The 57,671-nt window shown below is 74.9% G+C and carries 26 protein-coding genes, 1 tRNA gene and 2 pseudogenes (1 of these 29 only partly in view); 19 read left to right on the plus strand and 10 right to left on the minus strand.

The window, feature by feature from the left end:
* The first annotated feature begins 225 nt into the window (after positions 1–225).
* The 8 genes from ACZ55U_RS18640 (at position 226) to ACZ55U_RS18675 (ending at position 30,145) form a co-directional block, all read left to right on the plus strand.
* Positions 226–444 (plus strand): MbtH family protein, encoded by a 219-nt coding sequence (locus tag ACZ55U_RS18640; RefSeq protein ID WP_316522808.1) that lies wholly within the window; start codon positions 226–228, stop codon positions 442–444.
* Positions 445–504: 60 nt separating this feature from the next.
* On the plus strand, positions 505–5,508 hold the full coding sequence (locus ACZ55U_RS18645) for an amino acid adenylation domain-containing protein (protein ID WP_465527219.1): 5,004 nt from the start codon (positions 505–507) through the stop codon (positions 5,506–5,508).
* Positions 5,505–16,226, plus strand: a complete 10,722-nt coding sequence (locus ACZ55U_RS18650; RefSeq protein ID WP_465527220.1) for an amino acid adenylation domain-containing protein — start codon at positions 5,505–5,507, stop codon at positions 16,224–16,226. Before ACZ55U_RS18645 ends, ACZ55U_RS18650 begins: the two co-directional genes overlap by 4 nt.
* 923 nt (positions 16,227–17,149) lie before the next feature.
* Entirely contained in the window at positions 17,150–17,920 is a 771-nt protein-coding gene (locus ACZ55U_RS18655) for a thioesterase II family protein (protein WP_465527221.1), read from the plus strand.
* 31 nt (positions 17,921–17,951) lie between these two features.
* Positions 17,952–18,233 (plus strand): MbtH family protein, encoded by a 282-nt coding sequence (locus ACZ55U_RS18660; RefSeq protein WP_465527222.1) that lies wholly within the window; start codon positions 17,952–17,954, stop codon positions 18,231–18,233.
* Positions 18,226–27,315 (plus strand): amino acid adenylation domain-containing protein, encoded by a 9,090-nt coding sequence (locus tag ACZ55U_RS18665; protein ID WP_465527223.1) that lies wholly within the window; start codon positions 18,226–18,228, stop codon positions 27,313–27,315. Before ACZ55U_RS18660 ends, ACZ55U_RS18665 begins: the two co-directional genes overlap by 8 nt.
* Positions 27,316–27,407: 92 nt before the next feature.
* Positions 27,408–28,163, plus strand: coding sequence for an ABC transporter ATP-binding protein (locus ACZ55U_RS18670; protein WP_465527224.1), 756 nt, complete (start codon positions 27,408–27,410; stop codon positions 28,161–28,163).
* Entirely contained in the window at positions 28,160–30,145 is a 1,986-nt protein-coding gene (locus tag ACZ55U_RS18675; RefSeq protein WP_465527225.1) for an FtsX-like permease family protein, read from the plus strand. Before ACZ55U_RS18670 ends, ACZ55U_RS18675 begins: the two co-directional genes overlap by 4 nt.
* Positions 30,146–30,220: 75 nt before the next feature.
* Here the strand turns inward: ACZ55U_RS18675 and ACZ55U_RS18680 are convergent, their stop codons facing one another.
* A complete protein-coding gene (locus ACZ55U_RS18680) occupies positions 30,221–31,165 on the minus strand; it encodes a TauD/TfdA family dioxygenase (RefSeq protein ID WP_465527226.1) in 945 nt (314 codons plus the stop codon).
* Positions 31,166–31,505: 340 nt separating this feature from the next.
* On the opposite strand from ACZ55U_RS18680, the gene ACZ55U_RS18685 reads away from it, so the two are divergent.
* The 4 genes from ACZ55U_RS18685 (at position 31,506) to ACZ55U_RS18700 (ending at position 37,196) form a co-directional block, all read left to right on the plus strand.
* Positions 31,506–34,430 (plus strand): AfsR/SARP family transcriptional regulator, encoded by a 2,925-nt coding sequence (locus ACZ55U_RS18685; protein WP_465527227.1) that lies wholly within the window; start codon positions 31,506–31,508, stop codon positions 34,428–34,430.
* A gap of 210 nt (positions 34,431–34,640) precedes the next feature.
* Positions 34,641–35,678: a 2,3-diaminopropionate biosynthesis protein SbnB gene (gene sbnB / locus ACZ55U_RS18690; protein WP_465527228.1), complete on the plus strand. Its 1,038-nt coding sequence runs from the start codon at positions 34,641–34,643 to the stop codon at positions 35,676–35,678.
* A gap of 152 nt (positions 35,679–35,830) precedes the next feature.
* A complete protein-coding gene (gene sbnA / locus ACZ55U_RS18695; protein ID WP_465527229.1) occupies positions 35,831–36,838 on the plus strand; it encodes a 2,3-diaminopropionate biosynthesis protein SbnA in 1,008 nt (335 codons plus the stop codon).
* 166 nt (positions 36,839–37,004) lie between these two features.
* A complete protein-coding gene (locus tag ACZ55U_RS18700; RefSeq protein WP_465527230.1) occupies positions 37,005–37,196 on the plus strand; it encodes a hypothetical protein in 192 nt (63 codons plus the stop codon).
* Positions 37,197–37,319: 123 nt separating this feature from the next.
* Here the strand turns inward: ACZ55U_RS18700 and ACZ55U_RS18705 are convergent.
* A pseudogene (locus ACZ55U_RS18705) lies at positions 37,320–38,291 on the minus strand (hydroxyacid dehydrogenase); the annotation flags it as partial.
* A gap of 185 nt (positions 38,292–38,476) precedes the next feature.
* A complete protein-coding gene (locus ACZ55U_RS18710) occupies positions 38,477–39,220 on the minus strand; it encodes a DUF4097 family beta strand repeat-containing protein (RefSeq protein WP_465527231.1) in 744 nt (247 codons plus the stop codon).
* A 272-nt stretch (positions 39,221–39,492) separates the two neighbouring features.
* On the opposite strand from ACZ55U_RS18710, the gene ACZ55U_RS18715 reads away from it, so the two are divergent.
* Positions 39,493–40,515 carry a hypothetical protein gene (locus ACZ55U_RS18715; protein WP_465527232.1) on the plus strand — a complete coding sequence of 341 codons (1,023 nt, stop codon included), beginning with the start codon at positions 39,493–39,495 and terminating at the stop codon, positions 40,513–40,515.
* Between the two features lie 121 nt (positions 40,516–40,636).
* Here ACZ55U_RS18715 and ACZ55U_RS18720 read toward each other — a convergent pair whose 3' ends face one another.
* Positions 40,637–41,398 carry an AfsR/SARP family transcriptional regulator gene (locus ACZ55U_RS18720; RefSeq protein WP_465527233.1) on the minus strand — a complete coding sequence of 254 codons (762 nt, stop codon included), beginning with the start codon at positions 41,396–41,398 and terminating at the stop codon, positions 40,637–40,639.
* A 318-nt stretch (positions 41,399–41,716) separates the two neighbouring features.
* Between ACZ55U_RS18720 and ACZ55U_RS18725 the strand changes: the two genes are divergently transcribed.
* The 6 genes and pseudogenes from ACZ55U_RS18725 to ACZ55U_RS18750 form a co-directional block, all read left to right on the plus strand.
* Positions 41,717–42,178, plus strand: coding sequence for a PIN domain-containing protein (locus ACZ55U_RS18725; protein WP_465527234.1), 462 nt, complete (start codon positions 41,717–41,719; stop codon positions 42,176–42,178).
* A 159-nt stretch (positions 42,179–42,337) separates the two neighbouring features.
* On the plus strand, positions 42,338–43,936 hold the full coding sequence (locus ACZ55U_RS18730) for a TIGR02677 family protein (protein WP_465527235.1): 1,599 nt from the start codon (positions 42,338–42,340) through the stop codon (positions 43,934–43,936).
* The gene (locus ACZ55U_RS18735; protein ID WP_465527236.1) at positions 43,929–45,203 is read left to right on the plus strand and encodes a TIGR02678 family protein; all 1,275 of its coding nucleotides are present in this window, start codon (positions 43,929–43,931) and stop codon (positions 45,201–45,203) included. The genes ACZ55U_RS18730 and ACZ55U_RS18735 overlap by 8 nt, the downstream gene beginning before the upstream one ends.
* The gene (locus ACZ55U_RS18740; protein ID WP_465527237.1) at positions 45,200–49,303 is read left to right on the plus strand and encodes a TIGR02680 family protein; all 4,104 of its coding nucleotides are present in this window, start codon (positions 45,200–45,202) and stop codon (positions 49,301–49,303) included. The genes ACZ55U_RS18735 and ACZ55U_RS18740 overlap by 4 nt, the downstream gene beginning before the upstream one ends.
* 14 nt (positions 49,304–49,317) lie before the next feature.
* Positions 49,318–50,571: a TIGR02679 family protein gene (locus tag ACZ55U_RS18745; RefSeq protein ID WP_465527238.1), complete on the plus strand. Its 1,254-nt coding sequence runs from the start codon at positions 49,318–49,320 to the stop codon at positions 50,569–50,571.
* A 32-nt stretch (positions 50,572–50,603) separates the two neighbouring features.
* Positions 50,604–50,926: pseudogene (locus tag ACZ55U_RS18750) on the plus strand (alpha/beta hydrolase fold domain-containing protein); the annotation flags it as partial.
* 449 nt (positions 50,927–51,375) lie between these two features.
* Here ACZ55U_RS18750 and ACZ55U_RS18755 read toward each other — a convergent pair.
* From ACZ55U_RS18755 to tmk, 6 genes are all read right to left on the minus strand, one after another.
* Positions 51,376–51,452: transfer RNA gene (locus ACZ55U_RS18755), tRNA-Thr, on the minus strand.
* 79 nt (positions 51,453–51,531) lie between these two features.
* Complete coding sequence (gene leuE, locus ACZ55U_RS18760; RefSeq protein ID WP_465527239.1) at positions 51,532–52,182, minus strand: leucine efflux protein LeuE; 651 nt, start codon at positions 52,180–52,182, stop codon at positions 51,532–51,534.
* A 124-nt stretch (positions 52,183–52,306) separates the two neighbouring features.
* A complete protein-coding gene (locus tag ACZ55U_RS18765) occupies positions 52,307–53,914 on the minus strand; it encodes an alpha/beta hydrolase (RefSeq protein ID WP_465527240.1) in 1,608 nt (535 codons plus the stop codon).
* 143 nt (positions 53,915–54,057) lie between these two features.
* Positions 54,058–55,287: an alpha/beta hydrolase gene (locus ACZ55U_RS18770; RefSeq protein ID WP_465527241.1), complete on the minus strand. Its 1,230-nt coding sequence runs from the start codon at positions 55,285–55,287 to the stop codon at positions 54,058–54,060.
* Positions 55,288–55,654: 367 nt separating this feature from the next.
* Positions 55,655–56,866 (minus strand): DNA polymerase III subunit delta', encoded by a 1,212-nt coding sequence (locus tag ACZ55U_RS18775; protein WP_465527269.1) that lies wholly within the window; start codon positions 56,864–56,866, stop codon positions 55,655–55,657.
* Positions 56,867–57,102: 236 nt separating this feature from the next.
* A protein-coding gene (tmk, locus tag ACZ55U_RS18780; protein WP_465527242.1) for a dTMP kinase crosses the window boundary here: on the minus strand, positions 57,103–57,671 show its final stretch. The gene runs 2,989 nt beyond the window's last position; the window shows 569 of its 3,558 coding nt (coding positions 2,990–3,558); its start codon lies off the right edge, out of view; its stop codon occupies positions 57,103–57,105.

Consider the following 57,671-nt stretch of genomic DNA (forward strand, 5'->3'; position numbering starts at 1 on the left):
AAAGTGGAGGTCTGTGGGGGGTCCTTCCCCACCGGGGAGGCCCCCCCCCCCCCACCCCTACCCCCCCCCCCCCCCCCCCCCCCCCCCCCCCCCCCCCCCCCCCCCCTCCGCGTGTCCGGGTGATCACCGATCCGACCCACAGCCGGCGCAGAGATGGCGTATAGCCGCTGCCCCGAGGCTGGTTCACAACATCACCCCCTGTCTCGTGAGGCCGAGGAGATTTCCATGTCCACTGCGACGAACGACACCGCCCCTTCCTTCCTGGTGGTGCTCAACGACGAGGAGCAGTACTCGATCTGGGCCGCCGACCGCGAGCTGCCCGCCGGATGGCGCGCCGAGGGCTTCGCCGGCAGCCGTGAGGACGCCCTGGCCCACATCGGCCGGGTGTGGACCGACATGCGCCCGCTGAGCCTGCGTCAGCGCATGGAGCACACCGCCGCCTGAGCGCGGACGGCCCGTCCCTGACCCGCCCATCGGCAGCTGCCGACCGTATGAGGAGTACCTATGATTCCCGAGTCGTGGTCGAACGGCTCAACCGGCGAGTTCACCCCCGTCCACGAGCTCGTCGCCCGGCAGGCGGCGCGCACGCCGGACCGGGTCGCCGTGGTCGACGGGCGGGTCGAGCTCAGCTACGCCCGGCTCGACGAACGGGCCAACCGGCTCGCCCACTTCCTGCGCGACCAGGGCGTCGGCCCGGACCGCGTGGTCGGCGTCTGCCTGCGGCGCGGCGTCGACCTGGTGGTCGCGCTGCTCGCGGTCTGGCGGGCCGGCGGCGCGTACGTCCCGCTCGACCCCGACCAGCCGGCCGCCCGGCTCGACTGGACGGTCCGGGACACCCGCCCGGCCCTGGTGCTGGCCGAGGAGGACGCCGCCGGCCTGTTCGCCGGAGCGGCCGTCCGCGTCCTCACCCCCGCCGAACTGCGCACCGCCACCGAGGAGTTCCCGCGTACCGCGCCGGTGCCGGGCCTCGCCCCGGCCGACGCCGCGTACGTCATCCACACCTCCGGCTCGACCGGCACCCCCAAGGGCGTCGTCGTCACCCAGGCCGGGATCGGCAACCGGATCGACTGGCTGCTGCGCGGCCCCGGCCTCGCCGCCGACGACCGGGTGCTCCAGAAGACCGCGCTGACCTTCGACGCGCACTGCTGGGAGGTCTTCGCCCCGCTGATCAGCGGCGCCGCCGTGGTGCTCGCGCCGGTCGGCGCCGAGCGCGACCCGGCCGCCCTGCTGCGCGCCACCGCCGAACACGGCGTGACCGTCCTCCAGGTCGTCCCGTCCGTGCTGCGGCTGCTCGTCGAGGAGCCGGGCTGGGAGGGCTGCGGCTCGCTGCGGCTGCTCTTCTCGGCCGGCGAGGCGCTGCACGCCGAACTCGTCCACCGGGTGCTGGAGCACGTCGACGTCGAGGTGTGGAACACCTACGGCCCGACCGAGTGCTCCATCGACGTCACCGCCCACCGCTTCGACCGCGCCCAGCTGACCGGCCCGGTGCCGATCGGCCGCCCGCTGGACAACATGCGGGTGCTGGTCGCCGACGCCAACGGCCGGCCGGCGCCGGTCGGCGTGCCCGGCGAGCTGTGCGCCGGCGGCATCGGGGTGGCCCGCGGCTACCTGGGCCGCCCGGACCTCACCGCCGAGCGCTTCGTGCCGGACCCGTACGCCGAGGACGGCTCGCGCCTCTACCGCACCGGGGACCGGGTGCGCTGGCGCAGGGACGGCGTGCTGGAGTACCTGGGCCGCGCCGACGACCAGGCCAAGGTCAACGGCGTCCGGATCGAGCCGGGCGAGGTGGAGACCGCGCTCGCCGCCCACCCCGGCGTGGCCGGCGCCGTCGTCACCACCTTCACCGCCCCGGACGGCGGGCTGCGATTGGCCGCGTACGTCCGCACCCGCGACGCCTCCGTGGTCGGCGAGCTGCGCGGCTTCCTGGCCGAGCGGCTGCCGCGCACCCACCTGCCCGCCGCCTTCGTCGAGGTCGAGCGGTTCCCGCTGAACTCCAGCGGCAAGGTGGACCGGCGGGCCCTCCCGGCGCCGGTGCCGGACGCCGACCGGGCCTCCCACCGGGCCCCGGTCACCGAGGCCGAGCGGCGGATCGCCGAGGTCTGGCAGGAGCTGCTGAAGGTCGAGCGGGTCGGGCTGGACGACGACTTCTTCCGGCTCGGCGGCACCTCGCTCCAGCTCACCCGGCTCGCCAACCGGCTCTCCGGGCTGTTCGGCCGGGAGGTCAAGCTGCGGGCGCTGCTGGCCGCCGCCACCGTCGAGGCGATGGCCCGGCTGTTCGCGCCCGCCGAGGAGGCCTCCCCGCAGTCCCCCGCGATCGTCCCCGTCCCCCGCGGGGGCGGCCTGCCGCTATCCTTCGGCCAGCACCGGCTCTGGTTCATGGACCGGATGAACCCGGGGAGCGCCGAGTGGGTGGCCGGCATGTTCCTGCGGCTGCCCGCCGACACCCGCGCCGAGCACGTCCGCCGCGCCGTCGACGCCCTGGTCGCCCGGCACGAGGCGCTGCGCACCCGCTACGCCGTGGTGGACGGCGAGTCGCTCCAGTTCGTCCAGGAGCCCTTCGCGGTCGCCGTCCGCGAGCTCGACGGGGACCGCGCCGAGCTGACCGCCCTGCTCACCGAGGAGTTCGGCCGGGGCTTCGACCTGGAGAACGGCCCGCTGCTGCGCGGCCTGCTGGCCCGGCTGCCCGGCGAGGATCAGGTGCTCGTCCTGACCATGCACCACATCGTCACCGACGGCTGGTCCTCCGCCGTCATGGAGCGCGAGCTCAAGGAACTGCTCGCCGCCGGGACCGGGCGGCGCACCGCCGAACTGCCCGCGCTCCCGGTCCAGTACGCCGACTACGCCGTGTGGCAGCGCGAGCAGTTCACCGACGAGGTCCTCCGGGCCGAACTCGACCACTGGCGCGGCGTCCTGGACGGCATCACCCCGGCCGGCCCGCCGACCGACCGGCCGCGCGCCGCCGTCCGGGACGGCCGGGGCTCGGTGGTGTTCTTCACCGTCCCCGCCGACGTCACCGAGCGCCTGACCGCGATCGGCCGCGCCCACGGCGCGACCCCGTTCGCCACCCTGCTCACCGGTTTCGGCGCCCTGCTCGCCCGGCACGCCGGCCAGTGGGACCTGCCGATCGGCACCCCCGTCGCCGGCCGGGACCGGGCCGAGCTGGAGAACGTCGTCGGCTTCTTCCTCAACAGCCTGGTGCTGCGCTGCGCCCTGGCCCCCGACCTGGGCTTCGGCGAGGCCCTGGAGCGCGTGCGCGCGGTCTGCCAGGACGCCTTCGCCCACCAGGACCTGCCGTTCGAGCGCCTGGTCGAGGAGCTGGCGCCGGTCCGGGACCTCTCCCGCACCCCGCTCTACCAGGTCGCCTTCGACCTGTACGACGAGGAGTTCAACGGCGCCACCGAGACCGCCGAGGACCGGGACGCCCTGGCCGCCCTCTGGGGCCTGGCCCACACCGACCTGACCCTCTACATGCGCCGCGGCGCCGACGGCACCATGGCCGGGCAGCTGGAGTACGCGACCGCGCTGTACGACGCCGCCACCGTCCAGGCGCTCGCCGACCGCTTCGTGCGGCTGCTCACCGCCGTGGCCGCCGACCCGGCCACCGCCCTCGGCGAACTCGACCTGCTGTCCACCGAGGAGCGCGCCACCCTGCTCGACGACTGGGCGGTGGGCGAGCCGCTGCCGGCCGACCGGACCACCCTCCAGCTCTTCGAACAGCAGGCCGCGCTCACCCCGCGGGCCGTCGCCGTCACCGAGCCCGGCCGCACCACCGACTACGCCGGCCTCGACGCCCGGGCCAACCGCCTGGCCCACCACCTGCGGTCGCTCGGCGTCACCGAGGAGTCGCGGGTCGGCGTGCTGCTGGACCGCGGCGCGGACCTGCTCACCGCCATGCTCGCGGTCTGGAAGGCCGGCGCCGCGTACGTCCCGATGGACCCGAGCTGGCCGGCCGGCCGGGTCGCCGCCATGGCCGCCGACGCCCAGGCCCCGGTGGTGCTCACCCAGGCCTCGTACGCCGGCCGCTTCCGGGCCGGCTACCAGGGCCGGACGGTCGCGCTGGACACCCTCGCCGAGCCGCTCGCCCAGCTGCCCGCCACCGCGCCGCGGCTGCGCCCGGACCTGGACCGCCTGGCGTACGTGATCTACACCTCCGGCTCGACCGGCAAGCCCAAGGGCGTCGCCGTACCGCACCGCGGCCTGGCGGGCCACCTCCGGTGGGCCGTCGCCGAGCTGGCCTCGAAGGGCACCGGCGGCGGGGCGGTGTTCTCCTCCGTCGCCTTCGACCTGGTGGTGCCGAACCTGTGGGCCCCGCTGCTGTGCGGGCAGGCCGTCACGATGCTGCCCCAGCAGCTGGACCTCTCCGAACTCGGCGAACGCCTCGTCGAGGCCGGTCCGTTCAGCTTCCTCAAGCTCACCCCCGGCCACCTGGAGGTGCTCTCCCGCCAGATCACGCCCGAGCAGGCCGCCGCGCTGGCCGGCGTCGTGGTCGTGGCCGGCGAGGCCCTCTCCGGCACGCTGGCCGGCGAGTGGGCCGACCGGCTGGGCGAGGGCCGCCTGATCAACGAGTACGGGCCCACCGAGGCCTCCGTCGGCACCTGCACCCACCCGGTGCCGGCCGGCGGCACCCCCGGCACCGTCCCGATCGGCCGCCCGCTGCCCGGGCTGACCATGTACGTCCTGGACGGCGGGCTGCGCCCGCTGCCCGTCGGCGCGGTCGGCGAGCTGTACGTCGGCGGCACCGGCGTCGCCCGCGGCTACGCCGACCAGCCGGAGCTGACCGCCGAGCGCTTCCTGCCGGACCCGTTCGGCGCCCCCGGCGCCCGGCTCTACCGCACCGGCGACCTGGTCCGCTGGCTGCCCGAGGGGGCCGTGGAGTTCCTCGGCCGGATCGACAACCAGGTGAAGATCCGCGGCTACCGGATCGAGCCGGGCGAGGCCCGGGCCGCGCTGCTGCGCCACCCGGGGGTGGCCGAGGCCGTGGTCGTCGCCCTCGCCCCGGAGACCGGCGGCGGTCAGCCGGAGGCCCGGCTCGCCGCCTACTACGTCGCCGCGGCCGGCGCCGCGCCGACCGCCGGGGAGCTGGGCGCGCACTGCGCCGAGTACCTGCCCGGCTACCTGGTGCCGACCAGCTACACCCCGCTCGACGCCCTGCCGCTGAACGCCAACGGCAAGGTCGACCGGGCCGCCCTGCCCGCCCCCGAGGAGGTGCGCGAGCGGGAGGCGGTCGCCCCGCGCACCGTCGTCGAGGAGCGGATCGCCGAGATCTGGCAGGACCTGCTCGGCACCTCCGTCGGAGTGCACGACAACTTCTTCCACTCCGGCGGCAACTCGATCCTGGCGATCTCGCTGATCGCCGAACTCCAGGCCGAGTTCGAGATCCGGATGCCCGTCCGGGCCGTCTTCGAGGGCCCGACCGTCGCGGAGATGGCCGCGGCCGTCGAGGCCGAGATCACCGCAGAGATCGACCAGCTGACCGACTCCGAGCTGATGGAGGAGCAGAAGGCATGACTTCCGCCGAGACCGAGAAGAACGCCGCGGCCGCCCGCCGTGAGGAGCTCCTCCGCAGCCGGCTGGCCGGGCGCCGCGGCGCCCGCCGGGCCGTCGGCATCGCCCGCGCCGACCGCGGGCAGCCGCTGCGGCTGTCCACCGGACAGCAGCAGATGTGGTTCCTGAACCGGCTGGACCCGGAGAGCGCCGAGTACCTGGTGCCGCTGGTGCTCCGGCTGCGCGGGGCGCTGGACACCACCGCCCTGGAGAGCGCCTGGAACCGGATCGTGGCCCGCCACGAGGTCCTGCGCACCCGCTACGCCCTGCTGGGCGTCGAGCCGGTCCAGCTGGTGGACGAGGCCGCCCCGGTCGCGCTGCCGGTGACCGACCTCACCGGGGAGCCGGAGCGGGCCCGGGAGGAGGTCGAGCGGGCCGTCCGCCGAGGCTTCGACCTGGCCGCCGAGTGGCCCGCCCGGGCCGGCCTGGTCCGGCTGGCCGAGGACGACCACGTACTGACCGTGGTGTTCCACCACATCGCCTGCGACGCCTGGTCGGTGAACCTCTTCGCCGCCGAGCTGGGCGCCTGCTACACCGCCGCGCTCCAGGGCGCCGACGCCGCGCTCCCGGAACTGGACGTCCAGTACGCCGACTTCGCCGCCTGGCAGCGGGAGCAGCTGGCCGGCCCGGCGCTCCAGCGCCAACTCGACTACTGGCGCGGGCAGCTGGCCGACAGCCTGCCCACCGAGCTGCCCACCGACCGGCCCCGCCCGGAGGTCCGGGACACCGCGGGCGCCGACGTGCCACTCGCCCTCTCCGCCGAACTGGCCTCGCGCGTCCGCGCGTTGGCCGACGCGCACGGCACCACGCCGTTCGCCGTCCTGCTCACCGCCTTTCAGGTGCTGGTCGCCCGCTACAGCGGCCGCACCGACGTCAACGTCGGCACCGTGGTCTCCGGCCGCACCCGACCGGAGCTGCGGCACCTCATCGGCTACGGCATCAACACCCTGGTGATGCGTGCCCGTTGGGCCGACGACCCGGGCTTCGGCGAGCTGCTCGACCGGGCCCGCGCCACCGTGCTGGACGCCTTCGACCACCAGGAGGTGCCCTTCGCCCGCCTGGTCGACGAACTCCAGCCCGAGCGCGACACCTCCCGCACCCCGCTGCACCAGATCGCGCTGACCTGGCACGAGGAGCGCGACGGTCTCCTCGCCCTGCCCGGACTCGCCGTCGAGCCCTTCGAGTTCGCCGACGTGACCGCCAAGTACGACCTGCTGCTCCAGGTCGAGGAGCGCCGGGACGGCGGCCTCGGCGGCCGGCTCCAGTACGCCACCGCGCTGTTCGACCGGGCCACCGCCGAGCGGATGGCCGGCCACCTGGCCGCCCTGCTCGACGCGGCCACCGCCGACCCGGCCCGGCCGGTCTCCCGGCTGGAGATCCTCGGCGCCGACGAGCGCGCGGTGCTGACCGGCGCGCTGGACGGCCACCTGCCGTCCGAGCCCGTCCGCACCACCCTGCACCAGCGGTTCGAGGAGTGGGCCGCCCGCACCCCGGACGCCGTCGCGGTCGTCGCCGACGGCCGGGAGCTCACCTTCGCCGAGGTCAACGAGCGGGCCAACCGCCTGGCCCACCACCTGCGGTCGCTCGGCGTCGGCCCGGAGGACCTGGTCGGCGTCTGCCTGGAGCGCGGCGCGGACCTGGTGCCGAGCCTGCTCGGCGTGCTCAAGTCCGGCGCCGGCTACCTGCCGCTGGACCCGGCCAACCCGGCCGAGCGCCTCGGCTACGTGCTCGCCGACTCCGGCGCGAAGGTCACCGTCGTCCACGCGGCCACCCGCGAGCTGATCGCCCCGGTCTCCACCGGCGAGCTGGTCGACGCCCCGGCCGTGGACGGCCCGGCCACCGACCCCGAGCCGCTCTCCGGACCGGACCACACCGTCTACGTCATCTACACCTCGGGCTCCACCGGCAAGCCCAAGGGCTGCGTGCTCACCCACGCCAACGTGCTGCGGCTGTTCGACACCACCCGGCCGCGGTTCGGCTTCGGGCCGGACGACGTCTGGACGATGTTCCACTCCTACGCCTTCGACTTCTCGGTCTGGGAGATCTGGGGCGCGGTGCTGCACGGCGGCCGGGTCGTCATCGTGCCGAGCCTCACCGCGCGGGACCCGGAGCTCTTCCTCGACCTGCTGGCCGAGCGGCGCGTCACCGTGCTCAACCAGACCCCGTCCGCCTTCGCCCAGCTGATCCGGGCCGACGGCCGCCGCGCCGCCCCCGCCGAACTCGCCCTGCGCACCGTGGTGTTCGGCGGCGAGGCGCTGGACTTCGCGGCGCTGCGCGAGTGGGTCGAGCGCCGGGGGCTGGACACCCCCGAGCTGGTCAACATGTACGGCATCACCGAGACCACCGTGCACACCACCCACCACCCGGTCGGTGCCGCGGACCTCGCCGCCGGAGCCGGCAACGCCATCGGCCGCCCGCTGGCCGACCTCGGCATCCGGCTGCTCGACGCGAACGGCGAGCTCGCCCCGATCGGTGTCCCCGGCGAGATCCACGTCGCCGGACCGGGCGTGGCCCGCGGCTACCTCGGCCGCCCCCAACTGACCGCCGAGCGCTTCGTCCCCGACCCCTGGGGCCCGCCCGGCTCCCGCCTCTACCGCTCCGGCGACCTCGCCCGCCGCCGACCCGACGGCACCCTGGAGTTCCTCGGCCGGATCGACACCCAGGTCAAGATCCGCGGCTACCGCATCGAACTCGGCGAGATCGCCAAGGTGCTCCAGGAGCACCCGGGCGTCAAGGACGGCGTCGTGGTGGCCCGCGAGGACACGCCCGGCGACAAGCGCCTGGTCGCCTACCTCGTCCCGGCCGGGGCCGGCCTGCCCGCCGGGGCCGACCTGGCCGGGCACTGCTCGGCCGCGCTGCCCGGCTACATGGTGCCCACCGCCTTCGTCGCCCTGGAGCGCATCCCGCTCACCGTCAACGGCAAGCTCGACCAGCGCGCCCTGCCCGCCCCCGACCAGGGCGCGCTCGGCACCGCGGCGGCGTACGTCGCCCCGCGCACCCCGGTCGAGGAGCAGCTCGCCGCCGTCTGGGCCGAGGTGCTCGGGGCCGAGCGGGTCGGCGTCGAGGACGGCTTCTTCGAACTCGGCGGCGACTCCATCCGCGCCGTCGCGCTGGTCGGCGCGCTGCGCGAGAAGGGCTTCGACCTGGCCGTCCGGGACGTCTTCGAGCACCGTACGGTGGCCCGGCTCGGCGAGCTGATCACCGGCCGCCCGGCCCCGGCGCCCCACCTCACCCCGGTCGAGCCGTTCGCGCTGATCTCCGACGAGGACCGCGCGCTGCTGCCCGAGGGCGTCACCGACGCCTACCCGCTCTCCCAGGTGCAGCTCGGCATGGTGGTCGAGATGCTGGCCGACGAGGGCCTGAACAACTACCACAACGTCAGCGCCGGCCGGATCAAGGACGACCGGCCCTTCGACCACCCGGCGTTCGAGGCGGCCGTCCGCTTCGTCACCGAGCGGCACGAGATGCTGCGCACCTCGATCCACCTGAACGGCTTCTCCCGCCCGATGCAGCTGGTGCACGCCACCGCCGACACCGCCGCGGGGACGACCGACCTGCGCGGCCTGGGCCCCGAGGAGACGGCCCGCCGGATCCGCGCCTTCACCGCCGCCGAGCGCGCCGACCTGTTCGACCTCACCGTCCCGTCGCTGATGCGCTACCACGCGCTGGTCACCGACGACGGCTGGTGGATCGCCGTCACCGAGTGCCACCCGGTCATGGAGGGCTGGAGCCAGCACGCCCTGCTGATGGAGATCCTGCGCACCTACGTCCGCGTCCGCGACGGCCTCGCCCCGGAGAGCCCCGAGGTTCCGGACGTCCGCTTCGCCGACTTCATCGCCGGCGAGCTGGAGTCGCTGGACTCGGCCGCGGACCGCGCCTACTGGCAGGGCGTCGTCCAGGGCCACGCCCGCTACCTGCTGCCGGCCGGCTGGGGCGACGCCACCGCCGAGCGCGGCACCGTGAAGGCCGCCGCCGACCTGCGCGACCTGGAACCCGCGCTGCGCGCGCTGGCCACCAAGGCCAAGGCCTCGTTCAAGAGCGTCGTGCTCGCCGCCCACCTCAAGGTGCTCAGCCAGCTGACCGAGGAGCGGTCCTTCCACTCCGGCCTGGTCTGCGACGCCCGGCCCGAACGGCTGGGCGCCGACCGGGTGCTGGGCATGTACCTCAACACGCTCCCGATCGTCCACGACCGCTCCGCCCGGACCTGGCGCGAGCTGGTGGCGTCGACCTTCGCCCGCGAGGTGGCCCTGTGGCCGCACCGCCGCTACCCGTTCCCGGCCGTCCAGCGCGAGTGGGGCGGCGCCGAGCGGCTGATGGAGGTCTACTTCAACTACCAGGACTTCCACCAGATCGACGGCGACCTGCTCGACCAGGAGACCGAGGCGATCGACGACAGCCCGACCGAGTTCCCGCTGACCGTCGCCTCCCGCGCCGGCCACGTCATCCTCACCGCCGCCCCGCGCAGCATCAGCCCCGCCAACCTGGAGCGGATGGCCGGGATGTACCGCGCGGTGCTGGAGGCGATGGCCGCCGACCCGGACGGCGACGCCACGGCGATCCACGTCTCGCCCGCCGAGCGGGCCCTGCTCACCGACGGCGCCGCCCAGCGCGTCACCCCGGTCGAGGCCACCGTGCACGAGCTGTTCGAGCGCCAGGCCGCCCGCACCCCGGACGCCCTCGCCGTCTCGGCCGGCGACGTCCACCTGACGTACGCCGAGGTCAACGAGCGGGCCAACCGCCTGGCCCACCACCTGCGTTCCTTCGGCGTGGGCGCGGAGGACCTGGTCGGCATGTGCCTGGAGCGCGGCGCCGACCTGCTGCCCACCCTGCTCGGCATCCTCAAGTCCGGCGCCGGCTACCTGCCGCTGGACCCGGCCCACCCGAGCGACCGCCTCGGCTACGCCCTGGAGGACTCCGGCGCCAAGCTCGCGATCGTCTCCCCCGGCACCGCCCCGGTGCTGGCCGGCGTCTTCCCCGGCACGGTGATCGAACTGGCCCGGGACGCCGGGGAGATCGCCGCCCGGCCGGCCACGAATCCGGAGCCGGTCTCCTCCCCCGAGCACGTGATCTACGTGATCTACACCTCGGGCTCCACCGGCAAGCCCAAGGGCTGCGTGCTCACCCACACCAACGTGGTGCGGCTGATGACCACCGCGCACGAGCACTACGGCTTCGACGGCTCGGACGTCTTCTCGATGTCCCACTCGTACGCCTTCGACGTCTCCGTCTTCGAGATGTGGGGCGCGCTGCTGCACGGCGGCCGGGTGGTCGTCGTCCCGCAGGCCGTCACCCGCTCGCCCGAGGACTTCCTCGACCTGCTGGTCGCCGAGAAGGTCACCGTCCTCTCCCAGACCCCGACGGCGTTCCGCTCGCTGGTCTCCGCCGCCGTGGAGCGGGACCCGCGCCTGGCCCGGCTGGAGCTGCGCGCCGTCGTCTTCGCCGGCGAGAAGCTCGAAGTGCCCGAACTGCGGCCCTGGGTCGACCTGATGGGCCTCGACCGGCCCCGGCTGATCAACATGTACGGCATCACCGAGACCACCGTGCACTCCACCTTCCACCGGATCGAGGAGGAAGACCTTGACCCGCTTGCGGGCAACCGCGTGGGCGACCCGCTCGGCGATCTTCGGATTCATCTGCTGGACCACGCGGGGCGGATGGTCCCGATCGGCGTCCCCGGCGAGATCCACGTCGCCGGACCGGGCGTGGCCCGCGGCTACCTCGGCCGCCCCCAACTGACCGCCGAGCGCTTCGTCCCCGACCCGTGGGGCCCGCCCGGCTCCCGCCTCTACCGCTCCGGCGACCTCGCCCGCCGCCGCCCCGACGGCACCCTGGAGTTCCTCGGCCGGATCGACACCCAGGTCAAGATCCGCGGCTACCGCATCGAACTCGGCGAGATCGCCGGCGTGATGCTGGAGCACCCCGGCATCCGCCAGGCCGTCGTGGTGGTCCGGGACGACCGGCTGGTCGGCTACCTGGTGCCCAGCGGCGAGGAGAGCCCCTCGGCCAGGGAGTTGCGGGCGCTGCTCGCCCGCTCGCTGCCCGACTACATGGTCCCGGCCGCGTTCGTCACCCTGGCGGCGATGCCGCTGACCGTCAACGGCAAGTTCGACAAGGCCGCGCTGCCCGCCCCGGACGGCCTGGCCCAGGTCGACGAGGCCGCGTACGTGGCCCCGCGCAGCTCCGTCGAGGAGCAGCTCGCCGCCGTCTGGGCCGAGGTGCTCGGGGTCGAGCGGGTCGGCGTCGAGGACGGCTTCTTCGAACTCGGCGGCGACTCCATCCGCGCCGTCACCCTGGTCGGCGCCCTGCGCCGGGCCGGGTACGACGTGGCCGTGAAGGACGTCTTCGAGCGGCGCACCGTCGCCGGGCTGGGCGAGCTGATCACCGGCCGCCCGGCCCCCGCGGAGTCACCCGCCGCCGTGGAGCCGTTCGCGCTGCTCTCCGACGAGGACCGGGCGGCCCTGCCGCGGGGCCTCGCGGACGCCTACCCGGCCACCCAGGTGCAGCTCGGCATGCTGGTCGAGATGCTCTCCGGCGGCGAGGCCAGCTACCACCAGTGCGTCTCGTACCGGATCAACGACGAGCGGCCCTTCGACGAGTCCGCCCTGCGGCTGGCCGTCCGGGAGCTGACCCGCCGGCACGAGACGCTGCGCACCTCCTTCGACCTCACCGGCTTCTCCACCCCGCTCCAGCTCGTCCACCGCGAGCTGGAGGTCCCGGTCGCCGTGCACGACCTGCGCGCACTGGACGGGGCGGGCCGCCGGGCCGCGCTGGAGGAGTTCTTCGCCGCCGAGCACGCCGACGTCTTCGACCCGGCCACCCCGCCGCTGCTGCGGGTCGCGGTGCACCTGGACGAGCCGGGCGGCTGGCGGCTGGCGTTCACCCAGCCGCACGCGCTGACCCAGGGCTGGAGCCAGTTCGCCCTGCTCACCGAGCTGGTCGAGGTCTACCGCGCGTACCGCGACGGCGGCGAGGCCGGGCCGTACGAGGCGCCGGGCGTGCGCTTCGCCGACTTCGTGGCCGGGGAGCTGGCCTCGCTCGCCTCCGCGGCGGACCGCGGCTACTGGCAGGGGATCGTCTCGCGCCACGCGCCGGTCACCGTGCCGGCCGGCTGGGGCGCCCCCGGCGAGGGCCGGCCGCACGTCAGCCAGGTGCCGCTCGGCGACCTGGAGCAGCCGCTGCGGGCGTTCGCGGCCCGGGCGAAGGTGTCGGTGAAGAGCGTCCTGCTCGCCGCCCACCTCAAGGTGATGAGCCAGCTGACCGAGGACGGGCGCTTCCACACCGGCCTGGTCTGCGACGCCCGTCCGGAGGCGCCCGGCGCCGACCGGGTGCAGGGCATGTACCTCAACACCCTGCCGTTCGCGGCGGACCGCTCCGCGCGGACCTGGCGCGAGCTGGTCGAGCAGGTCTTCGCCCGCGAGGTCGAGCTCTGGTCGCACCGCCGCTACCCGCTCCAGGCGATCCAGCGCGAACTGGCCGGCGGCCGGCGGCAGATCGACGTGATCTTCAACTACCACGACTTCCGCGGCTTCGACAGCGAGGAGATCGACGCCACCGCCGCCATCGGCCGGAGCAGCACCGAGTTCGCGCTCAGCGTCGCCACCGGCGGCGCCGGCCTCAACCTGACCGCCGACACCTCGGTGCTCAGCCCGGCCAACGGCGCCCGGCTGGCCGGGATGTACCGCGCCGTGCTGGAGGCGATGGCCGCCGACCCGGACGGCGACGCCCGTACCACCTACCTCGCCCCGCAGGACGAGCAGCGGCTGGCCGCCTGGACGGCGACCGACCGCGAGCAGGTGTGGCTGATGGCCGAGGCCGAGTTCGAGCGGCACGCCGCGCTCACCCCGCACCGCCCGGCGATCACCGCCGACGGCCTGGTGCTGGACTACGCGGAGGTCAACGCGCGGGCCAACCGGCTCGCCCACCACCTGCGCGAGCTGGGCGTCGGCCGGGACACCCTGGTGGGCATCTGCGCCGACCGCTCGCCGTCCACCGTCGTCGCGGTGCTCGCGGTGCTCAAGGCCGGCGGCGCCTACCTGCCGCTCGACCCGGACCACCCGGCCGAGCGCCTGGGCTACATGGCCCAGGACGCGGACATCGCGGTGCTGCTGACGGAGACCCACCGGATGGCGCCGCTGCTGGCCGCCGCCCCCGGCCTGGCCGCCCTGCCGGTGCTGCTGGACCGGCCGGAGGAGTGGAGCCACAACCCGGCCGACAACCCCGCCCCGCTGGCCGGGCCGGACGACCTCGCCTACGTCATCTACACCTCCGGCTCCACCGGCCGTCCCAAGGGCGTCCTGGTGCACCGCCGGGGCATGGCCAACCACCTGCTGGCGAAGATCGAGGACCTCGCCATCACGGCCGCCGACTCGGTGGTGCAGAACGCCTCGATGGCCTTCGACATCTCGGTCTGGCAGATGCTCTCCGCCCTGGTGGTCGGCGGCTCGGTGCGGGTCGTGGACGCCGCGACCTCGGTCGACCCGCTGGCCCTGCTGCCCCGGGTCGCCGAGGAGCGGATCACCGTCCTGGAGGTCGTGCCCTCGCTGCTGCGCGCCGCGATGGACGCCTGGGACTCCGGCGCGCTGACCGTCGAACTCCCGCACCTGCGCTGGATGGTGGTCACCGGTGAGGCGCTGCCGCCGGACCTGTGCCGGCGCTGGTTCGCCCGCTTCCCCGGGGTGCCGATGGTCAACGCCTACGGCCCGACCGAGTGCTCGGACGACGTCACCCACGCCCTGATCGCCGCCGGCGACCCGATCGGCGAGGCCCGGGTGACCATCGGCCGCTCCGTGCGCAACACCCGGCTGCACGTCCTGGACGCCGGGATGGCGCCGGTGCCGGTCGGCGTGGCGGGCGAGCTGTACGTCGGCGGCGTGGGCGTGGCCCGCGGCTACGGCGGCCGGCCCGAACTGACCGCCGAGCGCTTCCTGCCGGACCCGTGGGGCCCGGCCGGCTCGCGGCTGTACCGCACCGGCGACGTGGTCGCCTGGAACGACGAGGGCGGCCTGGAGTTCCTGGGCCGGGTCGACCACCAGGTGAAGATCCGCGGCGTGCGGATCGAACTCGGCGAGGTCGAGGCGGCGTTGACCCGCCTGCCGTACATCGCCGAGGCCGTCGCGGCGGTCCGCACCGACCCGAACGGCCACCAGCGCCTGGTCGGCTACCTGGTGCCCGTCGGCGGCCGGCCCGCCCAGCCGGACGAACTGCGCGAGCTGCTGGCGCGTTCGCTGCCGGAGACCATGATCCCGCAGGTCTTCGTGGAGCTGGACACCATCCCGCTCACCGCCAACGGCAAGGTGGACCGCAACGACCTGCCCGAGCCCGGGTCCTGGACGGAGTCCGGCCGCGCGTACGTCGAGCCGCGCACCGGCACCGAGAAGCGGATCGCCGCGCTCTGGTCGGCGGCGCTCGGCATCGAGCGGATCGGCACCGAGGACAACTTCTTCCGCCTCGGCGGCGACTCGATCCTGGTCATCAAGGTGATCGCCGCCGCCCGGCAGGCCGACCTGCCGGTGACCCTCTTCATGCTCTACCAGCACGACACCCTGGGGCAGTTGGCGGCCGCGGTCGACCTGGCGACGGGCCGCGCCCCGCGCGCCCTGGACACCCCGGCGCCGGCCGCCCGGGCCGTCGCCCCGGCGCCGCGGCCGGTCTCGCTCGACTCGCTGACGACCGTCCTGGAGGAGGTCGGGGTCCCCGGCGCGAGCATCGCGGTGGTCGAGGGCGGGGAACTGGTCGCCCTGGAGGCGCTGGGCACCCTGGCGGCCGGGTCGAGCGAGCCGGTCACGGCGGACACGCTCTTCCAGGTCGGCTCCTGGGGCAAGCACGTCACCGCGCTCGGCGTCCTGGTGCTGGTCCAGGAGGGCCTGGTCGCGCTGGACGAGGACGTCAACCGCTACCTCACGTCCTGGCGGCTGCCCGGCATGGTCGGAGTGACGGTCCGTCAACTGCTCAGCCACACCGCCGGACTGACCGAGACCCCGAGGCGCGGCGTGCGGCGCGGGCAGCGGGTGGCCACCCCGGTGGAGCTGCTGCGCGGCGAGGTCCGGCCGGCCTCCGGCCCGGTCCGGCAGGAGATGGCGGGCACCTTCCGGCAGTCCAACGCCCACTACACGCTGCTGGAGCAGATGGTCACGGACGTGACCGGCGAGGCCTTCGCCGACCTCATGGACACCCTGGTGCTGAGCCCGCTCGGCATGGCGCACAGCAGCTTCGACCAGTCCTTCCCGGAGACCGCCGGGCGGCCCGTCGCCCTCGGGCACGACACCGAGGGCCGGACCCTGGAGGGCGGCTGGCTGATCCACCCGGAGAAGTCCGCGGCCGGCCTGTGGAGCACCGCCGCCGACCTCGCCAAGCTGGAGACGGAGATCCGCCGCTGCTACCTCGGCCGCCCGCTCGGGCTGATCGGGCGCGAACTCGCGGAGCAGATGCTGACCCCGCACAGCACCAGCTTCTTCGGCCTCGGCACGATCGTCGACGACAGCGGGCCGGACGTGGAGTTCGGCCACGGCGGATCGCCGGGCGGCTACCAGGCGGTCTCGATGTTCAAGGTCCACCAGGGCTCCGGCCTGGTCGTCCTCACCAACGGCGAGTCCAGCGCCCGGGTCGTCAAGGCGGCCTCCGCCGCCCTCCAGCCGGGCGGCGCGGCCGACGCGCGCTTCGGCGACTGGCCGGTGACGCCGTGATCTGACCCGCCCCCCGCACCCCGCCCTGCCTCCGCCTCCCGGCGGGGGCAGGGCCTTTTCGCGCCCCCGCGCGCCGCCGCCGGGCCGGGCGCCGATCACCGGCCACCGGCCACCCCCTGCCCTCAACCGCCCACCGGCCGCGCCCCGCCCCGCTCCGCCCACGACCCACCAGCCGCCGCCCCCACTCGCCCGCCACCACTCGCCCGCCCCCAGCCCTCCAACCGCCCACCGGCCCAGCCATCGCCCGCACCCCAACCCGCGCCCCACAACCGCCCATCAGCCGCCACCCCACACGTCTTCCCGGCCCCCACTCGCCCACCGGCCGCCACCCCGCACGCCCTCCCCGATCCGCCAACCGCCCCCTTGCCACCGGCCGCTCAACACCCCGCACCGAGCCCCCTCAACCACGCCCGCAACCACCCACCGGCCCTGCCGCCGGCCGCACTCCACTCCGCGCCGACCACCACCCTCAACCACGCCCCACAACCACCCACCGGCCACCGCCCCGCATGCCCTCCCCGATCCGCCAACCGCCCCCTTGCCACCGGCCGCCCAACACCCCGCACCGAGCCCCCTCAACCACGCCCGCAACCACCCACCGGCCCTGCCACCGGCCGCACTCCACCCCGCGCCGACCACCACGACCCCCAAGCCGCGCCCCCTCAACCACGCCCACAAACCGCCCACCGGCCCTGCCGCCGGCCGCACCCCACCCGCGCCGACCACCACCCTCAACCACGCCCCACAACCACCCACCAGCCGCCACCCCCCACGCCCTCCCCCGCCCCCACAACCGCCGGGACCAGGGCCGATAGCGCCGAAATATAGGCCCATCCCCGAGATTGGTCCGAGCCGGACATGTGTACGCCCGGCATCGGGCGCCGCGGCGCGAGGCGCTCGCCGAGTCGGTTGAAAGGCTTCCGATGCTCGCCCAGACCACGACCACGGTGGAGACCGCCCGCTGGTTCCGCACGTACGCCGCCCGGCCGAACGCCCGGGTGCGGCTCGTCTGCTTCCCGCACGCCGGCGGCGCGGCCGCGGCCTTCCGCGACCTCTCGGGCCGGCTGCCCGCCACCGTCGAGCTGACCGCCGTGCAGTACCCCGGCCGCCAGGACCGGTACGGCGAGCCCCCGACACCCGACCTGGACACCCTGGCCGGCGAGATCGCCGCCGCCGTCGAGCCGCTGCTCGACCGTCCGGTGGCGTTCTTCGGCCACAGCCTCGGCGCCACCGTCGCCTTCGAGACCGCCCGCCGGCTGTCCTCCCGGTACCGCCCGGCCCTACGCCACCTCTTCGCCTCCGCCCGCCGCGCGCCCGCCGTCCCGAACCAGGGCCCCGGCATCAGCCAGGACGACGCCTCGGTGCTCGCCTACGTCCGCGGCCTCGGCGGCGCCGGCGCCGCGCTACTGGAGGACGAGGACCTGCGCGAGATGGCCCTGCCGGTGCTGCGGGCCGACTTCCGCCTGGTGGACACCTACCGGTACGTCCCCGGCGCGCCGCTGCTCTGCCCGATCACCGCCGTCGTCGGCGCCGAGGACGACGCCTGCCAGCCCGAGCACGCCGGGCGCTGGGCCGAGTGCACCGCCGCCGGCTTCGACCTTCGCGTGCTGCCCGGCGGCCACTTCTACCCGGAGACCCACCCGGCGGAGCTCACCGCACTGCTCACCGGGGCGCTCGGCGTCCCGGCCGTCTAGGCCCGCGCCGCAGGAGAGGACCCCCCGACCCATGCCACACGACCCGTTCAACGACCCGGCCGGGCGCTACCGCGTGCTCGTCAACGACCTCGGCGAGCACTCCCTCTGGCCGGCCTTCGCCGCCGTCCCGGCGGGCTGGTCCACGGAACTGGACGACGCCGACCGCGCCACCTGCCTCGCCCACCTGAACCGGCGCCACCCCGCACCGGCCGCCGCTGCCCCGGCCGTCCCGACCGGCCGTGCCGTCCCGGACGACCGGACCGTCCCGACCGACCAGACCGTCCCGACCAGAAGGGTGGAGCGCAATGTCTGACCCGAAGGCCCCCCTCCGGCTGCCGCTCTCGGCGGCCCAGACCGGCATCTGGTTCGCCCACCAGCTCGACGCCTCCGGCTGCCGCTACAACATCGCCGAGTACAAGGAGATCCACGGCCCGGTCGACCACGCGCTGCTGGAGACCGCCTGGCGCCGCCTGCTGGAGGAGGCCTGGACCTACCGCGTCACCCGGGTCGTCCAGGAGCCGGACGGCCTGGTCCAGTACGTCGCCCCGGACGCCCGGGACCGCTCGCTCCCCCTGGTCGACCTGAGCGCCGAGCCCGATCCGGCCGCCGCCGCCCGGGCCTGGATGGACGAGGACCTGACCCGCCCGGTCGACCTGGCCGGGGGCCGGGTCCAGACCTTCGCGCTGATCAGGCTCGCCGAGGACCGCCACTACTACTACCAGCGGGTCCACCACGTCACGATCGACGCGTACGGCGGCTCCCTGGTCGGCACCCGGGTCGCCGAGATCTACACCGCGCTGTGCCGGGGCGAGGAGCCCGCCGAGTGCGCCTTCGACCCGCTGCCGGTGGTCCTCGACGAGGACGCCGCCTACCGCGCCTCCGAGGCCGCCGAGGCCGACCTGCGCCACTGGGTCGAGAAGCTGGCCGACCGCCCCGAGCCGCGCCGCCTGGTGACCCGCACCGTCGAGCCGGGCGCCGACCGCCCCGCCGTGGGCTTCCACCGCCGCACCGCCACGCTCTCCCAGGAGCACGCCGACCGGCTGAAGGAGCTCGCCCGCTCCGCCCGCGCCCCGTGGTCCGTCCTGGTGATCGCGCTGTGCGCCGCCTACCTCCAGCGGATGACGGGGCAGAGCCGGCAGATCATCGGCCTGCCGGTCACCGGCCGCACCACCCCGGCGGCCCGCCGCACCCCGTGCATGGCCTCCAACTGGGTGCCGCTGCTGCTCGACGTACGGCCCGAGGAGACCGCCGCCCAGCTGGTGCGCCAGGCCGTCGGCGAGGTGCGCGACGGCCTCAGGCACCAGATGCCGCGCTACGAGGACGTCTGCCGGGCGCTCGGGCTGACCGGCTCGGCGGACGCCCTGGTCGGTCCGACCGTCAACATCATGGCCTTCGACTCCGAGCTCCGCTTCGGCGAGCACCCGGCCTTCGCCCACAACCTGTCCAACGGCCCGGTCGACGACCTGTGCATCGCCTTCTACGACCGCGCCGACGGCCAGGGCCTGACCGTCGACTTCGACGCCAGCCCCGACCTCTACCTCCCCGCCGAGGTGGCCGAGCACCAGGACCGCTTCCTGCGCTTCCTGCGCGCCGTCCTCGACGCCCCGGGGACGCCGCTGGGCCGGGTCGACCTGCTCGCCCCCGAGGAGCGCCGCCGGCTGCTCACCGAGTGGAACTCCGCCCTCGACCAACCGCCGTACACCGAAGGCGCGTTGGAGGCCTTCGAGGCCCAGGCCGCGCGCACCCCCGACGCGCCCGCCGTGGTCCTCGACGGCACCGCCGTCAGCTACCGCGAACTGGACGCCTGGGCCAACCGGCTCGGCCACGGGCTGCGCGCCGCCGGCGCCGGGCCCGACACCGTCGTCGGCGTGCTGCTCGACCGCACCCCGGCCCTGCTCGCCGCCCTGCTGGGCGCCTGGAAGGCCGGCGCCGGGTACGTCCCGATGGACCCGTCCTGGCCGGCCGCCCGCATCGCCACCGTGCTCGCCGACGCCGGCGCCGTCGCCCTGGTCGGCGACCGCCCGGCCGGCTTCACCGGCCCGGTGCTGGACCCGGGCGCCGTGGCCGCGCTGCCCGCCACCCGGCCGGACGTGCCGCGCGACCCGGACCGCCTCGCGTACGTCATCTACACCTCCGGCTCGACCGGCCGCCCCAAGGGCGTCCAGGTCGCCCACCGCTCCCTGGCCAACTACCTCGGCTGGGCGGTCCGGGACTACACCGGCATCGGCGGCGGCGCGGCGCTCTTCTCCTCCGTCGCCTTCGACCTCGTCGTCCCCACCCTGTACGCGCCGCTGATGACCGGCGCCCCCGTGCACCTCTTCCCGGCCGGCCGCGACCTCGCCGAACTCGGCGCCTGGCTGGCCGGGTCGGGCCCGTTCGACTTCCTCAAGCTCACGCCCGGCCACCTGGAGATGCTCGCCCACCAGCTCTCCCCGGCCGAGGCGCACGGCCTCGCCCCGGTGCTGGTGGTCGGCGGCGAGGCGCTGCTCGGCCGGGTCGCCGAGCAGTGGTGCGCGTGGACGGGCGCCCGGGTCGTCAACGAGTACGGCCCCACCGAGATCACCGTCGGCAACTGCGTCTTCGACGTGACCGGCCCGCAGCCCACCGAGGTGGTGCCGATCGGCCGCCCGATCCCCGCGACCAGCATGTACGTGCTCGACGCGAACCTCGAACCGGTGCCGGTGGGCACCGTCGGCGAGCTGTGGATCGGCGGCGCCGGCCTGGCCCGCGGCTACCTCGGCCGGCCGGCGATGACCGCCGAGCGCTTCGTGCCGGACCCGTTCGGCGCGCCCGGGGCCCGCCTCTACCGCACCGGCGACACCGCCAGGGTGCTGCCGGACGGCAACGTCGACTACCTCGGCCGCGGCGACGACCAGGTCAAGATCCGCGGCTACCGGGTGGAGATCGGCGAGATCGAGGCCGTCCTCGGCCACCACCCCGAGGTCGCCCAGGCCGTGGTGCTGGTCCGCGAGGACCGTCCGGGCGAGCGCCGGCTGGTCGCCTACGCCGTGCCCGGCGCCGCCGACGCCGCCAACGCCGACGCCGTGCTCGACCCGGCCGGGCTGCTGGACTTCGCCGGGCAGTCGCTGCCCGAGTACATGGTGCCGAGCGCCGTGGTCATCCTCCCCGCCCTGCCGCTCACCGCCAACGGCAAGGTGGACCGCGCCGCGCTGCCCGCCCCCGAGCAGCCCTCCGCCGGGGCCGCCCGCGCCCCGCGCGGCCCGCGCGAGGAGCTGTTCTGCGAACTGCTCGCCGAGGTGCTCGGCCTGCCCCGGGTCGGCCCCGACGACTCCTTCTTCGAGCTCGGCGGCGACAGCATCATGTCGATCCAGCTGGTCGCCCGGGCCCGCCTGGCCGGGCTGACCATCACCGCGCGGGACGTCTTCACCCGCAAGACCGCGGCCGGCCTCGCCGACGCCGCGCTCGACCTCCCGCAGGCCGCCACCGAGGCCCCCGGCACCGGGACCGGCCCGCTGCCGGCCACCCCGATCGTCCGCTGGCTCGCCGAACACCCCGGCGGAATCGAGCAGTTCGACGCGTACAACCAGTCGCTGACGCTGCGCGTCCCGGCCGCCGCCACCGAGGCCGAGCTCACCGAGGCCCTCCAGGCCCTGCTGGACCACCACGACGCCCTGCGGCTGCGCACCACCGCCGACTGGCGGCTGGAGACCACCGCCCCCGGCACCGTGCGCGCCGCCCTGCGCCGGGTCGACGCCACCGGTCTCGACGAGGCGGCGCTGCGTGCGCTGCGCTCGGCCGAGGGCCACGCCGCCCGGGCCCGGCTCGCGCCGCGCGAGGGCGTCACGGTCCAGGCCGTCTGGTTCGACCGGGGCCCGGAGCACAGCGGCCTGCTCCTGCTGGTGATCCACCACCTGGTGGTCGACGGCGTCTCCTGGCGCGTGCTCGGCCCCGACCTCGCCGAGGCCTGGCAGGCCGTCCACGAGGGCCGCACCCCGGCCCTCGCGCCGGTCGGCACCTCCTACCGGGGCTGGGCCCGGCGCCTGGCCGACGAAGCCGAGCGGCCCGAGCGCGAGGCCGAACTCGGCTGGTGGCAGGCCGTGTTGACGACAGCGGACGAGCCTGCGGCCGTCGACCCGGCCCGGGACACCCACGGCAGCGCCGAACGCCTCACCCTACGGCTGCCCGCCGAGGTCACCGAGCCGCTGCTCACCACCCTGCCCGCCGCCTTCCACGCCGAGGTCAACGACGTCCTGCTCACCGCGCTGACCCTGGCCTGCGACGGCGAGGCCCTGGTCGACCTCGAAGGCCACGGCCGGGAGGGCGACGCCCTGGGCGGCGCCGAACTGTCGCGCACCGTCGGCTGGTTCACCAGCCTCCACCCCGTCCGGCTGGCCTCCGGCCCGCTCGACCTGGCCGAGGCGAGGGCCGGCGGCCCGGCCGCCGGCGCGCTGCTCAAGCGGGTCAAGGAACAGCTGCGCGCCGTCCCGGACAAGGGCATCGGCTACGGACTGCTGCGCCACCTCAACCCGCGCACCGGCCCCCAGCTGGCCCGGCTCGCCACTCCCGGGCTGGGCTTCAACTACCTCGGCCGGTTCACCGCCGCCGAGGGCGACTGGGCCGTGCTGCCCGAGCTGGACGGCCGGCTGCCCGGCGCCGACGACCGGATGCCGATGGCCCACGCCGTCGAGCTCAACGCGCTGACCCAGGACGGCCCGGACGGCCCCGAGCTGGTCGCCGAGTGGAGCTGGGCCCCGGGCCTGCGCTCGGCCGAGGAGGTCCGCGCACTGGCCGAGGGCTGGTTCGCGGCACTGCGCACGCTGGTCGAGCACGGCAGCCGGCCCGGCGCCGGCGGCCGCAGCCCCTCCGACCTCGCGCCGGCCGGGCTCAGCCAGGCCGAGATCGACCGCCTGGAGGCCGAACACCCGCACTTCACCGACGTGTTGCCGCTCTCCCCGCTCCAGGAGGGCCTGTTCTTCCACGCCCTCTACAACGCCCAGGACACCGACGTCTACCTGGCCCAGCTGGAGCTGGACCTGGACGGCCCGCTGGACGCCGGAGCGCTGCGCGCCGCCGCCGAGGCCCTGCTCGACCGGCACGCCAACCTGCGGGCGGGCTTCCGCACCGGCCCGCACCGGCCGGTGCAGGTGATCCCGGCGCGGGTCGAACTCCCCTGGCGCGAGGCCGACCTGAGCGAAGACGCGGACGCCTCCGGGGCCGCCGCCGCCTTCGCCGCCGAGGAGCGGGCCCGCCGCTTCGACCTCGACCGCCCGCCGCTGCTGCGCTTCGCGCTGCTCCGGCTCGCCGAGGACCGCCACCGCCTGCTGCTCACCAACCACCACCTGCTGCTGGACGGCTGGTCGATGCCCGTCCTGATCCAGGAGCTGCTGGCGCTGTACGCCGCCGGAGGCGACCCCACCGCGCTGCCGCGCGTCCGCCCGTACCGCGAGCACCTGCTCCACCTGGACGGCAAGGACCGGATGGCCGCCAGGGCCGCCTGGCAGGCCGCCCTGGCCGGGCTGGAGGAGCCGACCAGGGTCCGGGCGACGGCGCCCGGGCGGGTGCCGGTGCCACCGAAGCGGCTGGAGTTCCGCGCGCCGGCCGAGACCGGCGCCGGCCTGACCGCCCTGGCCCGGGCCCACGGGCTGACCCTCAGCACCCTGCTCCAGGCCGCCTGGGCGATCACCCTGGGCCGGATCACCAACTCCACCGACGTCACCTTCGGCGTCACCGTCTCCGGCCGCTCGGCCGAACTGCGCGGCGCCGAGCGGATGGTGGGCCTGTTCATCAACACCCTGCCGCTGCGGCTGCGGCTGGATCCGGCGGAGCCGCCGGCCGCGCTGCTCGGCCGGCTCCAGGCCGAGCAGTCCGCCCTGCTGGAGCACCAGCACCTGGGCCTCGCCGAGCTCCAGGAGCTGGCCGGGGTCGGCGAACTCTTCGACACCGCCATGGTGGTGGAGAACTACCCGCTGGACGCCGCGGCGCTGCACGCACCGGTCCGCGGGGTGCGGCTGGCCGACGTCCGGGTCCATGACGCGGTGCACTACACGCTCGGCCTGATGGCCCTCCCGGTGGACGGCACCGTCGCCTTCCGGCTCGACTTCCAGACCGACCTGCTCACCGAGGCCGAGGCGCGGGAGATCGGCGAGCGCCTGCTGCGGGTGCTGGCCGCCCTCGCGTCCGAACCGGAGCTGCCGCTGGGGCAGTTGGACGTCCTGGCCCCGAAGGAGCGCCACCGGCTGCTGACCGGGTGGAACGACACCGCCCGCCCGATCGCGCCCGCCACCTTCCCCGCGCTCTTCGAGGCGCGGGCCGCCGCCCGTCCCGGGGCCGTCGCGCTCGCCTTCGGCCCCGAGCAGGTCACCTACGGCGAGCTGAACGAGCGCGCCAACCGCCTGGCCCGGCTGCTGACCGAGCACGGCGCGGGCCCCGAGCGCTTCGTCGCCATCGCCCTGGAGCGCTCGATCGAGCTGATCGTCGCCCAACTGGCCGTGCTCAAGGCGGGCGCCGCCTTCCTCCCGCTGGACCCGCGCTACCCGGCCGACCGGATCGCCCACATGCTCGGCGACGCCCGGCCCGCCCTGGTCCTCACCAGCGCCGCCCTGGCCGACGGCCTGCTCGCCGACAGCCCGGTGCCGTGCCTGCTGGTCGAGTCGCTCGACACCTGCGGCCGCTCCCCCGCGAACCTGACGGACGGGGACCGCCGGGCGCCGCTGACCCCCGACCGGGCCGCGTACGTCATCTACACCTCGGGCTCCACCGGCCGTCCCAAGGGCGTGGTGGTCACCCACACCGGCCTGGCGAGCATGGTGGAGAGCCAGCGCGAAGGGCTGGCCGTCACCCCGGACAGTCGGGTGCTGCTGTTCGCCTCGCCGTCCTTCGACGCGGCCGTCTGGGAGCTGGGCATGGCCCTGCTCACCGGCGCCCGCGCCGTCCTCGGCGACGCCGACCAGCTGCTCCCCGGCCCGGCGCTCGCCGAGCTGATCGCCGAGCAGGGCGTCACCCACCTCACCCTGCCGCCCACGGCCCTGGCCGTCCTGGACCGGGACGCCCTGCCCGAGGGCGCCACCCTGGTCGTCGCCGGCGAGGCCTGCCCGCCCGACCTGGTCGAGCACTGGTCCGCCCGCACCCGGATGGTCAACGCCTACGGCCCCACCGAGTCCACCGTCTGCGCCAGCATGAGCACCCCGCTCAACGGCCGCGTCAACCCGCCGATGGGCCACCCCGTCGCCAACACCCGCCTCCACGTGCTCGACTCGAACCTCCAGCCCGCCCCGGCCGGAGTCGTCGGCGAGCTGTACATCGCCGGCGCCGGCCTCGCCCGCGGCTACCTGGGCCGACCGGACCTGACCGCCGAGCGCTTCGTCGCCGACCCGTACGGCCCGCCCGGCACCCGGATGTACCGCACCGGCGACCTGGTCCGCCGCCGATCCGACGGCACCCTGGAGTACCAGGGCCGCGCCGACCACCAGGTCAAGATCCGCGGCTTCCGCATCGAACCCGGCGAGATCGAGGCCGTCCTCGCCCGGCACCCCGCCCTCGCCCAGGCGTTCGTCCTGGTCCGCGAGGACCGCCCCGGCGACCGCCGCCTCGTCGGCTACGCCGTCCCCCACCCCGGGCAAGACGTCGACCAGGCCGAACTGCGCGCCCACGTCGGCGCCGCCCTGCCCGACTACATGGTCCCCTCGGCCGTCGTCCTCCTGGACGCCCTGCCGCTGACCGCCAACGGCAAGGTCGACCGCACGGCGCTGCCGGCCCCGGACCAGGCCGCCGGCGGCCCCCGGACGGCGCCCGCCGACCCGGTCGAGGCGGCGCTCTGCGCGGCCTTCGCCGAGGTGCTGGGCACCGGGCCGGTCGGCGCCGACGAGTCCTTCTTCGACCTCGGCGGCGACAGCATCCTGGCGATCCGCTTCGTCGCCCGGGCCCGGGCCGCCGGCCAGGTGGTGACCGTCCGGGAGCTCTTCCAGCACCGGACGGCCCAGGCCCTGGCCGCCGTCGCCCGCCCCCTGGAGCGGCCGCAGGCCCCGGCGCGGAGCGTCTTCACCGACCCGGAGTCCGAGCGCGAGGCGGCCGAACTGCTCGCCTCGGAGGCCGAGTTGGCGGACGTGCTGCCGCTCTCCCCGCTCCAGGAGGGCTTCGTCTTCCACGCCCTGCTGGCCGACGACGACGTCGACGTCTACGCCACCCAGGTCCACTTCGACCTGCACGGCCCGCTCGACCCGGCCCGGCTGCGGCTCTCCGCCGAGCGGCTGCTCGCCCGCCACCCCGGCCTGCGGGCGGGCTTCCGCCAGGCCGGCCTCAGCCGCCCGCTCCAGGCGGTCCACCGCGAGGTGGCGCTCCCCTGGCGCCAGGACGACCTGAGCGGCCACCCCCAGCCGGTCGCCGAGGCCGAGCGGCTGGCCCTCGCCGACCGGACGGAGCCGTTCGACTTCACCCGCCCGCCGCTGCTGCGGCTGCGGGTCGCCAGGCTCGGCGACGACCTGCACCGGGTGGTCCTGACCGGCCACCACATCCTCTGGGACGGCTGGTCGGTGCCGGTCCTGCTCGACGAGCTGTTCACCGCCTACCGGCACGGCGGCTCGACCGAGGCCCTGCCCGAACCGACCCCGCCGCGCGACTACCTCGCCTGGCTGGCCGGCCAGGACGTCGAGGCGGCCCGCACCGCCTGGTCCGCCTCGGTCGGCGACGCCCGGCCGACCCTGGTCGACCCGGAGGCGGCGCACCGCGACCCGGTGCGGCACCGCTCGGTGTCGATCGACCTGGCCGAGCGGCCCGCCGAGGAGCTGGCCGCCGCCGCCCGGGCCCACGGCGTCACCGTCAACACCGCCGTCCAGGGCGCCTGGGCGCTGGTGCTGGCCCGGCTGACCGGCGAGCAGGACGTGGTGTTCGGCGCCACCGTCTCCGGCCGCCCGGCCGAGGTCCCGGGCGTCGAGCGGATGGTCGGCATGTTCCTCAACACCCTGCCGGTCCGGGTCCGGATCGACGAGGACGAACCGCTGTCCGCCCTGCTGGCCCGCCTCCAGGACGAGCAGTCGCGGCTGATCCCGCACCACCACCTCGGCCTCGGCGAGATCCAGCGGCTGGCCGGCGGGCGGGTCCTGTTCGACACCACCGTGATCCACCAGAACGCCCCGCTGGACGCCTCGGCGCTGGCCGCCGGGCTCGACGGGCTGACCCTCGGCGACGCCGGCAGCATCGACGCCACCCACTACCCGCTGCGGGTGCAGGCCGTCCCACCGCTGCACGGCGACGGCCTCGAACTGCGGCTCGGCTACCGCCCGGACGTCTACGACGACGAGGAGGCGCGCAGTCTGCTGGACCAGCTCCACCGGGCACTGCGCACCCTGGTCGACGCCCCGCTGACCAGGACCGGTTCGGTGGAACTCCTCTCGGCCGAGGAACGGGATCGACTCCTCGCCGGGTGGGGAGGCTACTGACCGTTCGACCGGGGCGGCCCACTCCGGGCCGCCCCGTCCCTTGACGGCAAGTCATGTCCTCCGATCCCACCACCTGGTAGGAAATGCTCACCATGAATGACAATGACGTAGTACGCCTGGAACAGGTCACCCGCTCCTACGGAACCGGCCAGAGCGCCGTCACCGCCCTGGCCGGGGTCACCGTCGGCTTCGCCCCCGGCAGCTTCACCGCCGTCATGGGCCCCTCGGGATCGGGCAAGAGCACCCTGCTCCAGTGCGCCGCCGGGCTGGACCGCCCGGACTCCGGCCGGGTCGTCGTCGACGGCGTCGACCTCGGCGGCCTCGCCGAGACCGCCCTGACCCGGCTGCGCCGGGAGCGCCTGGGCTTCGTCTTCCAGGCCTTCAACCTGCTGGGCTCGCTGACCGCCGAGCAGAACGTCGGCCTGCCGCTGCGGCTGGCCGGCCGCCGGCCCGACCCCGCCCGGGTCCGGGCCGCCCTGGCCCAGGTGGGCCTGGGCGAGCGGACCGGCCACCTGCCCTCGCAGATGTCCGGCGGCCAGCAGCAGCGGGTGGCGATAGCCCGGGCGCTGATCTCCGCGCCCAAGGTGCTGTTCGCGGACGAGCCCACCGGCGCCCTCGACAGCTCCAGCAGCCGCGAGGTGCTCACCCTGCTCCGCTCGCTGGTCGACCGGCAGGGCCAGAGCACCATCATGGTCACCCACGACCCGGTGGCCGCCTCCTACGCCGACACCGTGCTCTTCCTCGCCGACGGCCAGGTGGTGGACCAGCTGGCCGCCCCCGACCCGCAGACCGTCGCCGCCCGGATGACCGCCCTGGAGGGCGTGCGCAACGGCGGAGGCCCCCGATGAACGGCTTCCGGCTGCTGCTCCCGATCGCCGCCCTGTCGCTGCGGCGCCGGTGGCTCGCCTTCGTCGGCTCCTTCGTCGCGCTCGCCCTCGGCGTCGCGGTGATGTCCGCCGCCGGGGTGCTGCTCAACACCACGATGGGCGAGGACTCGCTGCCGGGCGCGCCCTCGCTGCACAAGCTGGTGAGCTTCATGGCCGCGATGGCCGGGTTCGTCTCGGTGTTCGTGGTCTCCTCGACCTTCGCCTTCGCCGTCGCCCAGCGCCGGCAGGAGACGGCGATGCTGCGCGCCGTCGGAGCGACGCCCCGCCAGGTGCGCTCGCTGATCCTCGGCGAGGCCCTGGTGGTGGCGCTCGCCGCCGCGGTCTCGGGCTGCGCGCTGGGCCTGGCCGTCGCCCCGGCGATCGCCTCCTGGCTGGTCGGCCAGGGCGCCGCGCCGAGCGGCTTCCGCGCCCAGCCGGCCGTGCTGCCGCTGCTGCTCGCCGCCTCGGGCGGCCTGCTGGTCGCCCTGCTCGGCGCCTACGCGGCCTCCCGCCGGGCCGGCCGGGTGCGCCCGGTGGAGGCGCTCAACGAGGTCGCCGTCGACAGGAAGGTGATGCCGGTCGTCCGCTGGGTGGCGTCGATCGTCTTCCTCGGCGTCTTCGTCTACACCCTCCGGACCTTCATCTCGATGCCCGCGTCGATGATGGCAGACCCGCAGTCCCGCGATCCGCAGACCACCCCGCAGTGGGCCCTGCTGTTCGACGTGATGGCGGTGCTCGCCATCGTGCTGGTGGCGCCGGTCCTGGTGCCGCCGCTGGTGCGGCTGTTCACCGGGCTCGTCCCGCTGCTGCCCGGCGCGGCCGGGCTGGTCGCCCGGCAGAACGCCCTCGCGGCGATCCGCCGCACCGTCTCCACCGCGACCCCGGTCTTCCTGGTGATCGGCCTGGCCGGCTCGGTGGTCGGCGGCACGGTGGCCTTCGGCGACGCGATGGCCGCCCAGGGCCGCTCCGTCCTCAAGGCCGGGTACGTGGTCGAGCCGGCCGCCGGTGGCACCGAGGTGCCCACCGACGCGCTGCGGAGGCTGGCGGCCCTGCCGGGCGCCGAGCTGACCACCGCCGCGGCCGTACGGTTCGACGGCCTGGCGCTCCCCGACCAGCAGCCCGCCCCCGGGCGCCCCGGCGACCTGCCGATCCCGGAGGACGGGCTGGCCGTCGACGGCGACCTGCGGGCGGCCTGGAACCTCTCCGCCGAGGACGGCTCGCTGGAGGACCTGCACGGCAGGACGGTCGCGGTCTCCAGCGACATGGCGAAGGTCTTCGGCTGGCACGTCGGCGACACCCTGAACGCCCGGCTGGCGGACGGCACCCAGGAGCAGCTGCGGCTGGTCGCCCGGGTCGGCCACCTGCTGCCGCAGCTGCCCGAGATCGTCGTCCCCCGGGAGGCCGTCCCCGGCGGGCACACCGTCTCGGTCGCCTACCTCGGCACCGGCGCGGGCCCCGAGCAGGTCACGGCCGCGCTGGGCGGCGGCGCGGCCAAGGCCACCGCGGGCGCGGACTGGATCGGGGCCCGCAACGACCGGACCACCAGGAACGGCTGGATCGCGATGCTGGCGATCCTCGGCCCGGCATTGCTGTACGCGCTGATCGCGATCGTCAACACGATGATGATGTCCACCGGGGACCGGCTGCGGGACTTCGCCACCCTGCGGCTGACCGGCGGCACCCGCCGCCAGGTCATGCGGGTGGTCGCGGCCGAGACCCTGGTGGTGGTCGCCACCGCGGCGGCGCTCGGACTGGTCGTCACCCTGCTGACCCAGTACGCGACCGTCCTGCTGATCGAGAACCGCGTCCTCGACGCCGGCCGGTCCGCGTCCTTCGACCTGCCCTGGGGCACCCTGGCCGGGGCCACCGCCGTCTGCCTGGCGCTCGCGCTGGTCTCCAGCCTGGTCCCGGCCCGGCTGGCGCTGCGGGTGCGCCCGCTGGACCTCGCGAGCGGCCGGCAGTGAACGCCGGCGGCACGGAACGGGCCGGCCCCGCCACCCCTCTCGGGCGGCGGGGCCGGTTCGTCCGGTGTCCGGGCGTCAGTCCGACATCGCGACCAGCACCCGGCGGGGGCCGGTGAACGGGCGGCGGCCGTGGCCGACCAGGAGGTTGTCGATCAGCAGCACGTCACCCCGGTGCCAGTCGACGTCCACCGCGGCCCGGAGGCCCCGGTCGCGGATCTGCTCGACCCACTCGGCCGGGATCGGCGAGCCGTCCGCCAGGGTGACGGACTGCGGCAGGTCCTCCGGCGCGAGCACGGCGGCCAGCCGGGCGGCGGTGTCGTCGCCGAGCCCGGCCGGGTGCCACTGGTCGGCCTGGTTGAACCACACCTCGGCGCCGGTGACCGGGTGGCGGGTGGTGGCGGGGCGCAGCTGGGCGATCCGCAGGCCGCCGTCCGCGCGCCACTCCCAGACCGCCTCGGTGCCGGTCAGGAAGGCCTCGACGTCCTCGCGGCTGTCGGTCTCGAAGGTCTGCTGCCAGCTTTTGCCGAAGCCGTAGCCGTCGTGCAGGTTCTGGAGGTAGCGCACCCCGCCGGCGAAGGCCTCGCGCAGCTCCGGGTCGAGCGACTCCAGCCACCGCGCGCCGTCCACCACCGGGGTCGCGCCGCCGGTCTCGGGGGCGGTCTCGCAGTAGAACGCCAGGCGGGCGGGCCAGGCGTGCGCGTACGACATCTCGTTGTGCATCGAGATGGTGAACTCCTGCGGGTACTCCGTCGAGGTGTACACGTTCTGGCCGACCTTGGTGCGCGGCGAGTTGCCGTGCACGTAGGCCAGCCGGTTCGGCAGCAGCAGGTCGTAGACCGCGCCGAGGGTGTCCGGGGTGACGTGGAAGCCCCGGAAGACCAGGGCCTTCTCCCGGGTGAGCAGGTCGCCCAGGTCGTCGTTCAGGCCCTTGAGGTACTCGATCAGACCGTCGGGAGTGGCCTCGGTCCCGGCGTCCGCGGGGCCGATCTCGGCCGGATTCCAGTTCTGCTCCACGCCCATGCGGGTCGCCACCTCCAGTAGTCGGGTCTCACCGCCTCCCACTGTCGGCGGCCGGTCCATCCCGGCCCCATCGGTCGTCGCCACCCGGCCTATGCCGGACCCATCCGCGGCCCATGCCCGGCCCATGGCGACGACTTTCGTGATCATGTCAGAAAAAGCTTCGGCAAAGGGGGGGAGCGTCCCGGCGTCCGGAACGGTACTGTGACCGCTTGCGTGACGGGGGAAGGGTGGCCGCAACCCCGCGGTGGCAGGAGGTCGCACGGGGAAGGGCATCCGACACACGGGGGATCGGTTGGACGTTCAGATCGAATTCGGACTACTCGGCCCACTATCGGTCGCCGTGGACGGCCGGCGCATTGCCATCGGCGGCCCTCGGCAACGCACCATTCTCGCCCTGCTGCTGCTTTCGCCCGATTCCGTCGTCTCGGTGGACGCGATGGTCGAGGCGGTCTGGCAGGGAGTTCCGCCGGCCACCGCCCGCACCCAAGTGGCCATCTGCATAGCGGGACTGCGCAAGATCTTCCGCGCCGAGGGCTGCGGCGACGAACTCATCGCCACCGTCCACCCGGGCTACCAGTTCAACACCGGCGGGCACCGGATCGACCTGCTGGCCTTCCGGCGCCTGGTCCAGGAGGCCGAGCAGGCCGCCGGGCAGCGGCGCCCGGCCGAGGCCGCCGAGCTGTACGAGCGCGCGCTGGGCCTGTGGCGCGGGCCGGTCCTGGAGGGGGTCACCGGCCGCCCGGTCGAGGACGAGGCGGCCCGGCTGGAGGAGGTGCGGCTGGCCTGCTACGAGACCGCCGTCGAGCTCCAGCTCGCGCTGGGCCGGCACCTGGAGGTGATCGGCACGCTGACGGCGGTGGTGCGCGAGCACCCGCTGCGCGAGCGCGCCCGGCAGTCGCTGATGCTGGCCCAGTACCGGGCCGGGCGGCGCGCGGAGGCGATGGAGACCTTCCGCGAGGGCCGCCGCCAGTTCGTCGACGAGCTGGGGCTGGAGCCCGGCACCCCGCTGATCCAGCTGCACGACGCGATCCTGCGCGACGACCCGGCGCTCAGCCTCCCCGACGCCCCGGCACCGGAGCCCGTCGAGCGGGCCGCGCCGCCGCCGGCCGCCGACACCCGCCCCACCCCCTCCTTCCTGCCGCCCAACGTGCCGGCCTTCACCGGCCGGCGGGCCGAGACGGCGCTGCTCGACCGGCTGGTCGAGGGCCGGTCGGAGGAGCAGCCGCCCGGCATCGGCCTGATCACCGGCGTCGCCGGGGTGGGCAAGACCGGCCTCGCGGTGCACTGGGCGCACCGCGTCGCGGGCCACTTCCCCGACGGCCGGCTCTACGTCGACCTGTGCGGCCACGACGAGACCCACGAGCCGACCTCGGCCGCCGACGTGCTGAGCCGCTTCCTGCGCGCCCTCGGCGTGCCGAGCGAGCAGATCCCGGCCGACACCGGCGAGCGCACCGAGCTGTACCGCAGCATGCTGGCCGACCGCCGGGTCCTGGTGGTGCTGGACAACGCCCGCACCGTCGGGCAGATCCACCCGCTGCTGCCCGGCACCGGGCAGTGCTGCGTGGTCGTCACCAGCCGGGAGCCGATGGAGCAGCTGATGCTCCGCTACGGCGCGGTGCGCGTCCAGCTCGGCGTGCTGCCGCCCGCGGAGGCGGTCGAGCTGCTGGGCCGGATCGTGCCCGAGGACCGGATCGCGGCCGATCCGGAGCAGGCCGAACGGCTGGCCGAGCTGTGCGACCGGCTGCCGCTGGCGCTGCGGATCGCCGCGGCCCGGCTGGCCTCGAAGGCGCACTGGAGCGTCCGGCACCTGGTGGCCCGGCTGGCCGACGAACGGCGCCGGCTGGACGAGCTGAGCCAGGGCGAGTCGCAGGTCCGGGCCGGCTTCGCGCTCAGCTACCGCTACCTGGCGCCGGACGCGGCGCAGCTGTACCGCCGGCTGGCGCTGCCGGCGGCGCCCGACGTCACGGTCTGGACGGCCGCCGCGCTGGTCGACGCCCACCCCTTCGAGGCCGAACGGCTGCTGGAGCACCTGGTCGACGTCCAGTTGCTGGAGGTCACCGGCACCGACGGCACCGGCCAGCTGCGCTTCCGGATGCAGAACCTGCTGCGGCTGTTCGCCGCCGAGCGGGCCCGGCTGGAGGAGACCGAGGAGGACCGGGCGGCCAGCCTGGACCGCGCGCTGCGCGGCTACCTGACCGTCGCCGAGCGGGCCCACTGCCAGGAGTACGGCGGGGACTACTCGCTGATCCACGGCTCCACCCCGCGCTACCCGGTGAACGAACTGCTGCTCGACGAGCTGACGGCCGCCCCGCTGGAGTGGTTCGAGGCCGAGCGGCTGTCGCTGATCGCCGCGATCGACCAGGCCGCCGGGCTGGGCATGGACGAGCTGGCCTGGGACCTGGCGAGCTGCACCTCCGTGCTGTTCGAGACCCGGGACTACCTGGAGGACTGGCAGTACTGCTGCGAACGCGCCCTGGAGGCGACCAGGGCGGCCGGGAACGTCCGCGGCGAGGCCGCCACGCTGGAGTCGCTGGGCGCGTCCTGGATCCGCTCCCGGCACGTCCCGGAGGCCGCCGACCTGCTGTCCCAGGCCCTGGCCAAGTTCGAGCAGGTCGGCGAGGACCACGGCCGGGGCCTGGCCCTGCGCTCGCTGGCCGTGCTGGACCGCACCCAGGGCGACCTCTCCTCGGCCGGGGTGCGGCTGAAGGAGGCCGTGGAGCTCTTCCGGGCGGCGGGCGACCTCTCCTCAGAGGCGCACGTGCTCGGCTACCTGGCCCAGGGCGAGCTGGACCTCGGCCGGCCCGAGGAGGCCCTGGCCTACGCCGAGAGCGCGGTGGCCGTCGCCGAGCGGGTCGGCGAGACCAGGGGCACCGCCCAGGCCCTCTACCGGCTCGGCCGCGCCCTGCTGGCGCTCGGCCGGTTCGAGGAGGCGGAGCGCCGGCTGCACGCGGTGGTCCGGATCGTGACGGCCAAGGAGGACCTGCTCGGCACCGTCTACGCCCGGCTGGGCCTGGGCGAGACGCTGCTGCGGCGCGGTCTGCCCGCCGAGGCGCACGCCGAGCTGCTGGAGGGCCTCGACGTGGCCCAGCGGGCCGGGAACATGGTCGCCGAGGGCCGGATCGGCTCGGCGCTCGGGCGGGCGGCCGCCGCGCTGGGCCGGACCGGGGAGGCCCTGGAACGGCTGACCCTGGCGGCCGGCCTGTTCCGTACGGCCGGCGCCAAGCGGGACCTGGAACTGACCGAGGAGGAGCTGGCGGCCCTCTGACCCGGGCCCTCCTCAGCCCTTCCGCACCGGTCCGAGCCTTGTGCCGGACATCCACCCGGATGTCCGGCACAAGGCTTTTCCTTTACCCCGGCATTTACCTTCCCGAATATGTGGAATCGATGGTCCGCATATGGTTTCCTGCTAGGCCGGATGCATATCTTTCAATGGCCGGAACGAAGAACCGGAAAAGCCCGACCATTGGAGCCGGATATGTCCAGCAGCACCACCGTCCCGCCGTTCGCCGTCATTTCGGGCGCTCAGGTCAGCAGCGTCCTCGACGGCCGCCAGAAGGAGGTCGTCGACATCGTCGAGCAGGCCTACCGCATTCACGGCGAGGGCCTGACGGTGAACCCGCCGTCCTACTTCCTGAAGTTCCCCGACAAGCCGAGCTCGCGCATCATCGCGTTGCCCGCCTCGATCGGCGGCGACGTCGCCGTCGACGGACTGAAGTGGATCTCCTCGTTCCCCGGGAACGTCGCGGCCGGCATCCCCCGCGCCTCGGCGGTGCTGATCCTCAACGACCACGAGACCGGCTACCCGATCGCCTGCCTGGAGAGCTCGATCATCAGCGCCGCCCGCACCGCCGCCTCGGCGGCGCTGGCCGCCGCCCGGCTCGCCGAGGACCGCGGCGCGCGCCCGCGCCGGGTCGGCTTCGTCGGCACCGGCCTGATCGCCCGCTACCTCCACACCTACCTCGCGGGCACCGGCTGGACCTTCGAGGCCTCCGGGGTGCACGACCTGTCCGCCGAGTCCGCCGCCGGCTTCGCCGGCTACCTGGAACAGGCCGGGGGCACCGGCGCGGTCACCGTCCACGACAGCGCCGAGTCGCTGATCCGCGACAGCGACCTGGTCGTCTTCGCGACCATCGCGGGCACCCCGCACGTCCACGACCCCGCCTGGTTCTCGCACAACCCGCTGGTCCTGCACGTCTCGCTGCGCGACCTCTCCCCCGAGGTGATCCTCGCCGCCACCAACATCACCGACGACGTCGAGCACTGCCTCAAGGCCGACACCTCGCTGCACCTGACCGAACAGCGGCTGGGCCACCGCGACTTCGTCGACGGCACGCTCCACGACGTGCTGACCGGACGGGTCCGGGTGCCGGCCGACCGCCCGGTGATCTTCTCCCCGTTCGGCCTCGGCGTGCTCGACCTCGCCGTCGGCAAGCACGTCCTGGACTCGGTCCGGGCCTCCGGCGAGCTGACCGTCGTCCCCGGCTTCTTCCACGAGCTGCGCCGCCACGGCTGACCCGGCCCCACCCCCGGTACGCCCACCCCCTCAGCACCGCCGGTGCGCCCCCCACCCACGGGACGCCCCCTCGGGTAACGGCCCCACCCCGGTACGACCCGCCCCCACACCCTGCCCTTGCGCTCCACCTCGCCACTGCCCGGGAGGCACCGATGCCGATCATCTCGGCTCCGCACCAGTTCAACGAGCACGACCTCTTCGTCGACCTGCGAGCGAGCCTGGGTGTGCCGCTCTACCTCAAGTGCGAAGGCATGAACTTCGCCGGCTCCATCAAGCAGAAGGCGGCGGTCTCGATGATCGAGGCCGCCGAGCGGGCGGGCCGGCTGCGACCGGACTCCGTGCTGGTGGAGTCGTCCTCCGGCAACCTGGGCGTGGCGCTCAGTCTGATGGCCGCCAGCATGGGCCACCGGTTCCTCTGCGTCACCGACTCCCGGTGCAACCTCGGCGCGAGACGGCTGATGGAGGTCTTCGGCGCCCGGGTGCACACCGTCACCGAGGCCGACCCGGTCACCGGCCTGCTCGGCGCCCGCCTCGACTACGTCCGGCGGCTCCTGGACAGCGACGACCGCTACGTCTGGCTGAACCAGTACCAGAACCCGGAGAACTGGGGCGCCCACTACCGCTGGACGGCCCCGGCGATCGCCGAGAGCTTCCCCGAGCTCGACGTGCTCTTCGTGGGCGCCGGCACCACCGGCACCCTGATGGGCTGCGCCCGCTGGTTCAAGGAGCACCGGCCCGGGGTGCGGATCGTCGCCGTCGACAGCGCCGGCTCGGTCAGCTTCGGCGGACCGGCGGCACCGCGCTGGATCCCCGGCCTCGGCTCCGGTGTCCGGCCCGCCATGCTCGACGAGGCGTACGTGGACGACGTGCGGATCGTCGAGGAGGTGGACACCGTCCGGATGTGCCACCGGCTGGCCGCCCGGGGCTTCCTCTTCGGCGGCTCGACCGGCACGGCTGTCGCGGGGGCAGCCGCCTGGCTGGCCGAGCACGACCCGCGGGGCCGGCTGACGGCGGTGACGCTCTCGCCCGACCTCGGAGAGCGCTACCTCGACACCGTCTACCAGACCAACTGGGTCCAGGGCATCTACGGCAGCGAGGCGCTGGCCGACGTCCGCGGCTGCGCCGAACGGGCCGTCAAGGTCCCGGCGATGTCGTCCTGACGCCCTCGCCGCCCACCCCCTCCGACGTGCGAACACGGGCGCCGGCCAGGCCCGATATCGTCCGCCGCCGGAATCCATAACGGAGCGATAAGAGCTCGAAGTCGCGCCTTCCTAATGTCTTCCCCGTCAGCAGGAAACACGGACGGAAGAACAGGAAACGGTGGAAATGCGACTCATCGGTGCGAACCTCGCGAAGCAGGTCGTCGTTGCGGCTCTGGGCGTCACCGCCCTGGTCGGTCTCGCCACCGCCACCGACGCCGCCCCGATCGGCCCCGTCGCCGTGGTGGCCGACGCCACTCCCCTCACCGCGACCCCCACCCCGACCCCGACCGTCCCGGCCAACCAGGACTGGACCTGACCGGCCCCCTCGGACACGACGGCGCCGGCCGCCGCGACACCCCTGTCGCGGCGGCCGGCGCCGTTCCGTCCGTCCTTGCCGTCAGGCGGTCAGTGCCGCACCCGCCCTGGCCACCTCGGCCGCGTTGACCGCCTCCGGCACGTCCAGGCCGGCCAGCGCCCGGCGCACCGACTCGGCGACCGCCACCCCGGCCTTCTCCTGGGCCTCGACGGTGCCCGCGCCCAGGTGGGGCGTCACCACCACGCCGTCCAGCCCGAACAGCGGCGAGTCCGTGCACGGCTCGGTCTCGAACACGTCCAGACCGGCCCCGGCCACCCGGCCGTCCCGCAGCGCGTCCGCCAGCGCGGCCTCGTCCACGATGCCGCCCCGGGCGGCGTTGACGATCCGCACGCCGGGCTTGACCGCACGCAGCGCTTCGGCGCCGATCAGCCCCAGGGTCTGCGGGGTCTTCGGCAGGTGCACGGTGACGAAGTCCGCCGTCGCCAGCAGCTCGTCCAGCCCGACCGCCCGCACGCCCAGCCCGGCCGCCCGCTCCGGCGCCACGAACGGGTCGTGGGCGACGACCTTCATGTCAAAGGCGGCCATCCTCCGGGCCACCAGCGAGCCGATCCGGCCCAGCCCGACCACGCCCAGCACCTTGCCGGCGAGCTCCACCCCGGTGAAACGCGCGCGCTGCCACGAGCCGCCCCTGAGCGAGGCGTCGGCCTGCGGGATGTTCCGGGCCACCGAGAGCAGCAGGCCGACGGCCAGCTCGGCGGCGCTGACGATGTTCGACGTCGGCGCGTTGACCACCAGCACCCCGGCCGCCGTCGCGGCGGCCACGTCCACGTTGTCCAGCCCCACGCCGGCCCGGGCGATCACCCGCAGTCCGGGCGCGGCGGCGATCGCCTCGGCGTCCATCCGCGTGGCGCTGCGCACCAGCACGGCGTCCGCCCCGCGCAGCGCGGCGAGCAGCGCGGCCCGGTCCGCGCCGTCGCAGCGGCGCACCTCCGCCTCCGGGCCGAGCGCGGCGACGGTCGCCGGGGACAGCTCCTCGGCGAGCAGCACCACGGGCCGACGGACGGGAGGGAGCGCGCCAACGGGAGAGCCGTTCATCCGGTCATCCACCTCTGCTATCCACCAATTCGGGAAGTTTGCACACATTCGGGAGATCGCGGGGCCCGGGAGTCACCCGGGCCCGTCAAGCCGTGGGGGGCCGGGAAGCCGTGGGGGCCAGGAAGCCGTGGGGGGCCGGGAGTCGTGGCCCCGGGAGTCGTGGGCCCGGCGGGCGGCCGAGCGGCTCAGCCCGCCGGAAGCACCTCGACGCTGCCGCCGTCGCTCCGGACGCTGACCTTGTGCGGGGAGGCCGGGTCGGTCCTGACCCTCACGTTCTGCTTCCCGCCGTCCGCCGCCGCGTCGACCGCGTACGCCGCGTCGGGCAGGCGGGTGGTGACGCTGCCGCCCGCCGACTCGATGTGCACCCGGTCCGGCGCCTCGGCGAAGGCGGCGCTCACGGTGCCGCCGTCCGCCTTGGCGGTGAACGACTTCGACGTCAGCCCGCTCGCCAGGACCTTGCCGCCGTCGGAGGACAGGTCGAGCGCCCCGGCCAGCCCGGTGATGTTCACGTCGCCGCCGGTGTTGCGCACCGTCACCGCGAGCCCCTTCGGCACCACGACCCGGTAGCCCACCTGGCACACCTTGTGGCCGAGGCCGTGCCCGCACTCCGAGGCGTCCAGCGCGAGCAGCCCGTCGGCGGCCTTGTGCGAGACGGACGGCCTGTCACCGTCGTACCGGACCGTCTCGGTCACCTGGACGCCTCCCTCGCCTCCCTCGCCGCCCGCGACCACCTCGACCAGCCCGCCCGGGCTCTTGATCCGCAGCGCGGTGACCGGATCGCCCACCTGGTACGAGTTGCTCTCGGAGGTCACCTCGCCGCCGCCGCACGCCGTGAGCAGGGCTCCCAGCGCGGTGGTGACGACGATCGGCGCGATCACCCGGCGGTACCGGGCGGCGGCGCTGCGGCTGTTCGGTCGGGACGGCTGCACGGCTGCATCCTTCGCTCGCGGCGGCGGGGTTCTGACCTTTCCCCACGAGCCTGCCCCCCACCGTCATACCGATCCCATACGCTTTCCATCCGTGGTCCACCCTCCGAGACGCGGGGGCGGCGGAGTGGACGGCATGACCGATGTGGTCCGATGCTGTGCGTCCTGCCCGGGGCGCCCGCACCGGGCGGGCCGCCGAGCAGCCGCTATGGCCGAGGTATAGACCGCCTTGGCAGAGTCGGACCATACATGCCCCGTCCCCGAAGGAGGCAGCGATGGCCAGCCGCTCCGAGCCGAGCCCCCGTGAGACGGCGGACGGGCCCGTTCCGTCCGCCCCTGGCGCCGGCCCCGGGCCGGGCCACGCTGCGCGCAACCACGAGGAGTTGCTGCGCGACCGCCGCGCGGCCCTCCGGCAGGACCCGGCCGCCGTCGGCGCGGCCGAACTCTCCCGCCGCGTGCTCGGCTGGGCCCGGAGCCTGGACGCCGGGGAGCGCGTCCTGCGCGAGGCGCTGCGCGACGCCGCCTCCCCCGGGATCCACCCGGACGGCGGCGACGCCGAGGCCCTCGGCCGGGCCGCCGCCCTGCTCGCCGCCGCCGAGGCCGCCGCCGTGCTGGCGGCCCGCAGCGCCCACACCCTGACCGCCGAGTCCGGCGTCACGACCACGGTGGTCTCCGCCCTGGTGCCGTCCCTGGTCGCCGAGTCGACCGCCCGGCTGGGCCGCCCGGTGGCCGAGAACGCGGCCGACACCGAGCGGCTCCGCGGCGCGGCCGTCGCCCAATTCCCCTGGCTGGTCCACGGGTTCGCGGCCGAGGAGGCGGACGAGGCCGGGCTCGCGGAGGCCGTCCGGCTCGGCGAGCCGCTGGCCGAGGTGGACCCGACCCGGCTCAACGCCCTCTCCCGCGGCGGTTGCAGTCCCGTCCAGACCCTCCCCCGGCTGGTGTCCGGCCCCCGACTCGGCCGGGCCGCACCCGAGATCCAGGACCTGGCCAAGTCCGTCCTGGCCGTGGGCGACGAACTGCACCGCCGGATGGCCGAGGTGCCGGACGAACCGCGGAACTCCCCGGCCGACCGCCGGCTGGCGGCCGCCTACGAGACCCTCTACGCCGCCGCGGCCTGTCTCGGGCTCTGGGCGGCGGGACACCGGGCCGAGGAACCGTGGCTGCGCGCCACCCTGCGCGCCCTGCTGGTCCGCCTCCACCGCCTCCTCGACGAGGAGCCCCCAGCCCTCGCCCCCTCCCGGGCCGAGGAGTCGCTGGCCGCGACCCTCACCGCCGAGGGGCCGCTGCTCCCGTTCTGACCGGACGGCGCCCCCTGCCCCGCGCCCCCGGCGGACACGCGGAAAGGGCGTGGGGAACGGCTCCCGCCCTTCCCCACGCCCTCACCGGCACCCGGCGCGATCTCCCGTGTCGCGCCGAGCCTCAGCTCGCCAGGTGGTGCGGCATCACCGTCCGCACCTCGCCGCTCAGGATCGCCTCGTACGTCCGGGCGAGCAACTGCCCCGGCGAGACGCCGAGTTCGTCCGCGAGGATGCGCCGCCCGTCCAGGTACAGCGACATCGCCTCGGCCTGCCGCTCCGACCGGTACAGCGCGGTCATCAGCAGCGCCCGGAAGCGCTCCCGCATCGGGTGCTGCGACACCAGCCCGGTCAGCTCGGAGATCAGCTGCCGGTGCCGCCCGAGGATCAGGTCGACCTCGATCCTCGCCTCCAGCACCTCCAGCCGCGCCTCGTCCAACTGCGGCCGCTCCGCCGCCACCAGATGGTCCGTCACATCGGCCAGAGCCTCGCCGTTCCAGCAGGCCAGCGCCTCCCGCAACCGCTCGGAGGCCGGCTCGTACCGCTGGTCGCGCAGCGCCTGGAACCCGCTCTGCGAAAGCCCGCCGAACCGCGTCAGATCACACGGCACGTGCTGGGCCAAGAGTCTGTACCCCGAGCGGATCCGCACCAGCGACACCTCGCTCCCCACCCGCCGCCGGATCCGCGACGCATAGGTGTGGATCTGCGCGCCGGCCGTGCTCGGCGGGTTCGAGTCCCAGAGCATCCGCCCGAGGTGCTCGTCGGAGACCGCCCGGCCACCCGCCATCACCAGCGCCGCGAACATGGTCCGCTGCTTGGTCCCGCTCAACGAGTCCTCCTGCCCGTCGGCCAGGATGTGGACCGGTCCGAGAATCCGAAACTCCATGCTGTCGTTCCCCTCGCCTTCGGTGCGGTTCCCGCCCTCCGAGACCGCTGACCCCACCGACGCTAGAAGACCCCCCCATCGCCCCGATATCACCCCGATATCGCCCCCCGCCACCCCCTCCCACCCCCGACCGACATCGCACTCTCCCACCCACCGCATCACCCGCCCGACACCCCGGCGCCACAAACGCCAGAAGGTCCGGTCATCTCCCTGACCGGGCCTTCTGGCTCCTGAGCCGCCTGCGGGATTCGAACCCGCGACCTACGCATTACGAGACCAAGAGGGTTCGTGATGCGCCATGCCATACCGTGCCACCTCGTGACGTTTTGCCTGATCAGCGCGCATGCGGCAGGTGAGGCGATGCCGTCCCGTGCTGCACCGTCCAAAGGCGTCCGTCCACCGGCTGTCCACCGGGACACCCTGAACCGACTCCAGTCTCCCGAAAGCCGCGACTTGTCCACCTTCGACAACGGCGTCGGCCGAGACGAAGCCAGGGCCGCTAGGCAGCCGTGTCAGCCCATCGTTGAGGAACTCTCCGCCGCCGACGCGGTCCGCGCCGCCGAGCTCCGCCACTTCTCGTACACCGCCCGCTCCCGCTGGACTGACGAAGATCTCCATCACACCCGCACCGCCAGGCCAGGCACCCTCTCCACCGCTGATGCGCTGTGCATCGCCGTCGCCGAACGTCATGGTCTCCCGGTCCTGACCATCGACCGAGCCTGGTCGGTCATCGAGCGCCTCATCGGCGGATTCACCGCCAAGACGATCTGCATCCGCTGAACACGGCCCAGATGATGGCGGGCGGTAAGTCGGTGCGCCATCGGCCTCCTGTGCGGCAGTGGCTGGAGCGAGCGGCATGGTACGGCAGCCCGGGGCACCGAGCCGTCCGATTCGACCGAACCGACCGAGCGCACTCGGCCATCCGGCACAATGGCGCGCATGACCAGTGCCGACGACCTGCATGCGAGCTCGCCGGTCGGCGACACCGGCCGCGGGGACGGGCCGTACCAGCCGTTCGCCCACCTCACCACAGAGCACTGCGCCCTCTACCGCCTGGTGATGGGGGTGTTCGTCCGGGCCAAGCAGGAGTTCACCGTCCACCTGCGCCCCGAGGACGTGCACCTGGGGCTGCCATCGGAAGGGCGGCCGCCGCTCGAAGGGGTGGCGACCGCGCTGGAACGGCTCGCGAGATGGGGCAACCTCCGGGCCGACCCTGACACCAGCCGGGTCACCGCGCTGGAGGACTTCTACCGCTCCCGCCACATCTACCAGCTCACCCGCGCGGGCGAGGCCGCCGAGGAGGCGCTGGCCGCGTACGACGAGGCGCTCGGTCGGCGCGGTGAGCTGCAGGCGGTGGCGCTGGCGGACATCACGGTGCAGCTGCGGGCGCTGCTGGCGCTGGCCGGGCAGCCCGGACCCGACCCGGCCGTGGTGCACCTGTCGCTGCTGGCGCTGGTGGACCGCTTCTCAGGCCTGGCGGAGAACGCGCGGGCGTTCATGAACTCGCTGCAACGGACGGTCGACCTGCACGAGGCCGAAGTCGAGGTGTTCCTCGCCTACAAGCAGCGGCTGATCGAGTACCTGGAGCGGTTCATCGAGGACCTGGTCACCCGGGGAGCCGAGATCGCCGGTCTGTTGACGGAGTTGGGCACTCCTGAGGCGGGTCCGGTCGGGCCGCTGCTGCGGGTGGCCGCCGAGCGCGAGGCATCCGACGCGGCCCCGGACGCCGCCGCCGAGGCCCTGGCCGGCTCCGAACGCCGCTGGGAGGGGCGCTGGGAAGGCCTGCGGGCGTGGTTCCTGAGCGTGCCGGGGCGCAACTCCCAGGCCAAGCTCCTGCGTTCGGCCGCCCGTCAGGCCATTCCCCAACTGCTCGCCGTCGTACAGGCATTGAACGAGCGCCGGGCCGGCCGGTCGGACCGCTCAGCCGACTTCCGGGAGCTGGCCCGCTGGTTCGCCGAGGCGCCGGACGACGAGTCCCGCCACCGACTGTGGCGATCCGCGTTCGGGCTGCACTCGGCACGTCATCTGACCATCGACCAGGAGGCCTTGGCCGAACGGGACGCCGAGCCGGTGCCGCCCTCCGCGTCCTGGTACGACGCACCGGGCGTGCGGATCAGCCCGCAGCTGCGCCGGACGGGTTCGTACGAGCGGCGCGGCCGGAACAGGGCGGTGCAGGACCGTGCCGAGGCCAAGGCGTACCTGGCCGAGCTGGCACGCAAGCAGGCCGAGCAGACCGCCGCCGCCCGGGCCCGGCTGGCTACCCACGGGGAGGTCCGGTTGAGCGACCTCGACGAGTTGGACCGGGATTCCTTCCGGTTGTTCCTGCAGTTGCTCGGGGACGCCCTGGCGAAGTGGCGGCCTGGCGCGGAGTCGGTGTCCACCACCACCAACGACGGGACGATGGAGATCAGGCTGACCAGCTTCCCGGGCGGCGGGATCGCCGAGATCCACACCCTCGACGGCATCCTCCGGGGTCCCGAGCACCTGGTCGAGATCATCGACCTCACCGCCGAACCGGCGGGAGCGGGCCGTGCGTGACAACCGCCTGGGCGACGTCCTCGCCGCGCAGCGGGCGGAGGAGTTCCGCAAGGCCGCGCGGGCACTGCTGCGCCGACCGCTGCTGCGCGCGGGCGGCCCCCACTCCGACGACTTCCGCCTGGTCCGACAGCACGCGGCCGAACTGCGCACCTGGTTCGAGCGGAACACCGGCTGGGCCTTGCTGGTGGACTCCGAAGTGGCCCGGCTGCGCCGCATCCCGGGCCTGGACAGCGATCCCACCCACCCGGCACGGGACCAGCGCACCGGACTCCCGTTCTCCCGGCGGCGCTACGTCCTGGTCTGCCTGTGCCTGGCGGTGCTGGAGCGTGCCGAGCACCAGATCGCGCTGGGGCGGCTGGCCGAGCAGGTGGTCCTCGCAGCTGCGGACCCGGCGTTGGAGAGTACCGGTATCGACTTCACCCTCTCCGACCGCGAGCAGCGCACCGACCTGGTGGCGGTGGTCCGGCTGCTTCTGGAGTGGGGCGTGCTGGCCAAGGTCGCCGGCGACGAGGACGCGTTCCTCAAGTCGGCCGGTGACGCCCTGTACGACGTGGACCGCCGGGTGCTGGCCGGGCTGCTGGTCTCCCGGCGCGGGCCCAGCACCGTACGCGCCGACGGCTTCGCGGAGCGGCTGGCCGAACTCAACGCCGAGGTGCTGCCGGACAGCGACGAACTGCGCAACCGGGCGCTGCGGCACACGCTGACCCGGCGGCTGCTGGACGATCCGGTGCTGTACGCCGACGGACTTTCGGCGGCCGAGAGCGCCTATCTCACCTCCCAGCGCGGTGCGTTGACCCGCCGGATCAGTGAACTCACCGGGCTGGTCCCGGAGGTGCGGGCCGAGGGCATCGCCATGGTGGACCCGGACGACGACCTGACCGATCTCCGAATGCCGGAGCAGGGCACCGACGGCCATGTGGCACTCCTGCTCGCCGAGTACCTGGCCGGGAAGGGCGGTACCGTCCCGCTCGCCGAGCTTCACCGCCAGGTGGCGGGCTGGGCGCTGGAGCACGCCGGGTTCTGGCGGCGCAGCGCCACCGTACCCGGCGCCGAGACCGAGCTGACCGAACAGGCCATCGAACGGCTGGTCGCGCTCGGGCTGCTGGAGCGCGCGGCGACCCCGGACGGCACCCCCGCCGTCCGTCCCCGCCCAGCGCTGGACCGCTACCGGGTCGGCGAGACGATCCTGCTGGAGCCCGGCCAGAGCGCCCCCCGCAAGTCCCCCCAGAAGTCCGCGAAGAGCACGAAGGGCAAGAGGACCCGATGAACCCGACTGTCGCGCTGCCGTCCGCCGGCCGCACCCGCTGGCAGCCGCTGCGGGTCGGCCTGGTCGACCTCTTCTACTACGACGTCGAGGAGTTCCGCTTCCGCGACGGCCGTCTCCTGTTCCGCGGCAACAATGGCACTGGCAAGTCCAAGGTGCTGGCCCTGACCCTGCCCTTCCTGCTGGACGGCGACCTCTCACCGCATCGGGTCGAGCCGGACGCAGACCCGAAGAAGCGCATGGAGTGGAACCTCCTGCTCGGCGGCGAGCACCCGCACCCCGAACGGCTCGGCTACACCTGGATCGAGTTCGGCCGCCTGGACGAGGACGGCACCGCGCACTACACCACCCTGGGCTGCGGTCTCAAGGCGGTCAGCGGGAGGGGCATCGCCCGGCACTGGTACTTCGTCACTGACCGGCGGATCGGCCGCGAGCTGCGGCTGCTGGACTCCACCGGCGCCGCGATCACCCGCGACCGGCTGGCCGAGGCGCTGGACGGGCGCGGCCTGGTGTACGACTCGGCACGGGCGTACCGCCGAGCGGTGGACGAAGCGCTGTTCGGCCTCGGCGAGCAGCGCTACGCGGCCCTGGTCGACCTGCTGGTCCAGCTGCGCCAACCGCAACTGTCCAAGCGGCCTAGCGAGAAGGCGCTCTCCCAGGCGCTCACCGAGTCGCTGCCGCCGATGGACCAGGCCGTGATCGCGGACGTAGCCGAGGCGTTCCGCTCACTCGACGAGGAGAAGGAGCAGCTCGCGGTCATGGTGGCCGCCGAGCGCGCCGCCACCGGCTTCCTGGAGCACTACCGCCGGTACGCCCGGGTGGCCGCGCGGCGCAAGGCCCGCGCGCCCCGGGCGCAGCACTCCCGCTACGAGGCACTGCGCACCGAACTGAACACCGCCGAGCAGGACTTCGAGGCGGCAGGGATCGCACTGGAGGCGGCCGAGGTCCGACTGGAAGAGCTGGACCGGCTGCGCTCCGGCCTGCGGGCCAGGGACGAGGCCCTGCGGGCTGGCCCGGAGATGCGCAGCGCCCGCGAGCTGGAGCAGGCCGCCGACCTCGCCGGACGCACCGCCCGGGACGCCGAACGCGCCGAGGCGGACCGCACCCGCGCCGAGGACGAGCTGACCCGGTACGTCACCCGGCTCGGCGCGGCGCGTTCGCGCGCCAAAGCCGCCGACCGGGCGCAGGAGGCCGCCCTGGCCAGGGCCTCAGAGGCGGCCGCGGCCGCCGGAGTGGAGCGGGAGCACACCGACCGGGTCAGACTCCCGCTCGCAGCGGGGGATCCGCCCGAGGCCACGCAGCGGAGCTGCGCCGAGTTCACCGACCGGCGGCTGCGCTCGGTCGTCCTGGTCGAGGAGCAGCTGGCCGCAGCCCAGGACGCGCTACGTGAACTCGACCGGAAAAGGCGGCAGTTGGCGGATGCCGACGAGGACCTGACCCGCCGGGCCGACCTGCGGACCGAGGCCGAGGAGAACGCCGCGCAGGCAGGACGGGACTACCTCTCAGCCGTGCGCGCCCACTTCACCTCCTGCACGCTGCTCCGCCCCGCCGACCCCGAGGGCATGCTCGACGAACTCGCCCAGTGGGTCGAGACGCTGAAGGGCCCCGACCCCTCCCGTACGGCGGCGCAGCAGACCGCCTCCGCAGTCGGCGCCGAACTCGTGTCCCGGCGCGCCGCACTGGACCTCCAGCAGCGCGAGCTGCACACCCGTACGGAAGAACTGCGCGCCGAACTGGCGGAGTTGACCTCCGGCGGCCAGCGAGGTCCGCAGGCGCCGCACACCCGCTCCCCCGAGGCCCGGCAGGACCGCCCGGGCGCGCCGCTCTGGCGCCTGGTCGACTTCAGGGATCAGCTGCCGGACCACCGGACCGCTGGGCTGGAAGCCGCCCTGGAGGCGTCCGGTCTGCTCGACGCCTGGGTCGGCCCGGACGGCTCACTGGCCGCCGCCGCTACCTGGGACACCCTGCTGACCGCCGGCCCGCCGGTGGACGGGCGCTCGCTGGCCGGCGTCCTGCGCCCGGCGGTCGACCGCGCCGACCCGGCCACCGCCGCCCTGCCGGACGAACTGGTCTCGCGGCTGCTGAGCGGGATCGGCCTGCTCGACGTGGACGACGATCTCCCGGACACCGGCAGCTGGGTGGGCCTGGACGGCCGCTTCCGCCTCGGAGCACTCACCGGCGCCTGGTCCAAGCCGACCGCCGAGTACCTGGGCGAGAGCACCCGCGAACAGGCCAGGCGCGTCCGGATCGCCGCCGTCAACGCCGAACTCGACCACCTCGAAGGGCGCCTGCAGGACCTGGCGGACCGGTCCGAGAGCCTGGCGGCCGACGCACGCACCCTCGCGGCGGAGCAGGCCGCGCTGCCGGACGACTCCGCCCTGCGCGCCGCCCAGGCCGGGGTCGCGGCGGCCCAGCAGGAGCACACCCGGGCCGCCGAGCGCCGCACCGCCGCCGACCGGGCCGCCGCCGACGCCGCCGCCGACGCCGACCGGGCGACGGAAGAACTCCAGTCCATCGCCGCCGAGCTGGGGTTGCCGACCAGCAGCACCGGCCTGCGCGGCATCCGCGAGGCGCTCGGCTCCTACCGCGAGGCCCTGGCGGCACTCTGGCCGGCCGTACGCGAGACCCGCGCGGCCCGTACCGCACTGGCCACCGAGGAGGCCGACCACACCCGCGCCGCCGAGCACGCCGCCGAACTCGCCGAGCGCTCCCGCGCGGCGGCCCGGGAGGCCGTCGCGGCCGGCGAACGCCACGAGACGCTCAAGACCACCGTGGGCGCGGCCGTCGCCGAGCTGCAACGCCAACTCGACCAGGTCAAGGCCGCCCTGCGCGACTGCGAGGAGGCCGAGCGGGCCACCCGCCGCGAGCAGAACGCCGCCACCGGCCGCCAGGCCGCAGCCGACGCCCTGCGCACCCGGGTACGCCGTGAGATCGAGGACACCGTCCGCACCCGGGAGGAGGCGATCGACGCGCTGCGCCGCTTCGCCGCCACCGGCCTGCTCGCTGTCGCCCTGCCCGAGCTCGAGCACGCCTCCGACTCCTGGGCTCCCGAGCCGGCCGTCCGGCTCGCCCGCACCGTCGAACGCGAGCTGGAGTCCGTCGACGACTCCGACCCGGCGTGGGAGCGCGTCCAGCGAAGGATCACCGAAGAGCTCAAGGACCTCTCCGACGCCCTGGCCCGCCACGGGCACACGGCCGCCGCCCGCATGATGGACGACGGTCTGGTCGTCGACGTCGTCTTCCAGGGCCGGGAACGCTCCGTTCCCGCGCTCGCCGCGGCCCTCACCGCCGAGGTGGCCGACCGCCAGCAGCTGCTCTCCGCCCGCGAGCAGGAGATCCTGGAGAATCACCTGATCACCGAGGTGGCCGGGACCCTCCAGGAGCTCGTCAGCGCCGCCGAGTACCAGGTGCTGAAGATGAACGAGGAACTGAAGGACCGCCCGACCAGCACCGGCATGCTGCTCCGCCTGGTCTGGCGGCCCGCGCGCAACGCGCCCGGCGGCCTGACCGCCGCCCGCGACCGCCTGCTGCGCCAGTCCGCCGACGCCTGGACTGCCGCCGACCGCACCGCCCTCGGCGAGTTCCTCCAGGCCCAGATCGACCGCGCCCGCACCGACAACCCCGCCGGCACCTGGCTCGAACACCTCAGCACCGCTCTGGACTACCGCTCCTGGCACGAGTTCGGCATCGAGCGCCACCAGCACGGCAGGTGGCAGCCCGCCACCGGCCCGGCCTCCGGCGGCGAGCGGGTGCTCTCCGTCTCCCTGCCCCTGTTCGCCGCCGCCTCCTCGCACTACGCCTCCGCCGGCAACCCGCACGCCCCGCGCCTGGTCACCCTGGACGAGGCCTTCGCCGGCGTCGACGACGACTCCCGGGCCAAGTCGCTCGGACTGCTCACCGCCTTCGACCTGGACGTGGTCATGACCTCCGAGCGCGAATGGGGCTGCTACCCGCAGGTGCCTGGCCTCGCCATCGCCCAGCTCTCCCGCGTCGACGAGATCGCCGCCGTCCTGGTCACCCGCTGGGAGTGGGACGGCCAGCACCGCACCCTGGTGACCGACGGCGAGGTTCCGCCGCAACGCCAGGAAGGGCTGTTCGCCTGACCATGGACCTCCCCATGGACCTCCCCCGCCTCCAGCGTCTGCTCGGCGCACCCGAGCTCGCCTGGCTGCTCGACCGCGCCCGCCGACGCCTGGAAGCCGGGCGGCCCCTCGACGGCACGGTCTCCCTGACCGAGGCCGACGACGCCGCGCGGGCGGCCGTCGCCCGCCTCCTGGGCCGGTCCCCGCGCCCCGGCCGGTCGCTGTCCGTCTCGCTGGCCGCCGTCGACCGCACGCTCCGGGCCAGCGGCGCCAGCCCGGATGGGCTCGCCGCGGCCGTGGTGGCGCTGACCGGCCCGGTCACCGACAAGCGCGCGCAGAATGCAGCCCTGGCCACCGCGTGGCAGCGCGCGCTGTCCGAGCTCGAGCACCCCGCCGTCACCGAGCGGCCCGAACTCGCCTCCTGGCAGGCCAAGGTGGCGGCCAACGGCCTCCTCAGGCGGCTCGCGGGCGGCGACCCGGCCGCCGGCCGCCGGCTGGCCGCCGACGCCGTACGGGTCCTCGCTCAGCTCCCCGCCGACGGACTCACGCTGCCCGTCCTCGCCGCCCGCACCCTCGGCGACGCCCACGCCCTAGACCAGGGCCGTCCGCTCAGCGCGCTCGTCCACTCCGCCGTCCGGGCCCTGGCCGCCACCGAGCTGCCCAGCGGCGCCGAAGGCCGCCGGGCGGCCTGGGCGGCCGCCGGCGTCGTCCTGGACGAACTCTCCTCGCGCGTCCTCGTCCTCGGCCTGCCCGGTTCCACCAGCAGCACCACCGGGCGCATCCTCGCGGCAGCCCGCGAAGGCGGTGAACCCTGCCTGCTGACGCTGCGCCAGCTCACTCGGCAGCCGCCCGCGCTCGGCCTCACCGAGCGCCCGGTCCATGTCTGCGAGAACCCCGCCGTCCTCGCGGCCGCCGCCGACGAACTGGGTTCCGACTGCCCGCCGCTGGTGTGCGTCGAAGGCCACCTGTCCGTCGCCGCCCGCACTCTGCTGGGTCACCTCGCCGACCAGGGCTGCCGGCTCGCGTACCACGGCGACTTCGACTGGGGCGGTATCCGCATCGCCTCCGGCGTCCTCCATCTCCCCGGCGCCCTCCCCTGGCGCTACGACAGCGCCTCCTACCTCACCGCCGTCGAAAGCGGCCTGGGCACCCCGCTCACCACCGGCATCCCGACCCCCACCCCCTGGGACCCTGGCCTTGCTCCGGCCATCACCGAACACGCCGTCCGCATCGAGGAGGAGCACCTGCTCGACCAACTGCTCACCGACCTCCGTCGGCAGACCGCATAGCCGGGAGAGGGGGCCCGCCGGACGACTCCTGAAACGCCGGTCATCACGACCGACTGGTACGGGAGCCGGCGGTCGGTGCGCAGGCCGCGGTGGTCTTCCCCGAGTATGATCTGTGGCCCGAGGCGCGCGCTACCCCGTGGCCGTCGAGTAGAACCACGCGGTCGCCCGCTGGGTCGTCACCGCCGGGGCCACCAAAAACCTGGACGGCACCCGGCTGGCGGCGGAGGGCGACTCGGTCGGCGGCAACATGGCCGCCGCGCTGACGCTGATGGCCAAGGAGCGCTGCGCTGTCGCGCTCGTCCAGCAGGTGCTCTTCTACCCGGTCACCGACGCCGCGTTCGACACCCCGTCCTACTGCCTCACTCCGCCGCAGCCAACTCACCTCAACGTCCCAGCCGAGGCCGCCCACCAGCTCGCGGACGCTGCCCGGTCCCCACCCATGACGAGTTGAGCATGCCGCGTCGACCTCCGGAGCCCCTCCCCCGAACGACAAGTCGCCGACCCCTCACTTGTCGACAGCGGACAGCCCGTCCAAGACTGACGCGCCCGCTCACGACCATCCATCCGCACCCTCGATGCACGCTCGTCCACCGGCTGTCCACCAAGACCCTCCGCCAGCGGGTGGCCCGACTTGGCCTTCTTGATAAAACCCCAGGTCAAGACGGTTTCCCAGGAGTCGATAACCTCAGCGAACCGGCGACCTACGCATTGCGATGCATAGAGTCCGGGTGTCCGATTTTCCCGATTCCCATGGTCACGGAAACGGAAAAACCCCAGGTCAGACGCTTGACCTGGGGTTCACCTTGGAGCCGCCTGCGGGATTCGAACCCGCGACCTACGCATTACGAGTGCGTTGCTCTGGCCAACTGAGCTAAGGCGGCACCGCTGCCGTGTACTGGCAACGCGGGTCAGTCTACACAGGTTCGCGGGTGATCCGTACCCGGGTATCCGGGCGGGGGGTCAGGCGGAGGAGACGGCGAGCTTGGCGGCGAAGCCGGCGAAGAGGACGGCGACGCCGCTGGTGAGGGTGGCGGAGAGGCGCTTGCGGCGGCGGAAGGCGGTGGCGAGGGAGGTGCCCGCGAAGATCAGGAGGGAGAGGTAGAGGAAGCTGAAGGTCTGGAGGACGCCGCCGAGGAGGACGAAGGAGAGGGCGGGCCGGCCGTAGGAGGGGTCGACGAACTGGGTGAAGAAGGAGAGCAGGAAGAGGATCGCCTTCGGGTTGAGGAGGCTGATCACCAGGGCGCGGCGGAAGGGGTTCTCGGTGGACTCGGGGGCCGGCTCGGCGGTGGGATCGGCGGCGGCCCGGCGTTCGCGCCAGAGGTCGCGGGCGGCGCGGAGCATGCCGTAGCCGATCCAGAGCAGGTAGGCGGCGCCGCCGAACTTGACCACGGCGAAGACGGCCGGGTTGGCCCTGAGCAGGGAGGCCGCCCCCAGCGAGGTGAGGCTGATCAGGGTGAGGTCGCCGACGAAGACGCCGGCCGCCGCCCGGTAGCCGGTGCGGATGCCCTTGCGGGCCGCGACGGACAGCACGTACAGGGAGTTGGGGCCGGGGAGCAGGACGATGACGAGGGCGCCCAGGACGTAGGTCGCCAGGTCGTTGACTCCGAGCACGATGAACTCCGGTGCAGGGGAGGGTGGCAGGGGGCGCTCATCGTAACGTCGCACCGGTAGGCGCTTGAAGTGATATCTAGCTTGAAGTGATATCTGCCCGTCGAGACGCCGGTCGCCGGACGCCCTACCGGTCGCAGCGCTTGCCCCGCTCGGGGGCCTCCCCGGTCAGCAGGAAGCGGTTCACCGCGTCGTCCACGCAGGTGACGTGGCGGCCGTACGCGGTGTGGCCGTCGCCGTCGAAGGTGAGCAGCCGGCCGGACTCCAGCTGGTCGGCCAGCGACCGGGCCCAGGCGTACGGGGTGGCCGGGTCGCGGGTGGTGCCGATGACGACGATCGGGGCGGCCCCGGCGGCCCGGATGGTGTGCGCCGCTCCGGTGGCCGGGACCGGCCAGTAGGTGCAGGCCAGAGCCATCCAGGCCATGTCGCGCCCGAAGTGGGGCGAGACCCGCTCGAACTCCGGCACCGCCCGCTGGGCGTCCTCCGGCCCCCGGAAGGGGGCCGGCAGGTCGAGGCAGTTCACCGCGGTGTTGGCGAACATCAGGTTGGGGTACGAGCCGTCCGCCTCGCGACCGTAGTACTCGTCGGAGAGCTTCAGCAGAGCGGTGCCGTCGCCCGCCCTGGCGTCGGCGAGCGCGGTGCGCAGCTTGGGCCAGAGGAAGTCGGCGTACATGGCCTCGATGACGCCGGTGGTCGCCCGGGAACCGGTGAGCCGACGGCCGCCGCTGCTGGTGGGGAGCGGGTCGGTGCGGGCGGCCGCGAGCAGGGCCGTGAGCTGCTCGCCGACCTGTTGCTCGGTGCGGCCGAGCGGGCAGTCCTCGCGCTCGGCGCAGTCCTTGGCGAAGGCGGCCCAGGCGGTCTCGAAGCCGCCGGCCTGGGTGCGGTTGCCGGTGACGGAGTCCAGCGCGGGGTCCATCGCACCGTCCAGCACCAGCCGCCCGACCCGGCTCGGGAAGAGCCCGGCGTAGGTGGCGCCGAGGAAGGTGCCGTAGGACTTGCCGACGAAGTTCAGCTTCTCGTCGCCGAGCAGGGCGCGCAGCACGTCCATGTCGCGGGCGGCCTCGACGGTGCCGAGGTGGCCGAGCGCCGGGCCGGCCTGCTGCCTGCAACCCTCGGCGAACTCCTTGTCCGCGGCGACCAGCGCGTCGATCGCGCGCTGGTCGGCCGGGGTCAGGTCGACGCTGGTGTAGGCGTCCATCCGGTCGCCGCTCAGACAGCTGACGGGGTTGCTGCGGCCCACCCCGCGCGGGTCGAGGCCGACCAGGTCGTACCGGGCGCGCACCCCTCGGCCGTACGTCCGGGCGGTGGCCTCCAGGTACTCGATCGCCGAGCCGCCGGGCCCGCCCGGGTTGAGCAGCAGGGAGCCGAGCCGGGTGCCCGGGGAGGCGGAGGCGGCGCCGTCCGGTTCCGCCGCCGCGCGGACGGCCGCCAGGGTGAGGTCGCCGTCCCCCGGGTGGTCGTAGTCCAGCGGCACCCGGAACGTCGTGCACTCGAACCCGCCGTCGCAGGGCTGCCAGACCAGCCGTTGCCCGTAGTGCGACGCGAGCGCGGCCGGCACGGCGGCGGGCAGCGGCTCCAGCGGGGTGGCGGCCGATCCCGAGGAGGACGGCCCCGCGGACGCCGCCCCCGGGGAGGACTGCGCCGGCGCCCCGGACGGATCGGAGCTGCAACCGCCCGCCAGCAGCCCGACGACCAGCGCCGCGGCCAGCGCCCGTACCCGACCGAAGGCCCTCATCCGCTACCTCTCCCGCCTCTCCGCGATCGAACAGACATCACATCGAACAGACATCACGCGGAACGACTGGAACCGCTGGTGGACACGCCGCTGCCCGGTGCCCGCCCCGGGCACCGGGCAGCGTAGCGCCACCGGAACCGCGCTCAGGACGCCTTGGCCAGCGCCTCCGCCAGGAACTGCGCCGCCTGCCGGACCAGCCGCAGCCGCTCCCGGTCGGGGGTGAAGTCCTGCACGTTGTCCGAGATCCGCACCTCGGCCTTGGCCGCCGCTCCGGGGCCCGCCTTCAGCGCGGACTGGAGCTTGCGGGCCGCGTCCAGCCCGGCGGAATCGCCCTTGGCGGCGGCCAGCAGCAGCTTGGCCGGGCTGCCGGCCGGGGCCTCGGCGCCGGTCTGGGTGAGCGCGGCGGCGTCGTACCGGCCGGAGACCGCGGCGGCCGCGCCGTACAGGTCGGGCCGGGCCAGTCCGGCGGCGGCAGCGCAGGGCGCGCCGCCCTCGACCCCGAGGGTCCCCCAGGAGGCCGGGCCGGGCGGCAGGGTGCGGAAGGTGGCGGCGATGGTGGTGCGCAGCGTCATGTCGTCGGCGACCGCGGCCGGGGCGGCGGCGACCAGCTCGCAGGGGTACCCGGTGCCGTTCGGCGCCTCGGGGGCCACCAGGACGAACGGACGGGACTTGCCGGACTGGAGGGCCGAGCCGATGCCCTCGAAGACGTCCGGGACCTCGGCGTCGGCGGTCTTGCGGGGCGCGGACGCCTGCATCACGACGACCGGGAAGCGGGCGTTCGGCTCCGTGGCGTACTGCGGCGGGAGCCAGACCCGGACGTTGCGGGGCTGCCCGTCAGGGCCGAGCACGGCGGACTGGAGCAGCTCGCCGCCGCCCGGGTGGCCGACGCTGTCGAAGTGGCTGATCACGGCGGGGGCCGTGGCGGCACCCCCGGCGGCAGCGGGACCACCGGCGCCACCAGCGCCACCAGCGCCACCGGCGGCACCGGCGGCGGCCGGGTCGGCGACGGCGGGGGGCGCCGCCTGCTGCCGGCCCGTCGTCCCCGAGGCGGTGCCCGAGCCCGGGTCGGAGTCCGAATCGGAGCCCGAGCGCCTGCCCGCCGCGTCCAGGACCTGCTCCGCCCGGCCCGGCTCCGGGGTGTCCCGGCCGAGGCCGCCGAAGGCGCCGAGCGCGGTGAGCACCGTCAGCGCGGTGACGCCCAGCCCGCAGACCATCGCCCCGGCCGCCCGCATCAGCATCGGCCAGCGGTCACCCGCCAGCTCGTAGGTCTGGGCGGCGCGCAGGTCGCGCCAGCGCTGTTGGGCGCCCCGGGCCAGCCAGATCCCGCCGAGGGCGGCGGCCAGCAGGGGGATGACGAGGAGCGAACGAACCACGGGACGCACCACCTCTGGAGGGGGCCGCGCCGAACCGGAAGTCGGCGCGAACGGGAGGCGACCGCCCCGCCAGCGGGCGCAGTCGGCCCCCAGCGTGCACAACGGGCGGACGGTCACACGACGGTGTGCCCGGCGAGTGTCGCTCGTTCACTCGAAGGTGGGACGGCGCACCGGCTCCGGGAGGCGTATGGGCCTCGCCCGGTGGAACGGCGTTGGTCCGACGGAGGGACCATGGCCGGACGGGCCCCGGGACGGACGGACCCCGGGATGACGGACAGGCCACGACGGACCCGCAGCCGGAGGGACCGCAGTCGGCCCCGCACCCGGACGGACCAGGAAGCGGGCGGACCCAGGAAGCGGGCGGCGCTCAGCCCGCGCGCAGCGCCACCGTCATCGCCTCGACCGCGAGCAGCGGGTCGACGTTGCGGTCCAGCGCCGTGCGGCAGGCCAGCACCGCCTCGATCCGGCGCAGCGTGCTCTCCGCCGGGCCGGCCTGGGCCACCCGGTTCAGCGCCTGCCGCTGGTCCTCGTTGGCGAGCGCGCCGGTGGAGCCGAGCTGGATGGCGAGCACGTCCCGGTAGAAGCCGAGCAGGTCGAGCAGGGCGACGCCGAGCGTCTCCCGGCGGGTGCGGGTGGCGCGGCTCTTCTGCCGCTTCTCCAGTTCCTTGACCGCACCGGCCATGCCGCGCGGCGCCTTGCTGCCCTCGGCGGCGCCGTAGGCGGCCTTGAGGTCGTCGGTCTCCTTGGCGTCCTGGGTCTCGGCGAGCGCCTCGGCATCGGCCTTGGCGGTGTCGACCAGGCGCTGGGCCGCGGTCAGGCAGCCGCCGATGTCGCCCACCTCCAGCGGTATGCGCAGCACCTCCGCCCGCCGCGTCCGGGCCTGCTCGTCGACGGCGAGGCGGCGCGAGCGCTCGATGTCGCCCTGGCCGGCGAGCGCGGCGAGCCGGGCGGTCTCCGGGTCGACGCCGTCGCGGCGGACCAGGGTGTCGGCGACCGCCTCGGCCGCGGGGGTGCGCAGCACCAGCAGGCGGCAGCGCGAGCGGATGGTCGGCAGCACGTCCTGGACGGAGGGGGCGCAGAGCAGCCAGACGGTGCGCGGGGAGGGCTCCTCCACGCCCTTGAGCAGCGCGTTCGCGGCGGCCTCGGTGAGCCGGTGGGCGGCGTCCACCAGGATCACCGACCAGCGGCCGCCGGTCGGGTAGCTGGAGGCGCGCATCACGAGGTCACGCATGTCGCCGACACCGATCGACAGGCCGTCCGTCCGGACGTACTTCACGTCGGCGTGGCTGCCGGCCAGCACGGTGTGACAGCCGTCGCAGAAACCGCAGCCGGGCGTGCCGCCGAGCGCGAGGTCGGGGCTGGTGCACTGGAGCGCGGCGGCGAAGGCGCGCGCGGCGGTGACCTGGCCGGCACCGGGCGGCCCGGTGAACAGCCAGGCATGCGTCATCAGGGAGGCGTTCGCGCCCTCCGCCGGGGCGGCCCCGCGACCGGCCTCGACCGTCGCCCCGGCCGCCCGGGCCGCGGCGGTCAGCTGCTCGACCACCCGCTCCTGGCCCACCAGGTCGTCCCAGACGGCCACTGCTGCTCCCAAGCTCCGTACGACAGCGCTCGTGGCGCCTCTTCCCCGCCGTCGAGCATACGTCTCCGGTCGGACACCCACTGCTCCGTCCGGGTCACGGCCCGGTGCGGCCCTCGCGGCGCGCGGTTCCGGGCCACGGCACCCGTCACGGCGCACGAACGGCGGGCCGCAAGCGGCCCGGCAGAACGCGGCGGCGCCGCCGGGGGCCCGCCCCGACGGCGCCGTCCACGCGGGCGTCAGCCCCGGCGTCCCCAGCGGCGCCCCTTGCCCTTGCCCTTGTCCCGAGCGTCGCCGTCGTGGCCCCCACGGCCGTCGTGCTGCTCCGGACCGGCCTGCGGACCGTCCTGACCCGGGCCGTCGTGCTCCCAGCGCGCCCACTCGTCGTGCGAGCCGAGCAGGGTGTCGGTGAGGCTCGGCAGGTCGTCCAGCGGGGTCTCCTCGGCCCACTCCGGCCGCGGCCGCTCGGCGCCCGGCTGCGGCTGCGGCGGCTGCGGTCCGGCGGCCGGCTCGGCACCGACCACCGGCAGCTCGCGGGTGCCGTCCACCGGCTCCGCGCGCCGCGCGCCCTGCGCCGGTCGGCCCCCGGTACGTCCCGCGGGGCGATCCGCCTCGACGCGCGGCAGCACCTCGGTCCGGTCGGCCTCCGCCGGCACCTTCGGCAGCACGGCCGTCTCGTCCACCGCCGGTCCCGACACCGCGGGCAGTACGGCCGTCTCGTCCACCGCACCACCGGGGGCCCGGCGTGCCTCCGCGGCCCGGCGCGCCTCGATGGCCGCCGCCGCCCGGATCGCCGCCTGCCGGTCCC

The sequence above is a fragment of the Kitasatospora sp. NPDC034533 genome, assembly GCF_055575155.1.

Excerpts from the sequence above, each read along its gene's own strand:
- ACZ55U_RS18640 (WP_316522808.1), top strand. The coding sequence starts at position 226 with ATGTCCACTGCGACGAACGACACCGCCCCTTCCTTCCTGGTGGTGCTC.
- ACZ55U_RS18645 (WP_465527219.1), top strand. The coding sequence starts at position 505 with ATGATTCCCGAGTCGTGGTCGAACGGCTCAACCGGCGAGTTCACCCCC.
- ACZ55U_RS18650 (WP_465527220.1), top strand. The coding sequence starts at position 5,505 with ATGACTTCCGCCGAGACCGAGAAGAACGCCGCGGCCGCCCGCCGTGAG.
- ACZ55U_RS18655 (WP_465527221.1), top strand. The coding sequence starts at position 17,150 with ATGCTCGCCCAGACCACGACCACGGTGGAGACCGCCCGCTGGTTCCGC.
- ACZ55U_RS18660 (WP_465527222.1), top strand. The coding sequence starts at position 17,952 with ATGCCACACGACCCGTTCAACGACCCGGCCGGGCGCTACCGCGTGCTC.
- ACZ55U_RS18665 (WP_465527223.1), top strand. The coding sequence starts at position 18,226 with ATGTCTGACCCGAAGGCCCCCCTCCGGCTGCCGCTCTCGGCGGCCCAG.
- ACZ55U_RS18670 (WP_465527224.1), top strand. The coding sequence starts at position 27,408 with ATGAATGACAATGACGTAGTACGCCTGGAACAGGTCACCCGCTCCTAC.
- ACZ55U_RS18675 (WP_465527225.1), top strand. The coding sequence starts at position 28,160 with ATGAACGGCTTCCGGCTGCTGCTCCCGATCGCCGCCCTGTCGCTGCGG.
- ACZ55U_RS18680 (WP_465527226.1), bottom strand. The coding sequence starts at position 31,165 with ATGGGCGTGGAGCAGAACTGGAATCCGGCCGAGATCGGCCCCGCGGAC.
- sbnB (WP_465527228.1), top strand. The coding sequence starts at position 34,641 with ATGTCCAGCAGCACCACCGTCCCGCCGTTCGCCGTCATTTCGGGCGCT.
- sbnA (WP_465527229.1), top strand. The coding sequence starts at position 35,831 with ATGCCGATCATCTCGGCTCCGCACCAGTTCAACGAGCACGACCTCTTC.
- ACZ55U_RS18700 (WP_465527230.1), top strand. The coding sequence starts at position 37,005 with ATGCGACTCATCGGTGCGAACCTCGCGAAGCAGGTCGTCGTTGCGGCT.
- ACZ55U_RS18715 (WP_465527232.1), top strand. The coding sequence starts at position 39,493 with ATGGCCAGCCGCTCCGAGCCGAGCCCCCGTGAGACGGCGGACGGGCCC.
- ACZ55U_RS18720 (WP_465527233.1), bottom strand. The coding sequence starts at position 41,398 with ATGGAGTTTCGGATTCTCGGACCGGTCCACATCCTGGCCGACGGGCAG.
- ACZ55U_RS18730 (WP_465527235.1), top strand. The coding sequence starts at position 42,338 with ATGACCAGTGCCGACGACCTGCATGCGAGCTCGCCGGTCGGCGACACC.
- ACZ55U_RS18740 (WP_465527237.1), top strand. The coding sequence starts at position 45,200 with ATGAACCCGACTGTCGCGCTGCCGTCCGCCGGCCGCACCCGCTGGCAG.
- ACZ55U_RS18745 (WP_465527238.1), top strand. The coding sequence starts at position 49,318 with ATGGACCTCCCCCGCCTCCAGCGTCTGCTCGGCGCACCCGAGCTCGCC.
- ACZ55U_RS18765 (WP_465527240.1), bottom strand. The coding sequence starts at position 53,914 with ATGAGGGCCTTCGGTCGGGTACGGGCGCTGGCCGCGGCGCTGGTCGTC.